The 57,671-nt window shown below is 66.1% G+C and carries 46 protein-coding genes (1 of these 46 running past the window's edge); 17 read left to right on the top strand and 29 right to left on the bottom strand.

Features of this window, described 5'->3' with window-relative positions:
* Positions 1–344: the 5' end (the start) of an ABC transporter ATP-binding protein gene (locus tag V6D40_RS05435; protein WP_334289349.1), read on the bottom strand. Its footprint begins 595 nt before the window's first position; 344 of the gene's 939 nt are visible here — the first part of the coding sequence; the start codon lies at positions 342–344; its stop codon lies beyond the left edge, outside the window.
* Positions 337–798: an NUDIX hydrolase gene (locus tag V6D40_RS05430; RefSeq protein ID WP_334289348.1), complete on the bottom strand. Its 462-nt coding sequence runs from the start codon at positions 796–798 to the stop codon at positions 337–339. Before V6D40_RS05430 ends, V6D40_RS05435 begins: the two co-directional genes overlap by 8 nt.
* Positions 799–823: 25 nt before the next feature.
* Between V6D40_RS05430 and V6D40_RS05425 the strand changes: the two genes are divergently transcribed.
* Genes V6D40_RS05425 through V6D40_RS05415 form a run of 3 tightly spaced genes read left to right on the top strand, consistent with a single transcriptional unit; the run spans position 824 to position 5,465 of the window.
* Positions 824–2,143, top strand: a complete 1,320-nt coding sequence (locus V6D40_RS05425; RefSeq protein ID WP_334289347.1) for a hypothetical protein — start codon at positions 824–826, stop codon at positions 2,141–2,143.
* Positions 2,140–3,144 carry a glutamate ABC transporter substrate-binding protein gene (locus tag V6D40_RS05420; RefSeq protein ID WP_334289346.1) on the top strand — a complete coding sequence of 335 codons (1,005 nt, stop codon included), beginning with the start codon at positions 2,140–2,142 and terminating at the stop codon, positions 3,142–3,144. Before V6D40_RS05425 ends, V6D40_RS05420 begins: the two co-directional genes overlap by 4 nt.
* Positions 3,141–5,465 (top strand): serine/threonine protein kinase, encoded by a 2,325-nt coding sequence (locus tag V6D40_RS05415; RefSeq protein WP_334289345.1) that lies wholly within the window; start codon positions 3,141–3,143, stop codon positions 5,463–5,465. The genes V6D40_RS05420 and V6D40_RS05415 overlap by 4 nt, the downstream gene beginning before the upstream one ends.
* A gap of 6 nt (positions 5,466–5,471) precedes the next feature.
* Here the strand turns inward: V6D40_RS05415 and V6D40_RS05410 are convergent, their stop codons facing one another.
* The 4 genes from V6D40_RS05410 to V6D40_RS05395 all read right to left on the bottom strand — a co-directional run bounded on the left by V6D40_RS05410 (position 5,472) and on the right by V6D40_RS05395 (position 10,804).
* Positions 5,472–6,683, bottom strand: a complete 1,212-nt coding sequence (locus tag V6D40_RS05410) for an acetate kinase (RefSeq protein WP_334289344.1) — start codon at positions 6,681–6,683, stop codon at positions 5,472–5,474.
* On the bottom strand, positions 6,684–8,045 hold the full coding sequence (pta, locus tag V6D40_RS05405; protein WP_334289343.1) for a phosphate acetyltransferase: 1,362 nt from the start codon (positions 8,043–8,045) through the stop codon (positions 6,684–6,686). It abuts the gene before it with no gap.
* 130 nt (positions 8,046–8,175) lie between these two features.
* On the bottom strand, positions 8,176–9,186 hold the full coding sequence (locus V6D40_RS05400) for an ATP-grasp domain-containing protein (protein WP_334289342.1): 1,011 nt from the start codon (positions 9,184–9,186) through the stop codon (positions 8,176–8,178).
* 328 nt (positions 9,187–9,514) lie between these two features.
* Positions 9,515–10,804 carry an adenylosuccinate synthase gene (locus tag V6D40_RS05395; protein WP_334289341.1) on the bottom strand — a complete coding sequence of 430 codons (1,290 nt, stop codon included), beginning with the start codon at positions 10,802–10,804 and terminating at the stop codon, positions 9,515–9,517.
* Positions 10,805–10,858: 54 nt separating this feature from the next.
* Between V6D40_RS05395 and V6D40_RS05390 the strand changes: the two genes are divergently transcribed.
* Both V6D40_RS05390 and V6D40_RS05385 read left to right on the top strand, forming a co-directional pair.
* Positions 10,859–11,671 carry a hypothetical protein gene (locus V6D40_RS05390; RefSeq protein ID WP_334289340.1) on the top strand — a complete coding sequence of 271 codons (813 nt, stop codon included), beginning with the start codon at positions 10,859–10,861 and terminating at the stop codon, positions 11,669–11,671.
* A 302-nt stretch (positions 11,672–11,973) separates the two neighbouring features.
* On the top strand, positions 11,974–12,834 hold the full coding sequence (locus tag V6D40_RS05385) for a PRC and DUF2382 domain-containing protein (RefSeq protein ID WP_334289339.1): 861 nt from the start codon (positions 11,974–11,976) through the stop codon (positions 12,832–12,834).
* A 186-nt stretch (positions 12,835–13,020) separates the two neighbouring features.
* On the opposite strand, the gene V6D40_RS05380 is transcribed toward V6D40_RS05385, so the two are convergent.
* The 9 genes from V6D40_RS05380 to clpB all read right to left on the bottom strand — a co-directional run bounded on the left by V6D40_RS05380 (position 13,021) and on the right by clpB (position 22,557).
* Positions 13,021–14,196, bottom strand: coding sequence for an FUSC family protein (locus V6D40_RS05380; protein ID WP_334289338.1), 1,176 nt, complete (start codon positions 14,194–14,196; stop codon positions 13,021–13,023).
* Positions 14,197–14,282: 86 nt separating this feature from the next.
* Positions 14,283–15,317 carry a class II fructose-bisphosphate aldolase gene (gene fbaA, locus V6D40_RS05375; RefSeq protein WP_334289337.1) on the bottom strand — a complete coding sequence of 345 codons (1,035 nt, stop codon included), beginning with the start codon at positions 15,315–15,317 and terminating at the stop codon, positions 14,283–14,285.
* Positions 15,318–15,376: 59 nt separating this feature from the next.
* Positions 15,377–16,573: a glycoside hydrolase family 76 protein gene (locus V6D40_RS05370; protein WP_334289336.1), complete on the bottom strand. Its 1,197-nt coding sequence runs from the start codon at positions 16,571–16,573 to the stop codon at positions 15,377–15,379.
* A 70-nt stretch (positions 16,574–16,643) separates the two neighbouring features.
* A complete protein-coding gene (locus V6D40_RS05365; RefSeq protein ID WP_442891895.1) occupies positions 16,644–17,306 on the bottom strand; it encodes a TrmH family RNA methyltransferase in 663 nt (220 codons plus the stop codon).
* Positions 17,299–17,838, bottom strand: coding sequence for an orotate phosphoribosyltransferase (gene pyrE, locus V6D40_RS05360; protein WP_334289334.1), 540 nt, complete (start codon positions 17,836–17,838; stop codon positions 17,299–17,301). Before pyrE ends, V6D40_RS05365 begins: the two co-directional genes overlap by 8 nt.
* 5 nt (positions 17,839–17,843) lie before the next feature.
* On the bottom strand, positions 17,844–18,695 hold the full coding sequence (locus tag V6D40_RS05355; protein ID WP_334289333.1) for a hypothetical protein: 852 nt from the start codon (positions 18,693–18,695) through the stop codon (positions 17,844–17,846).
* A gap of 11 nt (positions 18,696–18,706) precedes the next feature.
* Positions 18,707–19,546, bottom strand: coding sequence for a sulfurtransferase (locus tag V6D40_RS05350; RefSeq protein WP_334289332.1), 840 nt, complete (start codon positions 19,544–19,546; stop codon positions 18,707–18,709).
* A gap of 14 nt (positions 19,547–19,560) precedes the next feature.
* A complete protein-coding gene (locus V6D40_RS05345) occupies positions 19,561–19,974 on the bottom strand; it encodes a DUF4265 domain-containing protein (RefSeq protein ID WP_334289331.1) in 414 nt (137 codons plus the stop codon).
* 33 nt (positions 19,975–20,007) lie between these two features.
* Positions 20,008–22,557, bottom strand: coding sequence for an ATP-dependent chaperone ClpB (gene clpB / locus V6D40_RS05340; RefSeq protein ID WP_334289330.1), 2,550 nt, complete (start codon positions 22,555–22,557; stop codon positions 20,008–20,010).
* Between the two features lie 134 nt (positions 22,558–22,691).
* Between clpB and V6D40_RS05335 the strand changes: the two genes are divergently transcribed.
* Positions 22,692–23,555: a hypothetical protein gene (locus tag V6D40_RS05335; protein ID WP_334289329.1), complete on the top strand. Its 864-nt coding sequence runs from the start codon at positions 22,692–22,694 to the stop codon at positions 23,553–23,555.
* On the opposite strand, the gene V6D40_RS05330 is transcribed toward V6D40_RS05335, so the two are convergent.
* Positions 23,530–24,372, bottom strand: coding sequence for a carbon-nitrogen hydrolase family protein (locus V6D40_RS05330; protein WP_334289328.1), 843 nt, complete (start codon positions 24,370–24,372; stop codon positions 23,530–23,532). The two genes, V6D40_RS05335 and V6D40_RS05330, sit on opposite strands and share 26 nt — an antisense overlap.
* An 80-nt stretch (positions 24,373–24,452) precedes the next feature.
* Between V6D40_RS05330 and V6D40_RS05325 the strand changes: the two genes are divergently transcribed.
* The 4 genes from V6D40_RS05325 to V6D40_RS05310 all read left to right on the top strand — a co-directional run bounded on the left by V6D40_RS05325 (position 24,453) and on the right by V6D40_RS05310 (position 28,664).
* Complete coding sequence (locus V6D40_RS05325) at positions 24,453–24,725, top strand: hypothetical protein (protein WP_334289327.1); 273 nt, start codon at positions 24,453–24,455, stop codon at positions 24,723–24,725.
* Positions 24,722–25,924, top strand: a complete 1,203-nt coding sequence (locus V6D40_RS05320) for an alpha/beta hydrolase (protein WP_334289326.1) — start codon at positions 24,722–24,724, stop codon at positions 25,922–25,924. Before V6D40_RS05325 ends, V6D40_RS05320 begins: the two co-directional genes overlap by 4 nt.
* A gap of 30 nt (positions 25,925–25,954) precedes the next feature.
* The gene (locus V6D40_RS05315) at positions 25,955–27,718 is read left to right on the top strand and encodes a pyruvate dehydrogenase (protein WP_334289325.1); all 1,764 of its coding nucleotides are present in this window, start codon (positions 25,955–25,957) and stop codon (positions 27,716–27,718) included.
* Between the two features lie 151 nt (positions 27,719–27,869).
* Positions 27,870–28,664 (top strand): hypothetical protein, encoded by a 795-nt coding sequence (locus tag V6D40_RS05310; protein WP_334289324.1) that lies wholly within the window; start codon positions 27,870–27,872, stop codon positions 28,662–28,664.
* A 110-nt stretch (positions 28,665–28,774) separates the two neighbouring features.
* Here the strand turns inward: V6D40_RS05310 and V6D40_RS05305 are convergent, their stop codons facing one another.
* The 4 genes from V6D40_RS05305 to dnaK all read right to left on the bottom strand — a co-directional run bounded on the left by V6D40_RS05305 (position 28,775) and on the right by dnaK (position 33,121).
* Entirely contained in the window at positions 28,775–29,200 is a 426-nt protein-coding gene (locus tag V6D40_RS05305) for a heat shock protein transcriptional repressor HspR (protein WP_334289323.1), read from the bottom strand.
* A 15-nt stretch (positions 29,201–29,215) separates the two neighbouring features.
* Positions 29,216–30,424 carry a molecular chaperone DnaJ gene (gene dnaJ, locus V6D40_RS05300; protein WP_334289322.1) on the bottom strand — a complete coding sequence of 403 codons (1,209 nt, stop codon included), beginning with the start codon at positions 30,422–30,424 and terminating at the stop codon, positions 29,216–29,218.
* Between the two features lie 138 nt (positions 30,425–30,562).
* A complete protein-coding gene (gene grpE / locus V6D40_RS05295; RefSeq protein ID WP_334289321.1) occupies positions 30,563–31,231 on the bottom strand; it encodes a nucleotide exchange factor GrpE in 669 nt (222 codons plus the stop codon).
* Positions 31,232–31,249: 18 nt separating this feature from the next.
* Positions 31,250–33,121, bottom strand: coding sequence for a molecular chaperone DnaK (gene dnaK / locus V6D40_RS05290; protein WP_334289320.1), 1,872 nt, complete (start codon positions 33,119–33,121; stop codon positions 31,250–31,252).
* A 183-nt stretch (positions 33,122–33,304) separates the two neighbouring features.
* Here dnaK and V6D40_RS05285 point away from each other — a divergent pair, with 183 nt between their 5' ends.
* The 7 genes from V6D40_RS05285 (at position 33,305) to V6D40_RS05255 (ending at position 42,429) form a co-directional block, all read left to right on the top strand.
* Positions 33,305–34,780 (top strand): AI-2E family transporter, encoded by a 1,476-nt coding sequence (locus V6D40_RS05285; RefSeq protein ID WP_442891894.1) that lies wholly within the window; start codon positions 33,305–33,307, stop codon positions 34,778–34,780.
* 36 nt (positions 34,781–34,816) lie between these two features.
* Complete coding sequence (locus tag V6D40_RS05280) at positions 34,817–35,341, top strand: type 1 glutamine amidotransferase domain-containing protein (RefSeq protein WP_334289319.1); 525 nt, start codon at positions 34,817–34,819, stop codon at positions 35,339–35,341.
* Positions 35,342–35,480: 139 nt separating this feature from the next.
* Positions 35,481–37,490: a hypothetical protein gene (locus tag V6D40_RS05275; protein ID WP_334289318.1), complete on the top strand. Its 2,010-nt coding sequence runs from the start codon at positions 35,481–35,483 to the stop codon at positions 37,488–37,490.
* Complete coding sequence (gene grpE, locus V6D40_RS05270; protein WP_334289317.1) at positions 37,491–38,204, top strand: nucleotide exchange factor GrpE; 714 nt, start codon at positions 37,491–37,493, stop codon at positions 38,202–38,204.
* A gap of 41 nt (positions 38,205–38,245) precedes the next feature.
* Positions 38,246–39,841: an Hsp70 family protein gene (locus V6D40_RS05265; RefSeq protein ID WP_334289316.1), complete on the top strand. Its 1,596-nt coding sequence runs from the start codon at positions 38,246–38,248 to the stop codon at positions 39,839–39,841.
* A gap of 2 nt (positions 39,842–39,843) precedes the next feature.
* The gene (locus V6D40_RS05260) at positions 39,844–41,658 is read left to right on the top strand and encodes a hypothetical protein (RefSeq protein WP_334289315.1); all 1,815 of its coding nucleotides are present in this window, start codon (positions 39,844–39,846) and stop codon (positions 41,656–41,658) included.
* A gap of 6 nt (positions 41,659–41,664) precedes the next feature.
* A complete protein-coding gene (locus tag V6D40_RS05255; protein WP_334289314.1) occupies positions 41,665–42,429 on the top strand; it encodes a hypothetical protein in 765 nt (254 codons plus the stop codon).
* Here the strand turns inward: V6D40_RS05255 and V6D40_RS05250 are convergent.
* The 9 genes from V6D40_RS05250 to V6D40_RS05210 form a co-directional block, all read right to left on the bottom strand.
* Entirely contained in the window at positions 42,422–42,667 is a 246-nt protein-coding gene (locus V6D40_RS05250) for a hypothetical protein (protein ID WP_334289313.1), read from the bottom strand. The two genes, V6D40_RS05255 and V6D40_RS05250, sit on opposite strands and share 8 nt — an antisense overlap.
* A 14-nt stretch (positions 42,668–42,681) precedes the next feature.
* Complete coding sequence (locus V6D40_RS05245; protein WP_334289312.1) at positions 42,682–43,776, bottom strand: TRAFAC clade GTPase domain-containing protein; 1,095 nt, start codon at positions 43,774–43,776, stop codon at positions 42,682–42,684.
* Positions 43,777–44,730: a hypothetical protein gene (locus tag V6D40_RS05240; RefSeq protein WP_334289311.1), complete on the bottom strand. Its 954-nt coding sequence runs from the start codon at positions 44,728–44,730 to the stop codon at positions 43,777–43,779.
* 2 nt (positions 44,731–44,732) lie between these two features.
* Entirely contained in the window at positions 44,733–45,707 is a 975-nt protein-coding gene (locus tag V6D40_RS05235; RefSeq protein WP_334289310.1) for a GAP1-N2 domain-containing protein, read from the bottom strand.
* Complete coding sequence (locus V6D40_RS05230; RefSeq protein WP_334289309.1) at positions 45,707–47,980, bottom strand: hypothetical protein; 2,274 nt, start codon at positions 47,978–47,980, stop codon at positions 45,707–45,709. Before V6D40_RS05230 ends, V6D40_RS05235 begins: the two co-directional genes overlap by 1 nt.
* 3 nt (positions 47,981–47,983) lie before the next feature.
* A complete protein-coding gene (locus tag V6D40_RS05225; protein ID WP_334289308.1) occupies positions 47,984–50,647 on the bottom strand; it encodes a hypothetical protein in 2,664 nt (887 codons plus the stop codon).
* A 22-nt stretch (positions 50,648–50,669) separates the two neighbouring features.
* The gene (locus V6D40_RS05220) at positions 50,670–54,347 is read right to left on the bottom strand and encodes a tubulin-like doman-containing protein (protein WP_334289307.1); all 3,678 of its coding nucleotides are present in this window, start codon (positions 54,345–54,347) and stop codon (positions 50,670–50,672) included.
* 39 nt (positions 54,348–54,386) lie between these two features.
* On the bottom strand, positions 54,387–57,188 hold the full coding sequence (locus V6D40_RS05215) for a vWA domain-containing protein (RefSeq protein WP_334289306.1): 2,802 nt from the start codon (positions 57,186–57,188) through the stop codon (positions 54,387–54,389).
* Between the two features lie 6 nt (positions 57,189–57,194).
* Positions 57,195–57,671: hypothetical protein (locus V6D40_RS05210; protein ID WP_334289305.1), on the bottom strand; the 477-nt coding region annotated here is incomplete at its 5' end.

Here is a 57,671-nt window from a genome sequence, read left to right as displayed (position 1 = left end):
ACCAGCTCCAGCACCTCGTCGACGCGGGAGGTGGGAAGGCCCGCGGCCTGGGCCTGCCACAAAAGACTCGCGCGGGCGCTGCGGTTGGGGTGGACCCCTTTCGCGTCGAGCAACGCACCCACTTTCTGGGCGGGGTTGGTTAGGGAGGGGTACGGGGTACCGTCGATAAGCGATGTGCCCTGGGTGGGTTTATCCAACCCCAGGATCATGCGCATGGTGGTGGATTTGCCGGCGCCGTTGGGGCCTAAAAAGCCGGTGACGACGCCTGGTTTGACGGTGAATGTGAGGTCATCGACGGCCGTGACCGCGCCGTAGCGCTTCGTCAGGCCTTGTACTTCAATCATGCGGTTCAGTATGCACCACAGCCTGGACAAGAGCGGGCAGCGAAGCGGCGAACCCGGGGTGGAGCGGCAGCGCAGCAATCTCGTCGAGCGGGACCCAGCGCAGCTCCTCGCTCTCCTCGTTGGCGGTGACGCGAAGTGGGCGATCAGCGCGGGCAAGCACGGTGGTGTAGCTCCACCCGGGGACGGAGAAGGTGACCAGCTCCCCGGTGACGGTGACTTCGGAGACGTCGATGGCGCACTCCTCCACCGTCTCGCGCAGCGCGGCCTCGGAAGCGCTCTCGTGCGAATCGCGGGCGCCGCCGGGGATGCCCCACGTGCCGCCCTGGGCGGTCCACGCGGCGCGGTGCTGCATCAGCGCGCGGCCGCCGGCGACGAGGAAAAGCCCTGCGGCCCCGTGAAGGCCCCAGTATTTGGTGTGGTTGTGGTGGACCCATCCGTTTCCGTCGCCAAGCATGTGCCCCACTGTATATTCTTGGGGAATGGCGGACGATGAGTGGCTGGAGCGGGCCGAGGGGGGCTCGCGTCAGACGCTGTCCGAGCCTGCCCGGTACGTCCGCGGCACGGCGGGGGCGCTGACTACCACTCCGGGCAAGATCGTGGCGATGATGGTGGTGCTCACGCTCGCGCTGCTGGCCGCCGGGATTTCCATGAGCCAGTCGATGGCGGCCAGGCAGCGGGCGCTGGACACGCTGATCACGTCCACCGAGCCGATGGCGGCCTCGGCGCACGCGCTGTACTCCTCCCTCTCGCAGGCCGATACCGTCTCCACCACGGCGTTCGTGCAGCCGGGGCTTTTAACCCAGGAGCAGATGGAGCTCTACTGGGCGTCGATAGACAGCGCTGCGGTCCACGCCGCCGAGATCCACGAGGGCGCCCTTTCCACCGCCGGCGAGGACGTGACCGACATCCTGCGCGACCTGCCCGTTTACACCGGGCTGATGGAGCGCGCGAAGGTGAACCAGCGCTTGGGCAACCCCGTGGGCGTGGCGTACATGACGGAGGCGAGCGCGGTGATGCGCGAGCAAATGCTCGCCCGCGCGGACGAGCTGGCGCAGCTCACGCAGGAAGAGGTGGCGAAGGAGGTGCGCCGGCTCTCCTCGCCGCAGTGGGTGCCCTTAAGCGGCCTGGTCGCTGCGCTTCTGTTTCTGGCCGTCGCGCAGGTGTGGCTGTGGCGCACGTTCCGCCGCCGCTTCAACCGCGGGTTCTTGGCCGCCACCGCCGCGATCGTTGTTGCGCTGGGCTGGGTTGGCGTGTCCAGCTACCAGTCGTGGCAAAACGGCGTGGTGGGCTACGAGCGCGCCGTGGAGCCGTGGCAGCAGCTTGCCAGCGCGCGCATCGATGCCCAGGAGGCGCGCACCGACGAGACGCTGACGTTCCTCGCGCGCCAGTCGGTGTCGCGCTCGGCGGGCTCGTTCGACCAGACCCGCGCGCAGGTGGAAGCGGCGCTGGACGCGGCCGAGCCGTTGGAGGGCTCGGAGGCCTCGGTGGCGGCGGCACGCGGGGCGCTGGCTGACTGGGCGGCGGCGCACGAGCAGCTCACGGAGCTGCTGGCGAACGGGCGTTTCGACGCTGCGATCGACCTGCTCAACGCCCGCCCCGGCTCCGCCTCGGCTTACGCAGAGCTGGACCGCGAGCTGCAGCACTTAAAGGACGTCTCGCGCGAGAGCACGCGCGCCTACATCACCGCCTCGCTGGATGCGACGCTGCGCGTGTCTACAGCAGTCGCGCTGCTCACCGTGGTCGCGGTGGTGTGCATCTGGGCCGGCATCCGCCGCAGGTTGGGGGAGTACTACCGATGAAAAAGATTGCGCTTTGGGGCATTTGCTTTACGACGCTTCTCTCATCCTGCACCCCTGCCCCCGACCTAGCGAGCGACGCCGTCAGCGACGCGGTCACCGGTCCCGTGGCCAGGCGCGAACTGCCCCGCCCGCCCGGTGCGGAGTTGGATCCGCCCGGCGTCGAACCCGAGGAGGGGTTCGTGCAGGACGCGAAAGCGTTTCAGTGGCCGGGGTCGCTGCAGCCGGGCTCGGAGGCGGACCGCGACGGTCCGCACATGCGCCGCATCCGCGAACGCGGCCGCCTGATCGTGGGCGTGGACCAGTCGCAATACCTGCTCTCCTACCGCGACGCCACCCGCGGCGACCTGCGCGGCTTCGAGGTGGATTTAGCGCACGAGATCGCGAGCGACATGTTCGGCGACCCCGACACCGTGGACTTCCGGTTTGTTGACTCCGCCTCGCGCACCAACGCCCTGCAGTCGGGGGATGTGGACATTGTCATCCGCACCATGTCGATCACGCCGGAGCGGGTGAAGGTGATCGACTTCTCCACGCCGTATTTAAACTCGTACGTGCGCGTGCTCGTGCCGCGCGACCGCGGCGTGCAATCCGTGGACGACCTGCCGGGCAAGACCATCTGTGTGGCCGACGGGACGAACGTGATGAACCTGGTGCGCGAGCGCTTCGGCCAGTCCGCGGTGCTGCGCACCCGCTCGTGGTCGGATTGCCTGATGGCGCTGCAGCAGTTCCAGGCGGACGCGGTGGTCGGGGACGATTCCGTGCTCGCCGGCATGGTCGCCCAGGATCCGCTGGCGCAGATTTTTTCGGACAGGTTGGCGTCGCAACGCTACGCCGTAGGCGTGCCCAAGGGCCACGACGACGTTGTGCGCCAGGTCAACTCCACCATCGAGCGCATCCGCAGCGACGGGACGTGGAATGCCATGTACAACGAGTGGCTGAAGCGCTCGCTGTCGGAGTCGTGGCTGCCGCGGCAGACGTACCGAGAGGAGGAAGACTCGTGAACGAAGAGCTGACAGGCCCCGGCACCGATCCCGGCACCGAGGCGGTGGCGTTCGACCCGTTTGCCGACGACGACGATGTCAGCGACCTCGGCGAGATGGCCGGGCTCTTAAAAGACATCGAGAACCTGCGCGCCGGCGCCGACCCCAGCCAGCGCTCGCGCATGCAGGCGATCGACACATTCCGCGAGCGCCGCGGCACCCGCCGCGAGTCCCGCCTCGTTGCGGACGGCATGGTGGAGCTGCCCTGGGTCCAACCCACCGACCCGAAGGACGCGCTGGTGGACCCCACCCCGGCCGTGACGCAGAAGTCCATTCCCCCGCCGCTTTTGCAGCAGGGCGACGTGGTGGCCGGGCAGTACGAGATCACCGGTGTGATCGCCCACGGCGGCATGGGCTGGATCTACCTCGCGCACGACCACTACGTCGCCGGCCGCGTGGTCGTGCTCAAAGGCCTGCACTCCACCGACAACCCCGACGAGGCGGCGGCAGCGGCGGCGGAACGGGAGTTCCTGGCTGAGATCACGCACCCGGGCATCGTCCAGATCTTCAACTTCATCGACGACCCGCGCGTTCCCGGCGGCTTCATTGTGATGGAGTACGTGGGGGGCCCTAGTTTAAGACAGCGTAGTAACGCAGAGCCCAACCACCACCTGGAACCGGACATCGCGATCGCCTACATGTTGGATGTCCTCGACGCGCTGGCCTATCTGCACTCGCGCGGGGTGGTGTACAACGATTTGAAGCCAGACAACGTGATCGTCACCGAGGACCAGGTCAAACTCATCGACCTGGGCGCGGTGTCCGGCATCGGCGCGTACGGCTACATTTACGGCACGCGCGGGTTCCAGGCTCCTGAGGTGGTCAGCGACGGGCCCAGCATCGAGTCCGACATCTACACCGTCGGGCGCACCCTGGCGGCGCTGATGATCGACCTGCCCGCAACCGGCGGCGTGTACGACCACGGCATCCCCACCCCCAGCGACGAGCCACTGTTCCGCCGTTACATCTCGCTGTACCGCGTGATCGCGCGCGCCTGCCACCCGGACCCGGAGCTGCGCTTCCACTCCGCCCGCGCGATGGAGATGCAGCTGCTCGGCGTGCTGCGCGAGGTCATCGCGGTGCGCGACGGCCGCACCCACCCCGCGCAGCACTCGTTGTTCTCCCCGCAGCGCACCACGTTCGGCACCAAGCACCTGGTGTTCCACACCGACCAGCTCATCGACGGCATCACCCGCACCGTGGAGATCACCCCGGCGGAAGTCGTCGCCGCCCTCCCCAGCCCGCTCATTGACCGCTCCGACATCGGCGCCGCCATGCTGCAAGGCTCCTCGTACGCGGAGCCGCAAGAAACCTTGGAGACGCTGCGCCAAGCGATGCGCACGCCGCAGTACGAAGAATCCATGGAGATCCCCTTCGGTGTGGTGCGCACCATGGTTGACTTGGGGCTTACCTCGCAGGCGCGCTCCTGGCTCGACTCCTTGGACGAGAAGTACGGCAAAAACTGGCGCTACTTCTGGTACTTCGGGGTGGTCAACCTGCTGCTGGGCGATTTCCGCGCCGCCCAGCAAAACTTCTCCACGGTGCTCAACACCCTGCCCGGCGAGGCGGCGCCCAAGCTGGCGCTCGCCGCGGTGGACGAGCTACTGCTGCAAACCGCAGGTGTCCACGAAGAACCGCTGCTGGAGGACACGTTGGCGCAGGCCAGCGCAAGTTTGAGCAGCTCGCTTGCCGACATCCCTTCAGCCACCTTCCACCACCTCATCGAACGCGGCGTGCTAGAGGCCGACTGGTCCATGTCCACGGATGATCCCGCGATGCTGCGCTTCCACGCGATGCGCCTTTACGCGCTGGTGTGGATCTCCAACCCGACGACGGTATCTTCCGCGTTCGGTCTGGCGCGCCAGCTCATGCACGAGGGCGAGGTGGAGCTGGCTGTGAGCGCCCTCGACCGCGTGCCGCAGTCCTCGCGGCACCACCGCATGGCATCACTCACCGCGATTCTGTGCCTGGTGGCGCAAGACCTCACCGAGTCGCGCATCCGCCGCGCGGCGCGCCGGCTGGAGAAGATCCCCAACACCGAGCCGCGCTTTTTGCAGGTTAAGATCTTCGTCCTGCGCGCGGCGCTGACGTACCTGAGCGATAACCGCCTCAGCGCCGCCGCGAGCACCAAGCCGTTGTTTGAGTACGACTTCACCGTTCGGGGTTTACGGCGCGGGCTGGCGATCACGCTGCGCGAGCAAGCCCGCGTCGCCCCCTACGCCAAGCACCGCTACGCGTTGGTGGACATGGCGAACAAGGTCCGCCCGGCCACCTGGTTCTAGCGGGTTCTAGCGGTTGGCGTAGCGCGCGGCGACGGCGGCCGCCTTCTGCGCGATCGCGAGCTCCTCGTTCGTGGGCACGACGAGGACCTTCACCTTGGAGTCGTCGGTGGAGATGATGCGCGGGCCGTCGTTAGGCAGCGCGTTCTTCTCCGGATCGATCTCGATGCCGTACATGTGCATGTTGTCCAGGGCGTCGGCGCGCACGTATTTGTCGTTCTCCCCCACGCCCGCGGTGAACGTGATCGCGTCGACGCGGCCGAGGGCAACCATGTAGGAGCCGATGAAGCGGCGCAGCTGGTTGATGTACACGTTGTACGCCAGCCAGGCGTTCTCGTCCTCGTTCTCGATCATCTTGCGCAGCTCGCGGAAGTCGTTGACGCCGGCGAGCCCCTTGACGCCGGATTGGCGGTTGAGCACGGCGTCAATTTCGTCGATGCTCAAGCCCCCGTTGCGGTGGAGGTGGAATATGATGCCCGGGTCGATGTCGCCGGAGCGCGTACCCATAACCAGACCGGCGAGCGGGGTGAGCCCCATGGACGTGTCGATCGGGTGGCCGTTCTCCACCGCGGAGGCAGACGCGCCGTTGCCCAAGTGCAGGACGATCTGGCGCGTGTGGAGCGGGTCGCGGCCGATGAGCTGCGGCACCTGGGAGGAGACGAACTCGTGGGAGGTGCCGTGGAAGCCGTAGCGGCGGATCTGGTTCGCCTCAGCGACCTCGGCGTTGATCGCGTACAGCGCAGCGGCCGGGGGCAGTGTGCGGAAGAAGCCGGTGTCGAACACCGCGACGTGCGGGATGTGCGGCAGCAGCGCGCGAGCGACCTCAATGCCGTCGATGTTCGCCGGGTTGTGCAGGGGTGCGAGCGGGATCAGGGTGCGGATCATCTCGACGACGGGGTCGACGATCAGCTCCGGGTCGGAGAAGACCATACCGCCGTGGACAACACGGTGGCCGACGGCCACGATGTCCAGCTGGGTGGGGCCGAGCCCCTTCGAGTCGAGCAGGCGGAACGTCTCCTGCAGTCCAACGGTGTGGGTCGGGACGGCGCGCTGCACCACCCACTTATCCTCGCCGTGCTTGACGGTCACCTTGCCCTGAGGCTCACCGATCTGCTCCACCAGGCCGGAGACAAACGGTGCGTCGGAGGCGGTTGCGGTTGGGTCGACGATCTGGAACTTGATTGACGACGACCCCGAGTTAATCACCAGCACATACGCCATTTACTTCACCTCGCCCTGTGCGCCAGCCTGAATGGCGGTAATCGCGACAGTGTTCACGATGTCGGCGACGGTGGCGCCGCGCGACAGGTCGTTGACCGGCTTGTTCAGGCCCTGCAGGATCGGGCCGACGGCGAGCGCGTTGCCGGTGCGCTGCGCGATCTTGTAACCGGCGTTGCCGGCCTCCAAATCGGGGAAGATGAAAACGGTAGCCTGGCCCGCGACCGGGGAATCCGGGGCCTTCTTCTTGCCTACACCCGCGTCGCAAGCGGCGTCGAACTGCAGGGGGCCGTCCACAACCAGCTGCGGGTCGGCCTGCTTCGCTGCCTCCACGGCGGCGACGGCGCGGTCCACATCCGGACCGGAGCCCGAGGTGCCGGTGGAGTACGACAGGATGGCCACCTTTGGGTCGATGCCGAACTGAGCGGCCGTCTTCGCGGAGACGGCGGCGATCTCACCGATCTGCTCCGCGGTCGGGTTTGGGTTCACGGCGCAGTCGCCGAACGCCCAGAGGCGGTCCTGCATCACCATGAGGAAGATCGAGGAGACGACGGAGGCGCCCGGGGCGGTCTTGATGATCTGGAACGACGGCTTGATCGTGTGTGCCGTGGTGTGGGCGGCGCCGGAGACCATGCCGTCGGCGATGCCCTTGTGCACCATCATCGTGGCGAAGTAGGAGATGTCCTGCATCGTCTCCCGCGCTTGGTCGAGAGTGATGCCCTTCTTCTTGCGAAGCTCCGCGAAGTCAGCCGCGAAGTCTTCGAGCAGCTCAGACTCGAGGTGGTTGACGACGTGGGCCTTGGAAAGGTCCAGGCCCTGCTCGGAGGCGCGGCGGTTGATGTCTGCCTCGTCGCCGAGGATGGTGAGCTCAGCAACATCGTCGCGCAGCAGCTGGTCGGCGGCCTGCAGGATGCGGTCGTCTTCGCCCTCCGGCAGGACGATGTGCTTGCGGTTGGCCTTCGCCTGCTGGATGAGCTGCTTCTCAAACACAGCTGGGGACATGACGGGGTGAGCCTCGACAACCGGGATGTCGGCGCTAGCGAGCGCGTCCTCGGTGAGCGTCGTTGCAACGACCGCGCCAAGCTCCTCCACGCGGTGCCTGGCGTGCTCAGCAGACGGGCCACCAGCGATGAGCACCACCGGCGCCCCGATTGCGGCGGCGACCTGGGCGTCAAAGTTGTAGTCCCCGGTGCCGATCAGGAGGGTGTTCTCGGCATCGGTTGCGCTGGAGTTGTACACCGCGGCGAGGTCCGCGCCCTCCACGTTCGCCGTGGTCAAACCCAGGCGGGTTGCGAGTGCTTCGGTATCCACCCCGTCCAGGGAACGGTTCACCGACGTGATGAGCAGGCGATTTTGTTGGGACATTGCGTGACCTTTCGTCGTTGGCAGTTGGTCAGCGGCGCTGATCAGCGCGCGAACGCCTACCAATTCTACCGGCGCGGGCGTGTGGTAGCCGGGTGAAAAAGTGTGGGTGGTCTCTCAGAAGTCGAAACGCCTAAGCGTCGTAGTCAGCCGCGCGGGCGGCGCGGTCGCGGGCCTCTTCAACGGTGTCGGCGGTGGAGTGGATGAGGAGGGCGTCGGCAAGCAACTGCCCCCCTGTTTCCTCCACCGACATTGCGTGCGTCAACGCATCCCGAGGTGCGGAAACGCCGCGCGGCGCGAGGAGGGAGGCGCCGGGGGTGGTCAGTGTGACGTCGATTGGTAGGCGCAGCGACGCGCGGGCGAAGAGCTCGAACTGGTCGACACGTTGGGTGGTGCGGGTGAGCATGCCGTCGAGCGTCGGCAGGGGCGTTGCTTGAGAAAAGTAGACTTCTTCACCATCAACGAAGAGCTCAATCGCGAACAGGCCGCACCCCTCGAGCGCACCGGTGATGCGCGCCGCGATGGAGCGGGCGTTGTCAGCGGCGGCCTCAGACAACAGGGCGGGCTGCCAGGCCTCAACAAGCTCACCGTGGTCGTGGCGCGTGCCGATCGGCTCGCAGAACCACGTGGCCAACTCCCCCGTTGCCGGATCAACCGAACGAACCGTAAGGATCGTGACCTCATAATCGAAATCGATGAACCGCTCCACCATCAGATCCTGATCCCCGAACGGGTGCGCGAGCTCATCGGGCGACGTCGCCACGTGCTGACCACGGCCCAAACGGGGTTTCATAATCAGCGGGTAACCGATGCTCTCGGCTGCGGCGGTGAGCTCCTCAGGGGTGCGGGTGGGTTGGTAGGTGAGCGTCGGCAAGCCGAGCTCCTCACAGGCTTTCTGACGCAGCGCCGCACGGTCGAACGCCAGGGCACACGCAGACACCGCAGGCACGACGGGCGTTTGCTCGGCCACGGTGCGCAGCTCACCCGCGTTCACTGTGTCATCCGCAACCACGACCATGTCGTAGTGGGTGGCGTCAGAAAGTGACCCGACCGCTGAATCGCACCCAAGCCTGCGGTACGCAACAGCCAACTCGTCAGCGATCAATCCCGAACCGAGCACCAGAACCCGCGGTAGAAGCTTCATAGGTGCTCATTATTCCACGTGGGTGGGCCCATCTTGCGCATGGCAAAGCCCCACCCCCGCGTGGAGCAGAGATGGGGCTAGGCGCCGTTAACGGCTACTTCTTCGAGGAGGACTCGTTCCTGGAAGACGAGTCGTTCTTCGAGGAGTTGAACCCACCGTTCGGGTCACAAGCGTCGAACAGCAGGGTGCCCGCGAGAATCGCAGCGGCGACCCGTAAGTCTCCACCCGTTTAGGGGTAAAGAGCGTGAGCCTTTCCACCCGGCGAAGGTCTCGCTACTCGGGAAGAGGGGTGATGTGATGGACGGGGGCGTCGATAAGCAGCCTGCCCCTAACGCGCCATGACGTCGTGGCGCACGATCGTCTGATCGCGGCCGGGCCCCACGCCAATGTAGGAGATGGGGGCGCCGGAGAGCTCTTCAAGCCGCAGCACGTAGTCCTGCGCCTTCTTCGGCAGCTCGTCGAACGTCGTGCAGCCGGTGATGTCCTCGTCCCAGGCGGGCATCGTTTCGAAGATAGGCTCCGCGTGGTGGAACTGGGTCTGGGTGAGCGGCATCTCGTCGAAACGCTGGCCGTCCACGTCGTAGGCCACGCAGATCGGGATCTCCCCGATGCCGGTGAGCACGTCGAGCTTGGTCAGGAAGAGGTCGGTGAAGCCGTTGACGCGGGAGGCGTAGCGCGCGATGACGGAGTCGTACCACCCGCAGCGGCGCTTGCGGCCGGTGTTCACGCCCACCTCGCCGCCGACTTCCTGAAGGTAGTCGCCCCATTTATCAAAGAGCTCGGTCGGGAACGGGCCGGCGCCAACGCGCGTGGTGTACGCCTTCACAATGCCCAGCGACGCGGTAATGCGGGTGGGGCCGATGCCGGAGCCGACGCACGCGCCGCCCGCGGTCGGGTTGGAGGAGGTAACAAACGGGTAGGTGCCGTGGTCCACGTCGAGCATGGTGGCCTGGCCGCCCTCCATAAGCACGTGCTTACCCTCATCGAGCGCGGTATTGAGGGTGTACTCGGCGTCGATCACCATCGGCTTCAGGCGGTCGGCGTAGGAGAGGAAGTATTCCATCGTTTCATCGACCGAGATCGCGTTTCGGTTGTACATCTTCACCAGCATCTGGTTCTTCACGTCGAGGGCAGACTCGATCTTCTGGCGCAGGATGGACTCGTCGAAGATGTCTTGCACGCGAAGGCCCACGCGCGCGACCTTGTCGGCGTAGGTCGGGCCGATACCGCGGCCGGTGGTGCCGATGGCGCGCTTGCCCAAGAAGCGCTCCTGCACACGGTCCAGCGTCTGGTGGTACGGCGCGACCAAGTGCGCGTTGGAGGAGATCTTGAGGCGCGACGCGTTTGCACCGCGCGCTTCGAGGCCGTCGATCTCGGCGAAGAGCGCTTCAAGGTTGATCACCACACCGTTGCCCAGGATCGGGGTCGCGTTCTCGCTCAAAACGCCCGCGGGCAGCAGCTTCAGCTCGTACTTCTCGCCGCCGACCACCACGGTGTGGCCCGCGTTGTTGCCGCCATTGGGTTTGACCACATAATCAACCTGCCCACCCAGGATGTCGGTGGCTTTGCCTTTCCCCTCGTCGCCCCACTGGGCGCCCACGATCACAATGGCGGACATTGTTTTGCTCCTTATATATAGGTCAGCAACCGCAGCTATTGTAGCGTGCCTCATATGCAACTTATCTATTGCGCGTGCGGTGCCAAGGCTCAGGCTCAAGCGCAGGCAGTGGGCCCGATTCCGGGCGCGCAGCGTTTTGATATCCCCGCGGTTCCGTCGCGCAAGGACCTGCGCTTCTTAGACGCCGCGGCGAGCAAGTGCCTGCCCGAAGACCCAACACCGTCGCTCACGGAGATACAAGCGTCGCCGAACGTGGCGCATTTGGGCGACCCGCAGTTCGCGCCGCAGGAACCGCTCGAGCGGCTGCGCGTCATCGTGCACGGGGAGGACGCGGCGCTCGGCGCGGTGCTCACCCGCATGATGCGCGCCGATTACCTGTGGGCCGAGGTGGCCTACATCCCTATCGACCCCTCCTCCCCCGCCGCAGTGTGCTGGGGAGCGGTCGCGGATCCGGCCTTCGCGGTGGAGGCACCGGTGGTTCCGGCCGCCTGCGTGCGCACCGACGCCGGCGAAGTGGTCGCCGGCAGCGCCTCGATTACGCACGGCGACGGCTCGAAAGAGTTCGTCGGCGAGATTGTCGTCGACTCGCAGTCGCTCGTCTTCCGCACCGGCGGCCGCTCGGCGCGCTTCCGCGGCCATTTCGGCGCGCGCCTCGTGCCCACCATGTCTGCCCCCGGCATCGCGTGCGCGCCGCTGGTCACCCGCCGCGGCCGCACCGACGGCTCCAGGGCGCTCACCGGCCGCGCGGTGCAAACAGGAGGAGAGGGCATTTCGCTGCTTATCGACGCCCACCCCAAACCCCGCCAGCTCACCCACGCCACCTTTTACCGCCACTTGCGCGACATCCAATCGGTGCGAAACGCCTAATTTAGATGCATGTGATAAACATCACAACGCCTCTTTTCCGCTACTGGAGTGACATTTCGTAACCGTTTCGAGACCGTCGAGCGCGGCCGGTTTGTCAGTTCCCACGGTGTCCGCGCACCAGCGCTGCAGCTCACGGCATTGTGTCGGATCTCTTACCTGAAATTTCGGCGCGCGTCCGCATAATTTCGGTTCCCGAAGCCGGGTACGGATTGGCCCCGCGGCGATTTGCAAAACGTAGCTACGTTGGGACTCGTTCCCGCTTAGGGAGTTTCCAATCCAACAGACTGATTTAGGAGAAAATCATGGCTGATTACAACCGCATTGAAGATCTCGCAAACGCTACCGCTTTCGACGTTGACGGCGACAAGGTCGGCGAGGTTAAGGACGTTTACGTGAACGACACCACCGGCCAGCCGGACTTCGTTTCCGTGCACCACGGCTCCTTCGGTGGCGGCGAGTCCATCGTTCCGCTGCGCGGCCACACCCTGCGCGACGGCGAGCTGCACCTCGCGTTCCCGAAGGCTCGCATCGAGGACGCTCCGGAGCTCGACGAGAACGGCCACCTCACCACCGAGGACCAGGAGGCGTTCTACCGCCACTACGGCCTGACCGAGACCCAGGATGTCACCACCTACGAGACCGACGCTGCTGCCGCTCCGGCTGCAGGCGCTGCCGCTGGCGCTGGCTACGCTGCTGGTGAGGTTCGCGAGGATCGCACCGACTTCGTCGACGCTGACCGCCGCGACGTTGCAGACGTGAACAACGACGAGCTCGTTCGTTCCGAGGAGCACCTCAACGTGAACAAGGAGCGCGTTGAGTCCGGCCAGGTTCGCCTGCGCAAGTACGTCGTGAACGAGACCGAGACCGTTGAGGTACCGGTAGAGCGCGAAGAGGTCCGCGTTGTGCGTGAGCCGATCACCGACGCTGACCGCGCTAACTACGACGGCAACATCGGCGAGGCTGAGGCTTCCGTCACCCTCCACGAGGAGCAGGTGAACGTGTCCAAGGAGTCTGTGCCGGTTGAGAAGGTCTCCCTCGAGACCGACACCGTCCGCGACACCGAGACCGTTTCCGAGCAGGTTCGCAAGGAGCGTTTCGAGACCGAGGGCGAGGTCGTCGACGGCGTCGAGCGCGACCGCAACATCGACGGCGACGTTCGCTAAGCAGCCCGCTAGCCACGGCTAGCAAGCTGTAAAGCACGAAGGGCCCTAGCCGGGTTACCCGGCTGGGGCCCTCTTTCGTGCTTCTATCAAAAGGGCTGTAGCTCCCAGCGAAATCGGTGGCGAAATCGCCGGAGTTTACCCAGCTCGATTGTCTACTCAAATCCGTGGGAGCTACAGCCTGAACTGCTACAGGTTGAACTGCTCGGGTTTGAACTTCGGGGTGCGAGACGTAGGCGCCAGCGCCGCGAGCGCAGATTCCCGCGACATGCCGCAGACCATCAGCAGGTCGACGGTCAACGAACGCGTCTGTGCGAGGATGGCGTAGGCGGATAACACCGGCTCTTTCACCGGATCCTCTGGCGTCCCCTCCACCACGTCAAGTCCGGACTCCTGCGCGACGGCGCGCAGCTCGTTCACCAGCTCGGGAACGACTTGAGCTTGGGCGCGGCGGGAGTTGACGTCGTAAATCTCCGAAATGGCAAGGGAGACCTTGGCCAGGGTGTCGATGATCTCCACCTGTTTGGGCGACACCTGGTCGCCGTCCTGGCTGATCACGAGTGCACGGCGGGCAAGCACGCGGGTGTTGCGGATGGCGCTGTCCACCGGCGGAATAACGCGGCCGAGCGACTGGATGTAGCGTCGGGAGCTCCACAGAAACGGCGAGATACGCGTCGACTCTTCGCCGGATTGAATGGCCGCAGCCATATCGTCGATTCGGGACTGGGAGCCGCGGATGTGGTTCAACGCCTCGTCGATGTGCTTGGGATCGCGGTTTTTGAGTCCTGAGGCGACGTCGTCAAGCACTGAGCTCATCAGCCCCATCACGTGGGAGATTTCTGCCCGCGCAGACGACATAGGAGCCTGCGGGATCAGCGCGAGGATGCTCAAAGCCACGGTGCAGCCGACCACAGCGTCGATAGTTCGGTCGATGCCGGTCACCTCGGCGCCGGGAGGCATGATCGTCGCGATAAGGATGGAGCCGATCGCGACCTGGTTGACCAACAGCTGCGACTTCGAGAAGAACGACGCAATGAGCAGAGAGCCCGCGACGATGACGGCGATTTGCCAGCCACCGTCCCCCAGCCGGTAGAAGAGCAAATCGCCGACCAGCACGCCGAGCACGCAGCCGAGCGAGATGTCCACCGCCTTGTTCAGCCGGTCGCCGTTGGAGACACCGATGATCAGCACGGTTGCAATTGGGGCGAAGAACGGGCGCTGGTGCCCGACGATGTCCTTACAGAGCCAGTACGCGATGCCGGCGGCAATGCCGGTCTGCAGAATAGGCAAAAGGCGTTTGCGCATGCGACGTAAACGCGCCTGGACTGACTGGTCGAGCACCTGCAGCCGCTCGCGGGTGCTCATCCTTCTGTGGGGTTGTGATTTAGGCATAAGAAAAGCGCCGGCGAGGATCGGATCGCCGACGCTTGGAAACGTTAGTCTTTTGCCCGCTACTTTGCCACGGACGTACCAACGCTGTGCAGGTCCTGGCACGCCTCGATGACGCGCTCGGACATGGACTGCTCCGCCTTCTTCAGGTAGGAGCGCGGGTCGTAGGTCTTCTTGTTGCCCACCTCGCCGTCGATCTTCAGCACGCCGTCGTAGTTCTGGAACATGTGGGCGGCGACCGGGCGGGTGAACGCGTACTGGGTATCGGTGTCCACGTTCATCTTCACCACGCCGTAGCGCAGGGACTCTTCGATCTTCTCCTTCTCGGAGCCGGAGCCGCCGTGGAAGACGAAGTCGAACGGGTTGGAGCCGGCCTCGCGGCCGAGCTTGGCTTCCGCCACCTTCTGGCCCATGTCGAGGACCTCGGGGCGCAGCTTCACGTTGCCCGGCTTGTACACGCCGTGGACGTTGCCGAAGGTCGCGGCCAGAAGGTAGCGGCCGTTCTCCCCGGTGCCCAAGGCGTCGATCGTCTTCTCGAAGTCCTCCTCGGTGGTGTAGAGGTTCGCGCCGGCGCGGGCCTCAACGCCGTCCTCCTCGCCGCCGACAACGCCAATCTCCACCTCGAGAATGATGTTCGCGGCGTGGGCCTTAGCCAAGAGCTCCTGAGCGATCTCGAGGTTCTCGTCGATCGGGACCGCGGAGCCGTCCCACATGTGCGACTGGAACAGCGGCAGCTCGCCGCGGTCGACGCGCTCCTGCGAGATGGCGATCAGCGGGCGAACGTAGTCGTCCAGCAGCTCCTTCTGGCAGTGGTCGGTGTGCAGCGCGATGTTCACGTCGTAGTGCGCAGCTACCTCGTGCGCGAACGCAGCGAGCGCGCGGGCGCCGGCAACCTTGTTCTTCACACCCAGGCCGGAACCGAACTCGGCGCCGCCGGTGGAGAACTGGATGATGCCGTCGGACTCCGCCTCGGCGAAGCCCTTGATCGCCGCGTTGATCGTCTCCGACGAGGTGCAGTTGATCGCCGGAAAGGCGTAGCCGCCCTTCTTGGCGGCGTCGAGCATCTGGTTGTACACCTCAGGGGTTGCAATTGGCATGGTGTAGACCCTTCCTAACCTCTAAACGCGATTGTGGTACGTCACCCAGTATGCCCGGTTTAACCCGCCGCCGCTGCCACCGCAGCCGCAGCTTCCAGCAACAACCAGCCGGACAGCTGGACTGAGAGGTCGCGCTCGTCGATGCGCAGAAGCCCAACGGCTTCGCTTATCGACGCCGGCCCCAACCCGTAGTTGTGCGGCAACTTCGCATCTTCCGTCCACTCCGCCGGGAAAATCGGCAGACCGTCGACCTCGAGACGGTGCGACCACATCGATTCCGCAGACGCCATGACCAGCCGTGCTGCGACCTTTTTTGTGGCGATGTTCTCCCGGGAATCCTCCGGCAGGCGCACGGCGACCTCGGCCAGGTAGCGCGCGAGGATGCCCTTGAACAGGCCGCCGTCGCCCTCCCCCGCCTCGTGCTCTGGGCTTACGATCACGCCCTGCGGCGTGGCCATGTGGAGCGCGATGGCCTGCACAATCGCGCGGATGTGGGTGATGTAGAACACCGACGCGTCAGCGCGCTCGGAGAACTCGAAGGAGTCGATCGGCTCGTCGTCTTTGAGCCCCACGTCCGCGCGCAGCGCGAGCGCGATCTCCAACGACGCGCCGAGCACGGTGCCCTGGTTGTAGGTGTAGATCTTCTCCACCCGATCGGGGCCGTGCATGCGCATGCGGATGCCGTCGACAAGCAGCCCGCTCTCGGACACCAAGTTGTCGAAGATCCAGTCTGTGACCTGGCGCGCCTTGTCTAGGCGGCCCGTGCGCGCGAACACGATCGCCGCCGGCGCGTTGGACGCGATGTTGTAATACGTCTCGCCGCTTTTCAGCGGCAGTACGCCGGTGATCGGGTCGATGGCCGCGAGCAGGTCGAACTCCAGCGCGTCGAGGGCGCGCGTGCGCTTGATCCCCTCAAGCCCAGTCGCGCGGTTCCACGCGAGCGCCATCCACGCCTTGTCGTCGTTGTGGGCGATGTCTGTCATCTTGCCGCGGGTGCGGCGCTGGATGCCCCGAATGGTGTCCGAAAGCTGGCGGCGCCTTGTTTTCGACGGCCGCCGAAGCGCCGCATCCACCTGGCAGTCCAGGTACTGCGCCTGCCACCAGAAATGCCAGTGGATAAACAGCTTGTCTTTCGACGACGGCGGCCACGCCGCCAGCGCCAAGTTTGTTTTCGGGATACCCCACAACCGCGCCGCGTGGCGCTCCTCAATAGCGGCGGCCGCCAAGTCAGCGCGGTGCGACCAAGTTTCGGGCACGGGTCAACTCCTCATAACGAACGTTCTCGCCAACTCTATCTCCGCTGCGGTGCGAAGCGTTAGCGTTTCGTTACCACGCCTGGGACAAGTCGGCGTGCTGGCGCACCCACGCGTGCATCGCAATACCCGCGGCCACGCCCGCGTTGATGGAGCGCGTCGACCCGAACTGCGCGATCGAGCACGTCATCACCGCCGCGGATTGCGCCTCCTCGCTCACCCCCGGGCCTTCCTGGCCAAACAGCAGCACGCAGCGTCGCGGCAGTTCGGCCGTCTCCAACGGCACGCTGCCGGGCGTGTTGTCGATCGCGACGACCACCAAGTCCTCCGCGGCGGCCCAGCGCATCAGATCCGCAACCGTCTCGTGGTGGCGGATGTGCTGGTAGCGGTCTGTGACCATGGCGCCGCGACGGTTCCACCGCTTGCGCCCGACGATGTGCACCTCGCGCGCCAGAAACGCGTTCGCGGTTCGCACCACGGTGCCGATGTTCATGTCGTTTTCGAAGTTCTCGATCGCGACGTGGAAGTCGTGGCGCTTCGCATCCAGCTCCGCCACGATCGCGTCGAGGGACCAGTAGCGGTACGCGTCGACGACGTTGCGGGTATCACCCTCGGCGAGCAGGTCGGGGTCGTAGCGGGGGTCGTCAGGCAGCGGCCCTTCCCACGGGCCCACGCCGTTTCGGGCGGGGAACCACTCGGTCGGGCCGCGCTCAGCGCCCGAATCAGCGTCAGGCAAGGCCAAGGTCGTCCAGGCCGAGGAGGTAGCGGTAGTCCAGGCCGGCGTCGGCAAGCACCTGCTCCGCCCCCGTCGCCCTGTCCACCACCGTGGCCACCGCGACAACCTCAGCACCCTCGGCGCGGCACGCCTCCACGGCGGTGAGCGGCGAGTTGCCGGTCGTGGTTGTGTCCTCCACTACCAGCACGCGCTTGCCGGCGATGCTCGGACCTTCGATACGGCGCTGCATGCCGTGCTTCTTCGCCTCTTTGCGCACCACAAACGCGTCGATCGGGCGACCGGCCGCGTGCATCACGGCGGTCGCGACTGGGTCGGCGCCGAGGGTCAGCCCGCCGACGGCGTCGAACTCGAGGTCTTGGGTCAGTTCGCGCAGGAGTTCACCGATCAGCGGGCTTGCCTCGTGGTGCAGCGTCGCGCGGCGCAGGTCAACGTAGTAATCGGCCTCGCGCCCGGAGCTCAGCGTCACCTTGCCGTGCACCACGGCCAGCTCTTTGACCAGCTCAGCGAGTCGTTGCTTCTTGTCCATATCCATCTCCTTTAAAAAATTGACGGCGGCTTGTTCGCGCGCCGCGCACGCGTGAGGTCGTTGCCCTCGGTCGCCGGCGCGCCCTCCGCGATCGGGTCCACGTCGTCCGCCCCAACCACCTTCAGCTCCGCAGTCCCCCGCGCGGTACCGGTGGTTCGCGTCGGCAGCTGGGTGGGAGGTCGAAGCATTGGTTGCTTATCGACGCCCCCCTCAACCCCCAACACCCTCACCTCCGAAGGAGGCAACGTCCTCGCCGCGTCAGCGATCAGCCCCAGCGGCGCGATCGCAGCGTCGGTGTCCTCGGCGCTCGGCGCGGCGGCGAACTCCGCGAGCACCCAGTCGCCCTCGCACCACACGGAGGTCACGGATGCGGGGAAGTTCTCGAGCGCGGTGGTCACGCGGACGTCAATAAACCGCTGCACCGGGCCGTGGTGGTTGCCGTACACAGTGAAGTCCGCGACGTCGGCGACCCTGACCAAGTCGTCCCCGCCGGCAGCGGCCTCACCGCGGCGCATGTCCACAACCACGTCGCTCGTCTCGCCGGTGTTCATCGCCATAACGGTCACCCCGCCGAGGTCGGCGACGATCGTGGTGCGCCCGTACGTCGCGCCGGTGGCGACGTTGGTCGCCGCAGCCCCCGAGGCCGCGGCCCCGCGGCGCCACTCGCCGGTGAGCGTGTCGTCGGTCTTGGCGTAAGCAAAGCCGTTGGCCTCGGCCCAGGCGCGGCGCGTCTTTTTGCCGGCGGGTTTGGCAGGCTTAGCCGGCTTTGGCTCGGCCGTCGGCGCGGCGGGAGTACCGCCGAACCACAACCACAGCCCCGCCGCGAGGCACGCGAACGCGAGGATGAACAGCACTGCAGCCATATGTTTTTGCCCTAGACGTTCGTCGCAACCGGGTTGTCGTTGTTTGCCGACCACTGCGACCACCCGCCCACGTAGTGCGTCACCACCGGCAGGCCGGCGTGCTCCATGGCGGCGAGCAAGAGCGCAGAGTGGTTGCCGGAGCCGGAGTAGGTGATCACGTCTTCCGGTGCGGTGTTGTGGGTGATGCCGACCTCGGCGAAGCGGTCGCGGATCTCTCCGTCGGTTTTCACCTTGTCGTCCTCCGTAAACAGGTCGGATACCGGCAAGTTCACCGCGCCAGGAATGTGCCCGGCGCGAAGGTCGAGGATCTCCCGGCGGCCGTCGTATCGGCGTTTAGAGCGGGTGTCGATAAGCAGTGCTTTCGTCCCCCTGACCTCCTCCATCGCGACTGTGGGCATGTTGCCCTCGGAGGTGTCCACCGGGCGGGGCACGACCACCTGGCCTGGGCCTGCGACGGTGGGAAGCCCCAGCTTGTCCCACTCGGCGAAGCCGCCGTCGAGGATGTGGACGTCTTCGATACCCGCCCAGCGCAGCACCCACCAGGCTCGGGCAGCGAATAGCCCGTTGCCTGTGTCGTAGATGTAAGTCGGGCGGTCGGCCGCGATCCCCCAGGTTTTCGCGGCGCGGGTGACCACCTCGAGGCTGGGGACAGGGTTGCGCCCTTGCTGGCGGCTAGGCATGCCGGTGAGCTGGGAGGCGGGGTCACAAAACAGCGCCGTGGGGATGTGCTCAGACTGGAACTTCGACCACGCCCGGTTCTCTTTGCCCTCCCACAGGGAGGCGAGGATGGTCTGTCGCTGGCCGGTTTCGATGCGCGCGTTCAGTTCTTCCGCGGAGACAAAGACGCTCATGGGCACCAATCCTATTAGGCCATGTAGCCCGGCGCTTGCTGGATCGCGCCTTCGGATTCTAGCCCGTCGAGCCACTCCAGGATGCCCTCGCGCGGGCAGTCGGCACCGATGCTGGCCGCGAGCATCCCGCCCGGGCCGAGCTCGACGCGGCAGCCGAAGGCGAGCAGGGTCTCGGCGATCTGGTGCGGGTGCTCGGTCTCGGGCAGGATCCGGATTGTGGACGCGCCGCCGCGCACCACCACGCGGTCCACATGAAACCGGCCGCCAACGAGCACGCACTCGACGATATCGCCGAGTGCGAGTGAGGTGTCCACGAACGGAACGCTGGCCACCACGAAATGGTTGCCGCTGAGCTGGTGGGCGCTCAAGTGCTCGTTCTCCACGCCGGGGGTGGCGACGCGGGTCGTGATCGTCGTGGTCAGCTGCATGCGGGGCAGTCTACCCCGCCGAGCAACCGCCAACTAGCGCTTGGTGATCTCCAGGCGCTCGCCGCCCTCAGCTACATCCACGTGGACCGGGTCGCCGTCGCGGATCTCACCGGCCAGCAGCTTCTTGGCCAGCTGGTCACCGATCGCCTGCTGGATCAGGCGGCGCAGCGGGCGCGCGCCGTAGGCCGGGTCGTAGCCCCGCTCGGCGAGCCAGCTCTTCGCGGCGTCCGAGACATCGAGCGTCAGCCGCCTAGAGGCAAGCCGCTGCGCCAGCGAAGCGAGCTGGATGTCGACGATGCCCACCAGCTGCTCGCTGGTCAGCGGGTCGAAGACCACAACGTCGTCGAGGCGGTTGATGAACTCCGGCTTGAAGTGGTGCTTGACCGCCTCCATGATCTGCTCGCGGTTACCGCCCGCGCCCAAGTTGGAGGTGAGGATCACCACCGTGTTGCGGAAGTCCACCGTGCGGCCCTGACCGTCTGTGAGTCTGCCCTCGTCGAGGACCTGGAGCAGGACGTCGAAGACGTCGGGGTGGGCTTTCTCCACCTCGTCGAAAAGCACCAAGCTGTACGGGCGGCGACGCACTGCCTCCGTGAGCTGACCGCCGGCGTCGTAACCGACGTATCCCGGAGGGGCGCCGACCAGGCGGGCGACGGAGTGCTTCTCGCCGTACTCGCTCATGTCGATGCGGATCATCGCCGACTCATCGTCGAAGAGGAACTCGCTGAGCGCCTTCGCCAGCTCGGTCTTGCCCACGCCGGTGGGGCCGAGGAAGAGGAACGAGCCGATCGGGCGGTTCGGGTCCGCAACGCCTGCGCGCGAGCGGCGCACCGCGTCGGAGACCGCGACCACAGCCTCGTTCTGGCCGACCACACGGCCTGCCAGCACCGACTCCATGTTCAGCAGCTTCTCGGTCTCGCCTTGCATCATCTTGCCGGCGGGGATGCCGGTCCAGGACGACACGACCTCCGCGATCACGTCCGGGGTGACCTCTTCCACCAGCATCGTCTTGGTGCTGGCCTGGGATTCGATCTGCGCAACCTCGGCCTCGAGCTCCGGGATGCGACCGTAGCGCAGCTCGGAAACCTTGGCGTAGTCGCCCTCGCGCTCCGCAATCTCAGACTCGTTGCGCAGGCGCTCGAGCTCCTCCTTCGCGGACTGGACCTTGTTCACCTCGCCCTTCTCGTTCTCCCAGCGGGCCTTCATCTCGCCGAGCTTCTCGCGCTGGTCTGCCAGCTCCTGGCGCAGCGCTGTCAGGCGCTCCTGGGAGGCCTGGTCGGACTCCTTCGTCAGCGCGATCTCCTCGATCTCCAGGCGGCGCACGACGCGCTCGAGCTGGTCGATCTCCTGCGGCGAGGAGTCAATCTCCATGCGCAGGCGCGAGCCCGCCTCGTCAACAAGATCGATGGCCTTGTCCGGCAGGAAGCGGTTGGTGATGTAGCGGTTCGACAGCTCGGCGGCGGCCACCAGGGCGGAATCCTGGATGCGCACGCCATGGTGCACCTCGTAGCGCTCCTTCAGGCCGCGCAGGATGCCGATCGTGTCCTCCACGCTCGGCTCGCCCACGTAGACCTGCTGGAAGCGGCGCTCCAGCGCGGCGTCCTTCTCGATGTACTGGCGGTACTCGTCCAGCGTCGTCGCGCCGACCAGGCGCAGCTCGCCGCGGGCCAGCATCGGCTTGATCATGTTGCCCGCATCCATCGCGCCCTCGCCGGTAGCACCCGCGCCGACGATGGTGTGCAGCTCATCGATGAAAGTGATGATCTCGCCCTCGGAGGCCTTGATCTCATCCAGCACGGCCTTCAAGCGCTCTTCGAACTCGCCGCGGTACTTCGCGCCGGCAACCATCGAGCCCAAGTCGAGCGAGATCAGCGTCTTGCCCTTCAGGCTCTCCGGCACGTCGCCGGCGACAATGCGCCGCGCCAGGCCCTCGACCACCGCGGTCTTGCCCACGCCCGGCTCACCGATGAGCACCGGGTTGTTCTTGGTGCGGCGGCTGAGCACCTGCACCACCCTGCGGATCTCGGTGTCGCGCCCGATCACCGGGTCGATCTTTCCCTCGCGCGCACGCGCGGTGAGGTCGGTCGAGTACTTCTCCAGTGCCTGGAACTGCTGCTCCGGGTTCTCCGAGGTGACCTTCTTGTGCCCGCGCACGGACGGGAACGCGCCCTTGAGCACGTCGTAGGTCGCGCCGCGCTTCTTCAAAAGCTCCGCTGCCTCGTCGTCGCCCTTCGCAATCGCGGCGAGCAGCACCTCGGTGGAGACAAACTCGTCGCCGAGCTCGCCCGCCAGCTCCTGCGCGGCGTTAATCGCGTTCAAGGCGTTGCGGTTGAAGTTCGGCTTGGACATGTCCGCGCCTTCAGCCTTGGGGTACGTATCAACGACCGCCTGCGCCTCCCGGGCCACCGTCTCCGGATCAACCCCCGTCGCTTTCAGCACGGGAGCGGCGATGCCCTCGTCTTGAGTAAGAATTGCCTCCAGCAGGTGCGCCGGGCGAATGTCCGGGTTACCTGCGGCGGACGCTTTCTGCAGCGCTTGCTGCAGGGCCTCCTGCGTTTTGGTCGTGGGATTAAACGAACCCATGTGTGCGACTCCTTCACTGGTTATTTTTCTTTCGCACACGGTGTAACGCCCGGACGCTTGAGTATGTTCCGCTCAACCCTGTGAATTGACTGCCAACGGCGGGTGTTTGCCGCCGGGCGGGTAAAAGTGGATGCATGACCGACTCCCCGTTCGCCGACGCAGGACGCCTCCGCGCTGCACTCCACCAGGCGTTCATGCGCCGGTACCCGCAGGGCGCGACGCTGCTGCCGCCGGGCGCGGACCAGATGCCGCAAGTCATCCTCGACATGGCGGAATTCGCGCTCACCCAGCCGCAAGAGGACGCCGAGCCGAAACTCACCGCCTGGGCACTGGACCTGCGCCGCCTCGGCTTCCCGCTCGGCGAGTACGAAGCCGTGGCGGGGATGCTCGCGGAGGTCGCGGAGCTGGGCGAGGAGGACGCCGCGGCACTTATCCAAGCCGCCGCGCACATGCGCGCCGTGAGCGAGGAGGCGGATGCCGCCGGCATCCCCGCCGCCTACGTGGTGCAGGTCAACGACGTGCGCAGGGTGAGCCTGCCCGAAAGCGACATCTCGATCATCCGCGCCGAGTGCGGCACCGAGATCGCTTTCGCGCCGGGCCAGCGGCTCACGGTCATGCTGGCGGAGCACCCCGGGGTGTGGCACGAGTGGGTCTCCGCGGTACCGGCGAACGCGCACGGCCAAGTGGAGTTCCACGTCCGCGCAGAAGAGGTGCCGGCGATCGCGCCCGGCGCGCTGCTGGTCATCGGTGCGCCCCGCGGCGAACCCGCCCCGCTCGACCGGGACGCACTTGAGCTCACCGCCGAGGGCACCAGCGTCGCCGCCGCGAAGGCGGTCGTTTTCGCCCTGCTGGAGCAACCCGAGCGCCCCCGCGTGACGCTGCGCTACCTCGGCGACACGGACGCCGAGCGCTACGAACTGCCGGTGTTCCAGGCGCTGGCGCGGGTAAACGACTGGCTGGAGGTCCTGGAAGTTAACGCATCGCCGTCGAATCGGTGATCGCGATGAGCGGCAGGGCTTTGCGGGTGGCGGTGACGGCGTTGAGGTCGACGTCGACAAGCACAAGCTCCGGCGCGTAACCCGCTTCGGCGATGCGCGCTCCCTGCGGGTCGACCACGCACGAGTGGCCGATGCCGGTGGGGCCGGATTCTTCACCCGCCTCCGTTTTCCAGTTGGGGCGCGCTTGGCCCGCCGCCGCGATGAAAACGCCCGCATCTAGGGCGCGCGCGGCGGTCAACGTGCGCCACTGATCCAGCTTTCCCTCGCCGTCCGCCCAGCTCGTGGGCACCACAACGATCTGCGCGCCGCGGCGGGCGAGCTCCTTGAACTGCTCGGGGAAGCGGATGTCGAAACAGACCGCAACGCCAACCACGGCGCTCTCCCCGCCCGCCTCGTGTACGAACGTGACCAGCTCCTCGCCCGGCATGACGGTGTCGGACTCGCGGTAGTCGAACGCGTCGTAGGTGTGGATCTTGTCGTAACCGGTGTGCGTGCCCCCACCGGTGATCAGCGCAGTGTTGCGCACGCGGTTGAGTTCTTTCTTCCCCAGCTTATTGGTATCGCCCGGCCGAAACATTCCCGCCACAACTGTGACCCCCAGCTCGTCCGCGAGCTTGCGCATCGCGATGGAGAATTCCCCGTCCAGCTCCTCAGCTTGGGTGTCTAATCGGCCCTGCTCAAAGGCCTGGCTGGTAGCCTCCGGCAGCACGATCAGCGTGGCCCCCTGTGCAGCTGCGTCGCGCACCAACCCGCTGACGAGCGCGATGTTGTCGGCCTTGTCCTTGCCGGTCACCGTTTGCAATAAGGCGAGTCTCATACCGGCCATCCTAAAAACGTTATCCACAGGTTCGCAGCCGCTTGGTTGATCGAATTCGCCCACCTTGGTTAACTCCGGCCATGGACCTCACGCTCACCACCCACACCGCGCCAACCGCCCGGCGCCTCATCCCCCAGCACACCCCGCTACCTGCGGCAACGTTAAGCCCCTCCCGCACCGCCGCGGCGCATGCCCGCCGCTTCACCAAGGAGCAGCTGCTTATCGACGCCCACCTCACCTCCCTCACCGCCCACCTAGAATCAGTCGCGGCCTTCGCCACCCGCGTCGAGCGCATCGACGACGCGTTAGCCCGCACGCTCGACCGCGCCCTGACCAAGGGACGAACGCCGTGATCTACCACCCGAGCCTTTACCCCCACGAGCTGCGCGCCGCGGCCGCGTCCTGGCGGATGGCGGCACTTGCCGCAGACGCCCACGCCAGCGCTGCCCGGGCCGCGGCTGCCGCGCTTAAGGCCACCGGCTTCGCTGGCTCCGCAGCGGGCGCTGCCTACGCGCGCCTCGAGGCCCAAGCCGAAGACTTCGCCCGCGCCGCTGCCCGGGCGCGCCAAGCGGCTGACCTGCTCGAGTTCGCCGCCGGCCAGCAGCAACTGCTCGATGAGGTTGCCCGGCGCGCCGCCTTGATGGCCGCTGACGCCTCCCACCGCGCGTTGATCATCCGGCTGAACCTGATGTCCAAGCAGCTGGACATGCTAATCGCGGACCAACTCGGCGCCGGCGGCGACGACCCGGTCGACCGGCTTGTGGCGCACCCGGAAGAGGATCTCGAGGCGCTGCATGCCAGGTATGTGGGGACGTTGCCGGCGGCGTCGGCAAGCGCGATTGCCCAGGCAGGTGGAACCGTGCTGGAGGCGGGCCCCGGCTCCACCACCGTCATGGTCGGCGACAGCGTGGACCCCGACCGCATCATCACCTTGGTCAACGGCGTGACAACCGGCAAACCGGACGCCCTGCCGCGGGAGATAGAGCGCGCGAAGTTCATAGCGGACTACACCGGCGCGGCTGTGGTGGTGTGGCAGGGCTACGCGCCGCCGCCGACAGTGGCCAAAGGGTTCTCCGGCCGCGCTGCCTCGGAGGGCGCTGGCCACCTCGCCATGTTCCAACTTGCGCTGGACGAGCGGTTCCCCCACGCTGAAAAGTCGGTGGTCTCCCACTCGTACGGCACGGTGGTTGCAAGCCGCGCCGCCTACGAGCACGGTCTCGTGGCGGACGATTTGTGGCTGCTCGGCAGCCCCGGCGTGGACGGCAACTCGGTCGACGACCTCCAGCTGACGGGACGCCCGGGCGCGGCCCCGCGAGTGTATGCCGTCGACGCTTCGCGCGACATCATCAAAACCCTGCGCAACGACGATGCAAGCCTGCACGGCATGCACTCACCGAGCGACCCGGGCTACGGCGCGATCATTATTGACGGCGTCGAGGGCACGCACACCGAGTACTTCGCAAGCCCCGTGCTGCTGAACGCTCTGACCTGCCCGCCTGACCCGGCTGCGCAGAATTCGTTACCATCGGCTGTTGCAAACCTGAAGATTTAGGTAAACCTCATTTAAGGAGCTTCGAGCACCATGGCAAACTTCGCAGAACAGGTAGTTCGGCGCCTAGAAGATCTAGGCGTCAAGCGCATTTACGGTCTGGTCGGCGACTCGTTGAACCCGCTGTCGGACGCGGTCCGCCAGTCGGACATCGAGTGGGTCCACGTCCGCAACGAGGAAGCCGCGGCGTTCGCGGCGGGCGCTGACTCGCTGGCCGCCGACGAGCTCGCGGTGTGCGGCGCATCCTGCGGCCCGGGTAACACCCACTTCGTGCAGGGTCTGTTCGAGTCCCACCGCAACGGCGCGAAGGTGCTCGCCATCGCGTCCCACATCCCGACGATTGAGATCGGCTCCTCCTTCTTCCAGGAGACCCACCCGGAGCTGCTCTTCCAGGAGTGCTCCTCCTACTGCGAGGTGGTCCACGAGGCTGACCAGGGCATGCGCGTTTTGCACAACGCCCTGCAGAACACGCTCGCCGGCAACGGCGTGTCCGTGATGGTCGTGCCCGGCGATGTCTTCGCCGCCGACGTGGCAGACGGCCCGCACACCGCCGACGGCGTCTACGCCACCGGCAAGGACAAGCGCGTTTACCCGGACCCGCACGAGGCAGCCCGCCTGGTCGAGGCGATCAACAAGGCGGAAAAGGTCGCCATCTTCGCCGGCTACGGTGCGAAGGACGCGCGCGACGAGGTCTTCGCACTCGCCGAGAAGGTCAAGGCTCCGATCGGTCACTCCTTCCGCGGCAAGATGTACTTCGAGTACGACAACCCGTACGACGTCGGCATGTCCGGCCTGCTCGGCTACGGCGCCTGCGTTGACGCGATGGAGGAGTGCGACCTGTTCATTATGGTCGGCACCGACTTCCCCTACACCGACTGGCTGCCGGACGAGAACGTGGCCCAGATCGACATCGACGGCACCCACATCGGCCGCCGCACCACCGTGGACTACCCGGTGGTTGGCGACGTGAAGAGCGTCATCGAGAACATCCTTCCCCACATTGAGGAGAAGAAGAGCCGCAAGTTCTTGGACAAGATGCTCAAGCGCCACTACGAGCTGCTCGAGCACGTGATCAACCACTACACCACCAAGGCCTTTGAATCGAAGAAGCCGATCCACCCCGAGCTCGCCGCGTCCGTGCTGGACGAGCTGGCTGATGAGGACGCCTACTTCACTGTCGACACCGGCATGTGCAACGTGTGGTCGTCCCGCTACCTCACCCCGAACGGCAAGCGTGACGAGGCCGCGTCCTTCCTCCACGGCACGATGGCCAACGCGCTGCCGATGGCGATCGGCGTGCAGGCCGCGTTCCCGGACCGCCAGGTCATCTCCTGGTCCGGCGACGGCGGCTTGGGCATGCTGATGGGCGAGCTGCTCACCATCAAGCTGCACCAGCTGCCGGTGAAGGTCATCTGCTTTAACAACTCTTCGCTCGGCATGGTCAAGCTGGAGATGATGGTGGCCGGCATGCCGTACTTCGGCACTGACCACGAGGAGGCGAACTACGCCGAGATTGCCAAGGGCGTGGGCATCCAGTCCTACCGCATCGAGGATCCGGACGACCTAAAGCCGGTGCTGAAGGAGGCCCTCGCCTACGACGGCCCGGTGCTCGTCGACATTGTCACCGACCCCGAGGCGCTCTCGCTTCCGCCGGGGATCACCTGGGACATGATGAAGGGCTTCGCCAAGTCCGGTGCCCGCACCGCCTTCCTCGAGGGCGGCGTCGGCCGACTGTTTAACCTGGCTAAGTCCAACATGCGCCACATCGGTGGCGCTGCAGCCATCGAATTCGGGTAGTTGGGGTTTTCAAGGGGCCGTCGATAAGCAATTGCTTAACGACGGCCCCTTTTCGTTGACCAACCGTTATCACTACGTGACCCAAATGCTCATCTCTGTTCTGTACCGTAGGCTTCGTTGTCATTGATTCATAAGAAAGGTTTTACCTGTTATGACTACCCCGCAGAACCCGCGCCGAACGAAGCGCGTTGAGAAGACCACCCGCACCGCGCCGGCCTCCGCCAGCACCGCTGTGCGCTCCGAAACCGTGGCCGACGCCGATCAGCACATCGGCCAAGAAGCCTGGATCGGCACCGACTCCACCGAGGTGTCCAACGGCAACGTGTCCTGGGGCGCCATCTTTGCCGGCGTCGTGACCTTCCTGGGCATCATGATCCTGCTCGGCGTCGGCGCCGCAGCGATGGGCCTACAGGGCTCCACCGGTGCCGCAACCGGCATCTTTGCCCTGATCTCCCTGATCGTCGCCTTCGCCGCAGCCGGCTACGTCGCCGGTGCTCTCGGCGTCCGCGCTGGCATGTTCCACGGCTTCGCCACCTGGGCGACCTCCCTCTTGGCATCCCTGATCCTGGCCGGCTGGCTCGGCTCCTCCATCGTCGGCGGCCTGGGCTCCGTGCTTGGCAACGTCACCGGCACCATCGCTGAGACCACTGGCAACGCCGCGACCGTGACCCGCCAGGACGCTGAGGACGCTACCGACTCCGCTCGCGACAACATCAGCCAGGAGGACGTTGACAACGCCGCTGACCAAGCTCGCGATGCAGCGAACGACGCTGCCAACAAGGCCCGCGACGCCTACAACGAGTACTCCGACGACGCTGCTGAGGGCACCTGGTGGACCTTCGGCGGCCTGATCCTCGGCGCCGTGATCTCCTCCCTGGCCGGCGCTGCTGGTGCACGCTCCGTGCTCAACCGCGACGAGAAGCAGGTGCTCACGACCCGCCGCTAGTCGGACCCGCACTCCGGCGCTCAAGCGCCTGAGGCACAACGAAACCCCGTCACCTCCGCTGTTTCCAGCGGCCGGCGATGGGGTTTTCTCGTTCGCTACCGGTTAGACGCCTACGCCTGCTCGCGCCGGCGCGCGCGCCTGGAAGCGAATGGCTCCCACGTGACCACCGCGGTCGAGCGAGGCACGTGGACCAACTCCCCGCCGCGGCGCGAACCGGACTGCAAGCGCTGGCGCAGCTCCGCGGCAGCTTCGCGCTCGGCGTCGAGCTCGGCCTGCAGGCCTTCGACCTGCTCGGTGAGCTCGATGATCGCCTTGATACCGGCGAGGTTCACACCCTCCTCCTGGGAGAGCTGCTGCACGCGCCTCAGCAGCGCGATGTCGCGCGAGGAGTAGCGGCGGCCGCCGCCGGAGGTGCGCATCGGCGTAACGAGACCCAACCGGTCGTAGGTGCGCAGGGTCTGCGCGTGCATGCCGGTGAGCTCGGCAGCCACGGAGATGACGTAGTACTGCTCGTGATCGTTTCTCGAGTCAGACATTGTCCACCACCTCCTTTAGTTGGCCCCGGCCCACCCGGCGCGCGGGTCGAAACCGGAGTCCTTTTCTGCCTGGGCATAGGCGCGCAACGCGCTGGTGGCGCCGGCGTCTAGGTTCTTCGGTACGGCAACCTCAACGGTGACCAGCAGGTCGCCGGCGCCGGATTTCGCCTCCACACCGCGGCCCTTCACGCGCAGGGTGCGGCCGTTAGGCGTGCCAGCCGGGATCTTCACCCGGACCGGCTTGTCCAGCGTCGGCACGGTCACGGTGCCGCCGAGCGCCAGCTCACCGAAGGAGACCGGCACGGTCAGCTCGAGGTCGTTGCCGGAGCGGGTGAACACCTTGTCCTCGCGCACGCGGACGGTGACGAAGAGGTCGCCGGACGGGGTGCCATTCGGACCCGCTTCGCCTTGGCCGGCGAGGCGCACCTTCTGCCCGTCCTCAACACCGGCCGGGATCCGGACGGTAATCGAGCGGGTGCGGCGCACCGTGCCGGTGCCGCCGCAGGTGGAGCACGGGTCTTCGATCACTTCACCGGTGCCGCCGCAGTTCGTGCACGGGCGCGCCATGCCGAACGCGCCGGAGTTCTCCCGGATGTAGCCGGTGCCGGAACACATCGCGCAGGTGTGCGTCTTGCCCGACTTGGAACCGGAGCCGTGGCACGTGGTGCACGGGGCTTCGCCGGTGAGTTCCACTGGGAAGGTGGTGCCCTTGGCGGCCTCGCGGAAGTCGATGGTTATTTCGGTTTCGACGTCCGCCCCCCGCGACGGCCGAGCGTTCCTGCCAGCACCGCCGCCGCGGTTAAAGAAGCCACCGAGGATATCACCAAGGCCGCCGTCTCCAGCTTGTCCACCAGCACCTCCGAAGATGTCTCCGAGGTCGTCGAAGTCGAAGTCGGACGTTGTCTGCGTCGTGCGAAACCCGCCCGGAAACCCGGAGCCTCCTCCCCCTCCGAAGCGGCCGCCGAACCCTCCGAAGCCGCCGGAGCCGATCATGGATTTGAACTGGTCGTATTCCTTGCGCTTCTCTTCGTCGCCGACGACGTCGTACGCCTCCGCGACGCGCTTGAACTTCTCCTCGGCTTCCTTGTTGCCGGGGTTGGAGTCCGGGTGGTTCTCGCGGGCCAGCTTGCGGTACGCCTTCTTGATGTCCGCCGCCGACGCTTGCGAGCTCACGCCCAAATCGCCGTAGTAGTCCTTATTTGCCCATTCTTGCTGCATTGCCATGTACGCTCCTCCTTTCTCACTTGAACCTCTGTCTCGAAATAACGTTTCTAGGGAAAAAGCCGGGGCAAGCGTTGCATGCCGCTCGCACCCGGCTGGTTGTCCTCGGCTTTAGGCCGCTAGATAGCTAGCGCCTAACGCCTAGCTCTGCTCGTCCGCAATGATCACCATCGCGTTGCGAACCAGTTGGTCGCCGAGCTTGTAGCCCTTGCGCAGGACGGTTCCGATGACCTTCTCGTCACCCTCGGAAAGATCCTGCACCGCCTCGTGAATCTCCGGGTCAAAGGCCTCGCCCGGCGCGCCGAACGCGACGAGCTTCTGGCCTTCCAAGGTGGTGCGCAGCTTGTCGGCGAGCGCCTTAAGCGGGCCCTCGGCCAAGTCGCCGTGCTGCTCAGCCAAATCCAAGTCGTCCAGGATAGGCAGCAGCTGGGAAGCGAACTTCGCCTTGGTCTGGTCCACCAGCTGAGAGCGCTCGCGCTCGGTGCGCCGGCGGTAGTTGGCGTACTCCGCGCTCACGCGCTGCAGTGACTCGGTGCGTTCGGCGAGCTGCACCTCGATTTCGCTCACCGCGCCGTCGCCGTCGACATCCGTTGGTTCAACCTCGACCGCGTCGGCGAGTTCCGCGTCCGAGACCTGAGTGAGGGGGTCCTCGCCCTCAGCCTCGAGGTCAGTCATCTGCTCGAAGGCTTCGGAATCGGCCGCCTCGTCGGCAAGCTGCTCTGCCTGGTCCGGCGAGACATACTGCTCGTCGGTGTTCTCCGGCGCGCCCGGGTTGTCGGGCATCTGGGGGTTCACGTTCGGGTCAGTCATGATCGTCTCCTACGCGTTTTACTTGTTCTCGTCGGTGTTCGGCTCAGCGGACGGTGCGTCGGATGCGTCGTCGTCCTCGACAACCTCAGCGTCGACCACGTTGTCGTCGAACGGAGCGTCTGCTGCGCCGCCGGCGGTTGCACCTGCGTTCGCCTCAGCCTCGTAGAGGGCCTTGCCCAGTTCCTGGGACTCGGTGTTCAGCTTCTCCACTGCGGACTTGATGGCCTCGAGGTCGTCGCCCTTAAGCGCCTCGTCCACGGCATCGGCCGCCTCAGCCACGCGGGTGCGGATGTCCTCCGGCAGCTTGTCGGTGTTCTCGTCCATGAACTTGCGGGTCTGGTACGCAGCGGTCTCCGCGTTGTTGCGGGTCTCCTGCTCCTCGCGGCGCTTGCGGTCCTCGTCAGCGTGGGTCTCCGCATCCTTGATCATGCGGTCGATCTCGTCCTGGGAGAGGCCGGAGCCGTCCTGGATCTTGATCGTGTTCTCCTTGCCGGTGGCCTTGTCCTTAGCAGAGACGCTCACGATGCCGTTGGCGTCGATATCGAAGGTGACCTCGATCTGCGGAACGCCACGCGGTGCCGGGGCGATACCTGCCAGTTCGAAAGAGCCGAGCAGCTTGTTGGCGGACGCCATCTCGCGCTCGCCCTGGAAGACCTGGATCTGCACGGACGGCTGGTTGTCCTCAGCCGTGGTGAAGGTCTCGGAACGCTTCGTCGGGATGGTGGTGTTGCGCTCGATCAGCTTGGTCATCACGCCACCCTTGGTCTCGATGCCGAGGGAGAGCGGGGTGACGTCGAGCAGCAGTACGTCCTTGACGTCGCCGCGCAGCACACCAGCCTGCAGAGCAGCGCCGAGGGCCACGACCTCGTCCGGGTTCACACCCTTGTTCGGCTCCTTGCCGGTGAGGTCCTTGACCAGGTCAGTCACGGCCGGCATACGGGTCGAACCACCGACGAGCACGACGTGGTCGATGTCGGAGACCGACAGGCCAGCGTCCTTGATCACCTGGTTGAACGGCGCCTTGGTGCGGTCCAGCAGGTCCGAGGTGATCTTCTGGAACTCGGTGCGCGACAGGGTCTCGTCCAAGAACAGCGGGTTCTTCTCGGAGTCAACGGTGATGTACGGCAGGTTGATGGAGGCCTGCTGCTGAGAGGAGAGCTCGATCTTTGCCTTCTCTGCAGCCTCGCGCAGACGCTGCATCGCCATCTTGTCCTTGGACAGGTCGACACCGTTGGCGGACTTGAACTTGTCCACCAGCCAGTCAACAACGCGCTGGTCCCAGTCGTCGCCGCCGAGCTCGTTGTCGCCGGCGGTTGCGAGCACCTCGACAACACCGTCGCCGATCTCGAGCAGGGACACGTCGAAGGTGCCGCCGCCGAGGTCGAAGACCAAGATGGTCTGCTCGGAATCAGCCTTCTCCAGACCGTAAGCGAGTGCCGCCGCGGTCGGCTCGTTGACGATGCGCAGGACGTTCAGGCCTGCGATCTGGCCGGCCTCCTTGGTGGCCTGGCGCTGGGCGTCCTCGAAGTAAGCCGGGACGGTGATCACCGCGTCGGTGACATCCTCACCCAGGTAGGCCTCTGCGTCGCGCTTCAGCTTCATCAGGGTGCGGGCGGAGATTTCCTGCGGGGTGTACTTCTTGTCGTCGATGTCGATCGTCCAGTCCTCGCCCATGTGGCGCTTGACGGAGCGGATCGTGCGGTCAACGTTGGTCACCGCCTGGTTCTTTGCGGACTGGCCGACCAGCACCTCGCCGTTCTTCGCAAACGCGACGACGGATGGGGTGGTGCGGGAGCCTTCCGCGTTAGCGATAACTACCGGCTCTCCGCCCTCGAGGACGGAGACGACGGAGTTCGTGGTGCCGAGGTCGATACCAACTGCACGTGCCATGAGTGATGTTCCTCCTGTTAGAAACGATTTTGTTAGTAAGTTGAAGTGCTTCGACTCAACTTCACAAGGGCCACTGTACCCCTTGAGCCTGATGCACTCAATGTCTATAACGCGGCGCCCTCAAAGTTGTTCCCGATGCACTCAACCTTTTCTAAATAAGCGATTTGCCATGGTTCTGGCAGAATGTTGCAGGTGACTGATAAAGATAAGGACTACGTGGGCGCGCTCGACACCACTGTCGACGACATTCAAATGATGCCCACCCCGGCCGACGCCGCTCAGGAGTTGTCCGGTGAACCAATTGACCGCGGCGACGTCATCGCCGCCGACGGCCGCACCGCCGCCGCGTGGGCACTTCGATTCATTATCGTTGTCGTCGCAACCGGCATCCTCTTCTACCTCCTCAGCTACGTCTGGTTCGGCCTGCTGCCGATCCTGCTCGCGTTGATCTTCTGCACCGTTTTGTGGCCGCCGGTTCGCTGGCTACGCAACAAGGGCATGCCCTCCGCGGCCGCAGTCATCTTGGTGCTGGTCGCATTCTTCGGCGCGATCATCGGCATCTTCTCCGCCATGGCGCCGACCGTGCGCACGCAGGGCGGCCAGCTCTACGAACAGGCGCAGACCGGTATCCAACAGATCCTGGACTGGGTGGACGAGCGCCTCGACCCGCAGCTGATTGACCCGGACCGCATCCAGCAGGGTCTCCAGCAGATCGAATCCTTTGCCAAGGGCCAAGCATCCAACATCGCCTCCGGCGTGTTCACCGGTATCGGCGCGATCGCCTCCATCGGCACCACCCTGGTGCTCACCCTGATCCTGTCCTTCTTCTTCCTGAAAGACGGCGACCGCTTCCTGCCGTGGCTGCGCAAGTACACCGGCGCGCGTGCGGGCTGGCACCTCACCGAGGTGCTCATGCGCTCCTGGAACACGCTCTCCGGCTTCATCCGCACGCAGGCAATCGTGTCTATGGTCGACGCCGTCTTCATCGGCTTGGGCCTCATCTTCCTCGGCGTGCCGCTGTGGCCGGTGCTCGCCGTGATCACCTTCTTCGCCGGCTTCATCCCGATCATCGGTGCGTTCACCGCCGGCGCCCTAGCCGTGATCATCGCGCTCGTGTCCAACGGTTTCTGGAACGCTATCTTCGTGCTGATCCTCATCATCGCTGTCCAGCAGATCGAGGGCAACGTGCTGCAGCCGATCTTGCAGTCGCGCGCGATGGGCCTCCACGCAGCCATCGTGCTGCTCGCGGTCGCAATCGGCGGCACCCTCTTCGGCATCGTCGGCGCCTTCCTCGCAGTCCCGGTCGCGGCTGTGCTTGCCGTGTGGTTCCGCTACTGGGCCGAGATGGTCTCGCTGCGCGCCGGACAAATTACCGCCGACGACATCCAAATCGCCACCCAGCAAAGCCAGGCGCTCGACTCCAAGGAGGCGTTCCTCGCTGTGCGCAAGCACATGGCGCGCATGGCCAAGCGGGAGAAGGTCGCCACGGGTGCTCCGGTCAAGCAGGGGTTGGGCTCCACGCGGGTGCCGCTTAACGACGACGCGCCGAACAAAACCTACGACCACGAAGTTCCCGGCCGCGCACGCGCCGTCGACCCGGACAAAGCGACCGCCAGCGACAAGGAACGCCAGAACAAGCTGGACGAAGACCAGGTGTGACGACGCCCGCGGCAACTTTTCCGTACGGTGTGAGCCATGGCTGATTTGAACAACAAGAAGATTGCAATCATCGCTACCGACGGTTTCGAGGACTCCGAGCTGACTTCCCCGAAGGAGGCCGTCGAGGCCGCCGGCGCTACCACCCATGTTCTCTCCACCGAGAGCGGCGAGATCGAGGGCAAGAAGGGCACCAAGGTTGCCGTCGACGGCACCACGGCTGATGCCAACGTCGCCGATTACGACGCGCTTATCCTCCCGGGCGGCACCGTCAACGCCGACACCATCCGCACCGACTCCGACGCTGTTGCGTTGGTGAAGGGCTTCAAGGAGGCCGGCAAGCCGATCGGCGTGATCTGCCACGGCGGCTGGATCCTCACCGAAGCCGACCTGATTAAGGACGTCAAGCTCACCTCCGTGGTGAACGTGAAGACCGACCTGGTCAACGCCGGCGCTAACTGGGTCGACGAGGAAGTTGTGGTCGACTCCGGCTTTATCTCCTCGCGCACTCCGGACGACCTGCCGGCCTTCAACAAGGCTCTCGTCGAAGAGTTTGCGAAGTAACACTCGCTACATCCACGGCGCCTGCGGTTCCCGCAGGCGCCGTTTTTATGTCCAGAGCGAACCTTCGCCCTGTGAGTTAAGTGTGTGATGTTTATACTGCTTGTGTTTTGTGCCTGTACACCGATTGGAGAATCGCGCCATGGCGGAATCGGATCTCACCGGATCTTCCCTGCAGTCTGAGCCGGCGGCTCAGGGGGCGGACAAGTTCGACAAAACTGCCCTGAACAGGTACCTGGGCACGATGGACGCGGCGGCCTGGAGCGAGATCAAGGCCGCGGCGGAGGGCGCAAGCGCTGCCGGCGCCGAATCCGCGGTGGCAACCGCTCTGCCGAAGGTGGAGCTGACCAACCTAGCCCAGGTCGACGACTCCGACGACGACGCGACGATCCGCACAACCGGCAAGCGGGTCCGCGACGAGCTGCGCAAGCTCGCCGAGGGCATGGGCCCGCGGCGCTCCGCTGCCGAGACCGTCGCAGCCGCCCTCACCGCGCTCGAGCAGACGAACCCGGAGTGGACGCTGGACAACCCGGACTTCATCCGCTTTGCCAAGAACGCCTGGTTCGATTCGGTGTCCGAGGCCGCGACTGAAGAGGCCGACTACTGGGCGGAGCGCCTGGACGGCTTCCCCGTTCTCGACGAGTTCTCGCTCAACAACTCGATGAAGTACCGCGGCCTGCCGGATTTCGCGGCCCAACTGGTCACGCAGCTCCTCGGCAGCCGCGGCATCCGGGTCGTCGCCGACGTTCCGGAGAAGACTTTCAACGAGATCGAGAAGCTGTTCCCGAAAGGCATCGCGCAGGCGCTCTACCCCGAAGTCTTCCGCGACAACCCGGAAGCAACCATCTCGATCGTGGATGCAACGGTCGAGGGCGCGGAAGGCGAACCCGGTGCTCAGGTGCGCGACGCCGCGGTCAACTACTTCACCACCAGCCCCCAGTTCAGCAAAGAAAAAGACTTCGTTTCCCGGCTGGGAACCGAAGAGCTGAGGGACTGGTTCTCGTCTTTCTACCTGCAGGCGTTCCGCAAGGCCCGCGACGTGCGCAACTCCATCGACGAGGGTGCGCAGCGGCTGGCTTCCATGGGCGTCGACGAGGACGAGGTGCGCCAGCTGGTGGCGTCGCAAGGCGGCTCGAGCCGTCTTGCGGCGGAGCACGTAGACCCGGAAATCTCCGCGGAGCGCGCGCAGCAGATCGACCGCCAGACGTTCGGCAGCCTGGAGCGCGCGGCCGGCGAGGGCCGCCTCGCCCAGGCGAAGTACGAACTCGACCAGCTGCTGGAGTCGGGCGAGAGGGCGCGTTCCTCCGTGGGCGCGGACATCATTGAAAGCATCCAGTCGCAAGCCCGCAAGCTCGAGCGCGACACCGCGTCGTTGGACCAGGCCATCCGCGCCCGCAACCCGATCGCCGCGCGCCAAGAGCTGGACTCGATTGCAGAGTATTGCGTTGATTCCCGAACAGTCGGCGACTTGGCCGTGTACGTCAACGAGATGGAGCACGACCCGGCCTTCATTGACCAGGTCGTGGACACCCACTTCCAGCCCATCCAGGACGAGGGCAAGCACAAGGCACTCGGGTTCCTGCCGCCGAAGTTCTCCAACGCGTGGCTCACCCCGCTCGCTCTCGGCATCCCCGCTGCGCTGCTGGACACGGCGTTTTCCTCGAGCACCTTCCTCAGCTGCCTGGCCACCATCTTTGTGCTGTCCGTCATCGGCGTGTTCATCGAGGAGTACATCGACGCAGACGGCTGCGTCGGCTGGCTGGCCACGCTTGGCCCGGCGGTCATCGCGCTGTTCGGTTCCGGGTTCTTCGGTGCCGTCGCGGTCGGCGCCTCGCAGTTCGCGTCCAAGACGATTTTTAAAAACCGCGAGCTGCAGAAGCACGCCGACGCCTTCAACAAGCTGGTGGAGCGAACCCGCACCGAGCTCAAAGCCGCCGGCGCCGGCTCGCAGGTGGCGGGCTACTACGTGGGCCAGCAGCGCATCGTGCCGGCAACCCCCGCCCCGCGGCGCCAGAGCGCGACCGGCGCCTACGTCGTCGACGGCAACGGCAACGTGGTCGAAGCGATGAACCAGGTGCAGATCGCGCGGATGCACGCGAACAACCAGTTCGTGGGCAAGAACGCTTGGATGAACCAGAAGGTGGGCCAGTAAATGCGCTTCGACGACCAAAGCTTCAACCGCCCGCAGCCGCCGCGCCCGGAACCGCCGATTGAGCAGTTCCCCGCAGTGCACACCGGCGACAACCAGAAGGCGGATCCCGATTCTGTGTCGCTCAACGTGATCGCGGACGAACTCAACGACAACGTCGGCAGACTGCGCTCCGATGTGCACAAGAGCACCAGCACCCTGCTCAATGAGATGCAGAAGCTCGGGGACACTGTGGTGGGGAGGCTGGAGGGGATAAAGGGGGCGTCGGCAAGCGAAGCCCCTGAAGCGGATGACCCGCGCGACACCGCGATAGCCGCGCTGCAGGACGCCCGCATCGACATCATTCAAACGTTCCTCACCCCAGCCGCGAAGATTCTCGGCGGGATGGTCAAAGACACCGACGAGGGCTTGAGCCAGGATCTCAGCCAGCTCAACGCCGAAGAGGCGCAGCGCCAATTGCGTTCGGTGTACGAGTACTTCGAGCAGCAGCTGGAGGAGGCGCTCATCGCCCTCGGGTTTGAAGAGGTGGACGCAGCCCCCGGCACACCGTACGACCGCAAGCGGCACAAGACGGTGGCCGTGGAAAAGACCGCTGACGAGTCGCAAAACGACACTATTCACAAGGTGCTTGCCCGCGGGTACGGCCACCCGGCGTCGGTGAAGCCCTCGGTTCCGGCTGAGGTCTCCGTGTACCGCTACGATCCGAACGCCGGTTAGAGTTTCTAAGCAACAGCGACAGGAAAAAGGAAGATAACGACGTGAAGGTTTACGGCATCGACCTCGGCACCACCTATTCAGCGATCGCGCACATCGATGAGCTGGGCTCGCCACAGGTGATCCAGAATTTCGAGGGTGAGCAGACCACCCCGTCGGTGGTGCTGTTCGACGACGCCACGAGCTTCGTTGTCGGCCGCGAGGCGAAGAACGAGATCGAGCTTCGCCCAGACGAGACCGTGGAGCTGATCAAGCGCCACATGGGCGACGCCTACGACGTGAAGATCCACGGCGTGACCCACTCCCCTGAGTCCGTCTCCGCGCTGATCCTGTCCTACCTTGTTGAAGCCGCAGAGGACTTCACCGGCGAAGACGCCGACGGCGTAGTCATCACTGTTCCGGCCTACTTCGGCACCGAGGCGCGCGCCGCCACGAAGCAGGCGGGCAAAATCGCCGGGCTGAACGTGCTCGACATCATCACCGAGCCGGTCGCCGCGGCGCTGTCCTCGGGCATGCGCCACGGCAGCAACCAGACGATCCTGGTTTACGACCTGGGCGGCGGCACCTTCGACACCACCATCATGGACATGCGCGAGGACCGCATCGACGTGCTGGCCGTGGACGGCGACCGCAAGCTCGGCGGCGCCGACTGGGACACTGAGCTGTTCAACCTCGCCGTGATGAACTTCGGCATGACCACGGGCTTGGACGAGGACCCGACCTACGACGACGACTTCGTGCAAAACCTCAAGAGCGGTGTTGAGCAAGCGAAGATCGCCCTGACGCGGCGCAAGTCCGCGAAAATCCTCTGCAACTACCAAAACCGCGTGAAGGCCAACGTGGAGATCACGCGGGAGGAGTTCGAGGTCGCAACCAAGCACCTCGTCGACCAGACGATCCGCGTGGTTGAGCGCGCCATCGAGACGGCGAAGAAGGAAAAGCCGGATCTCAAGATCGACCGCTACCTGCTGGTCGGCGGCTCCTCGCGCATGCCGATGATCAGCGAGGCGCTCGAGAGCACCTTCGGCTGGGAGCTCACGCCGACCGAGTTCGACCTCGCGGTGGCCAAGGGCGCCGCGATCTACGCCCAGGGTTTGGTGGACGCCGCGGGTGGCGACATCAACGTCGACCCGAACAGTAGCGAGACCTCCGGCAGCATGATCACGGTTGCCGCCCCGGGCGGGTCGCGCACCATGGAGATCACGAACGTCCTGCCGAAGGCCGTCGGCGTGCAGTTCTGGGATCCGGACCGCCAGGAGCCCTACATCATGCACATCCTCAACGCCGGCGCGAAGCTGCCGGCCGAGGCAACCGCGCAGGGCTTCGCGTCCAACGACAACACCACCCGCATCCGCTTCGACATTTACGAGCAGGCCGGCGAAATCCCCGCCCGCGACATGAACGCGAACAAGCGCATCTCCGGTGAGAACGGCGCGATGCTCAACAACCTGCCGAACCTGCCGCAAGGTTCGCCGGTGTACATGATCATGAAGGTCAGCAACGACGGCATTGTCTCGCTCGAGGGCAGCGAGCCGACGACCGGTCAGCGCGTGGAGCTCACGGCGCAGATCTCCGCGCTCTCAGACGAGCGCGTGGACGAGTACAAGAACATGATCTCCGGCATGGTTCGTTCTGAGTAACGATGTTCAACGACGTTGAGCTGAAGAAGTACCTCAAAGAGACGCCGTACGCTTCGCGGTGGGCGGAGGTTGAGGATGCGGGCGACGCGGCCAAGCTGGAGCCCTCGCTGATGCTGCAGCTCGACGGCGCGGATCCCAGCGCGGACGAGCTGAAGGCGCAGTACGCGGAGTTCATCGAGCGCTTGGGCAAGTTGGCCACGTCGCCGTCGAGCACCCTGCGCGCGGAGGCGAAGCCTGTGTACGACGCGCTCGCTCGGCTAGAGGCGGCAAACCCGGAGCAACGCCTGGACAACCCGCAATTTTTCGCGCGCGTGCGCGGCGAGGAGGAGCGGCTTGCCACGGAGCGCATCACCGATTTCGTGGGCAAGCTGGCCGCCTCCCTTCCGGGTTCGAACTACGTCTCCGCGGAGCAGGTGGACCAGATGCGCGCGAGCGCCGGACTGCCTCCGGAGGCGATGAGCCAGATCGTGCACAAGCTGCAGGGCAAGGGCATCCGCCCGATTCAGCCGCTGCCGGCCGCGCTGCAGCAGGAGATCGAGCAGGCGTTCCCGTTCGGCATCATGCAGGCGCTAAACCCGGAGAACTACACCTCCGGCGCGCCGAAGAGCAGCTACACCATCTCCCCGCCGTACTTCAAAGACGCGAAGAGGACTGTCACGCGCGCCGATCTGGATACCGCGATCGAATGGTTCACCCGCAGCCCGAACACCCAGCGCCAGAAAACGGCCGCGGCCAAGCTGCGCGCCCACGCGGGTTCCGACCTCGCGCTGCACAACGCGGTTATCGCGTTCCACTTGGCGCTGTGGGACGAGGTGCACAGCCGCCGCGCGTTCCGGCAGGACGTGGAGGCCCGCCTGAAGACGTACGGGCTGGTGGAATCCGACATCGCGCAGCTTGCCGGGGATGCGCCGAAGGCGTCGGACGCGGCGTCGGCAAGCGCGAAGCCCAAGGCTAAACCCGCGGCAGAGCCGAAGCCGCGGTCCCGGCCGAAACCCAAGGCTGTGCGCCGGGAGGATCCGGAAGAGGTTGGTCGGCGCGCCGCGGAGTTCGACCACTCCATGTACGGACCGGTGCAAACCCTGCTGGACCAAAAGAGGGTGACGCAAGCCGCCAAGCTGGTGGGCACGCTGAAAGCGCAGGGCAAAGTGCCGAAATCGGGTGTGGGCACCGACATCGTCGCCGAGGTGGAAACGCGCAAGAACGAGGTGCGGGCGGCGGTCGCCGCGGCGAGGCAGGCGCTGGCGCAGCAAGACGCGGCGCTGGCGTCGAAGGAGCTGAAGCGCGCAACCGCCACCAGCATCGACCACCCTGAGTTGGACGAGATCGCCTCCGGGATCGCTGCGCTCGAGCGCCAGCAGGCTGAGGAACAAGAGCGTCAGCAACGAAGGCAGGAGCAGCCCGCGCCGCCGCTTTTCGACGACAACCTCAAACGCCCCCTCGGCATCCTCCCCCGGGGAACGACCAGCTCGTTCCTTCTGGCCCTTGCGACCATGGTCCCGGCGGTTCTCCTCGACCAGTTCATGGCCCCGCGCTGGCCCATCCCGATTGCGCCGGAGGGGCGCCTTGTTCCAGGTCTTATCGCAGGCCTCGCGTTCGGCTGGTTCGCGGCTCACGTCCGCAAGAGTCTCTGGGGCGGGTTCATGAGCTTTGTGGTGCTCACGCTGATCGCGGCGTCCATGCTCGCAGACGGTTACTTCGTCAGCGTGCTAGGCATCATGCTGATCTGGTTCGCAGGGCCGACGCTGGCGCACAACGCCGAGATGAAATACAGGAGATCTCGGAACCTCAGCTTGTCGGAAGTACTAAACGGGGGGTAGCCCACAATGAGCAGCTTCTTTTCCACGCTGGTGCAGTCCGCGCTGGCGGTCGGCGCGGCCGCAGCGCTCGTCTACGCCCTGCCCGGTAGCGGCGAGGGCAACCCGTGGGCCGCCCCAACCGGCCGCGAGGAGCCGCTGGTCAACGGCATGATCCGCCCCTACGACACCGATTTGCTCGCAGCCGGCAGCACGGGCGAAGTGTCCTCGCGGTTCCGCACCGCGGACGACGGCGTCGAGTGGTTGCTGCCGGTGCCGGGCGAGATCACCGAGCACCCCTGCGCGGCAGAGGGCCCCTACCGGCTTAACGACGCGGCGGCGACCGCCCAAGCCGAAGCGACCATCACCCTCGCGCCCGAGGCAGCTGTCTCCCCCGCCGCGGAGGGCTGGTTCGCACCGCGCTACAGCGTGCTCGTGCTGGACCAGGGCATTGCGCGCGAGGAGTTGGGCAGCGACCTAGACCGGCTCGCCTCCAACTGCGCTGGCCAAGGCGACCTCTCCACCGGCCCGGTGCCGGTCACCGCCGAGTTCAACCCCGACATCGACGTGGTGACGTTCTACTACCACCTCGATGAGGGCATCGTGCCGTACACGATGGTAGTGCGCTCCGACCACAAGCACTCGGTGTTCGTCACCGGGGTGAACGTGCTCGAAGCGGACGCGGCGGCGGTTGCCGATCTGCAGCTGGAGAAGATCGACCGCTTCCCCGGAGGCGGCGACGACTTCGCCACCCAGCTGCCCGGGCTGGCCGAGCTTATCGGCACCGTTATCTAGCCTGCGAGGAGACCTCGTTGGCCGCGTCGCGGACGTCGCCTGCGGTGTCGGTGACGTTCGGCACGACCTGCCAGAGGTAGATCGCAAGCGCAACGATTGCCGCGATGGCGATGAGCGCGGACACGATACCCATCCAGGCGCTGGCGCGGCGCTCCTTGTTCTGGCGGTCTTTCTCGCCGTAGACCTCGTTCTCCTGCTGCAGTTCCTGTGCGGTGATCGTGTTGGTGGGGTACGTCATAGTGGAAAACCTCTCTAGTAAACCTGCTGCGGAGCCACGCCGATGCCGTACTGGGCAAGTACGGAACGCACGGGGTCGAGGCAGCGGAACGGGGCGATGCCGGAGGAGTCGACAGCGTCGTCGCGGGTCTGGGACCCGAGCGCGGAAACCGCGAAGCAGCGGTAGTAGTTCTCCGGGTTATCGTGCGTGATCCAGCTGTCGAGCTGGTTGAACAGTCCGCGGGCGTCGAGGGTGGCCAGCACGCTGCGGATTTCCTGGTGCAGCAGCTCGTTGTCGGCCCAATCCCACGGTCTGTCCACGCCGGAGCCCTCGCGGTTGAAGGCGGCGCCGCGGTTGCGCATGATCACGTCCATGTGGCGCGGCTCGCCTTGGGTCTCCGCGAGCTGCTGCAGCACGTCGAACTTCGACATGGTCAGCGCGATGCGGGGCAGGTGGTGGGGGTTGCGGTTGGCGTCGATAAGCGCCAGCACGTTGCGCAACACCATCGACGGGTCGGTGCGGGTGCCGTCCTCCGGCTGGGACATGCCGGGCAGGCCCGCAAGGGCGAGGCGGATGTCCTCGTCGGCAAGCGGGTCGAAGAGGAAGACCACGAGGTCGGCGTTGGCGAGGAAGCTCAGCTGGTCCTTCACTCCCGAGATGTCGTAGTCCTGCAGGTCCTCGCCCGCGATGTCGCGGAAGACGATGAAAATCTCGCGCGGGCTGCGCTGCCCCTGAACCATCGGCCGGCCCATGGTGAAGATCAGCGGCTCGTCCGTGTAGGTGGCGTTGTCGTCGATGCGGCGGGTGGATTCCAGCGCCCGGCCTTCCTCGAACAGCCGCGAGTGGAAATGCTCCTCGTAGATCTGCTCCGTCTTCTTCGTGGCCGGCCGCCACGTACCGTGCTGTTCGGTAGTGAACTGGCTGAGCAGCTCAACCACCACCGCGAGGTAGACGCTTTTGCCAGAGGCGCGCGCACCTGCCATGGCGACGGTGATCACGCCCGCGCCCTGCCACCCCAGCGGAAAATCGGTGCGGCTGCAGCGCGGTCCGGCACCGGGGGCGCCGATGTGGTTTAAGTTCTCGTCCAAGTGCCCGAAGCAGTACGGGCAGCGCGTGGTGAGCACGTTCATTTACCGCGCTCCGTTCTGGACGGAGCTGTACAGGCGCTCCTGCAGGAACGTGGACAGCTGCTTCAACCGGTCGTGGTCGTCGCTTTCCACAGCCTGCTGGATCACGGGGCCGAACTGCACGCCGTTGAAGCGCTCGGGGAGGTTGTCGAAGGTGATCAAGGTGACGCGCGGGTCGGCCGCTTCCGCCGGCAGGTCCTCGGATACGACGATGACGCGGTCGTAGCGCTTCAGCGCCGCGTTCAGCGAGTTCGGCCACCCCACCTCGGCGCGCGGGGTGAGCTCGAGCATCGTGTCGAGCGCCTCGGCGGAGCTGCGCACGCGGCGCGGGGCGGAGGCCGCGGAGCTGCCAGCCACGGACAGCTCGATCTCCAGCTTGCTCAAGAACTCGGAGAGGAACTTCGCCACCGCCCGCATCTGGGCGCCGCGGCTCGGCTGCGCCATGGACGCCGACTGGTCGATGTAAACCAGCACCGAGCGCGTCTGATTCGCGCTCGCGGCGGCTGCCGCGGTGTCGTCGCCAGTTTCCGGGGTGATCTCGCGGACGATCTCGGTGTAGACGCGGCTTTGGCCGTCGGCGAGCTGCTCCACCTGGCCGGCTTTCACGCTCACGCCGCCGGCTGCGGGCGAAAGCGTCGCCGGGGTAAACTCTGACAATCCCGCGATCTTGAAGCGCTGCAGCTCAACGCTCTCGCCGGCGCCGATCTCCGGAAGGAACTCGATGACCACGTGCGCCTGCGTGTCGGCGGCGAACTGCGCGGTGGAGCGTGGGCGGATGATCAGCTCAGCCGGCTGTTCAAAGCCGCGAGCGTAGACCGTGCCGGCGCGCTTCACGTGCTCCCTTGCACCGGCGAGCTCGTAGTCGAACTCCGCGTGCGGGGTGATTTCCACGCTGATCTGAGCGGTGAGGTCGTCACCCGCGATGAACGCTTCAGCTCCTTGTTGTAGGTGTTCCATTCTCACTCCTTGGTGTCGTGCAGCTGCCGCATGGCGTCGCCAAGCCGCGCTCTTTCGGGGTTAACAGGTGCCGCGTTCAGCGCCGCGGACAGCGCCAGGTGGTCGGGGTACAGCTCGAGGGCATGCTTGCTTGCCGACGCCCACGTACCCCTCCCCACGTACCCCTCGTGAGGGTCCTTCGTGTTGATCACGCTGACGCCGGGGACCTTCGCCAGCGCGTCTGCGTCCTCGACGGGCGCTGCCACCAGCGTGCTGCCGGCGTGGTTGCGGTACTTCTGCGCGTCGATATCAGCCGCGCGCTCGTACGTGGAGAAGCGGAACAGGTTCCGCGCCTCCCACTGCGACAAAAGGGAGCTGACGACCGTGATCCAGGTCTGCGCGTCCATCGAGTTGTTCACCAACAGCACCGGCAGGCGGCGGGCTTCCTCCAACTCGTCCAGGATGCGGTAGACGACCGTCGTGCGGTCGATGCCCATAAACATCGAGCGCACGATCTCCCACGACAGGTCGACGTCGAAGTGCGGTCCGGGATCCGGTCCGTCAGCGTTGTCCGAAAGCTCGACCGCGTCAACGCGCTTAGACAAAAACGGCATCCGGAAATCCGGCGATCGGTACGCCTGGATCGGGTACGCAAGCTGCGGATTCTCGTACCGCGCGCCGTGGTCGATGTAGATGTGAGTGAACGTGTTGCCCTTCCGCCCGGAGGAGTCCTTGCCGGCCGGGCGGGTGTTCATGAACAGGCCGCGCCCGCCCCACGGGATGTACTCGAAACGGATCGGCAACTGGTCCACTTCCTCGGAGGTGAGGAAATCGCTGACCTCGTGCACGGGCCTTAGCGACCCGCGCACGAAGTGGCGCACGAACTCGACATCGCTGTCGTGGACGTCGCGGCTGGGGCCGAAGCCCCACCCGTCGCCCACCGCGCGGCCGAAGGACGCGTAGGTCAGCTGCCCCCAGCGGGAATTCGTGTCGCTCATCAGCGCTTCTTCCTCCTGAACAGGCCCCGCAAGCCTTGCGGTTCCTCGCTCCCCTGGTCCGGGTCGGAATCATTTTCCAGCCCGGTCGAATCAGGCACGTTGGTGACCGGCGGCGCGCCGTAGTAGAGCGTGTGCGGGGGCGGGTCCAACAGCACAGGCTCTGGATTGAGGTAGCCGTCCTCCTCTACCGGCTGGTACCCGCCGACCTGGGTGTACAGGAACAACCTGAGGTAGCCGCTGCCGCGCAGCTCGCTCATGTTGATGGCGAAGAAGTCCGGCTCCTGGTACATCTGCCGCGACGGGTTGTTGATGCGCGGCTGCCCGCTGCGGAAAATCTTGCGGCTGTCCTCCAGCGGAGTTCCGTCGGAGGACACCCGCTGGACGGAGACGCGCTGCTCGTCTCGGGTGGCGTCGACAGGCAAAAAGCCCTCCTGCGCCAGCAGCACAAAGCTCGCGGTCGCGGTGTCACGCTGCTCTTCCGCACTGATGGAAATAAGCAGCTGCTGCTCGTTGTACCTGCTGGGAAAAATGTCGTAGCGAAGCTTGATCAGGCCTGGGTAATCCACCAGCGTCGGCTCGCCGTAGACCGTCTTGCCCTGGTGGGAGCGGTACGGCATGAGGATCAGGCAGGAGTTGCGCTGCAGCTCAGCGCGGTATCCGCCGGAGCGGCGGTACTGGCTCTCGCTGATGCGGCCGATGTGCATGACCGAGCTGTCCGCCTTGATCGCCTCCGCGGAGCGTAAGTCGAGGCCCTGCTTGCTCTCCGGGTCGGTGTGGAGGAACTCAACGCCCGAAGCCTGCTCAGGCCACGTGAAGGTGATGACCTGCTCGGTGACGCGCTCAGCGATGCGCACGTTCTCGGCTTTGCCGCAGCGTACCCACGACTGGGTGTCACCGATCATCGCCTGGTTCTCCACCACGTTGACCGCGGTGATGTACATCGCGAACGCGTCGGATTTCCAGTCCAGGTCGATGTCTGTCTTCGCCGCGGGTGCAAGCCGGTTGTACCAGTCGCCGGGGAGCAGCCCGTACTCAGAGAGATTGTCCGCGTCCACCAGCTGGCCGGCGGCGCCTTCCGCCACCGGCTGCGCCGAGCGATAGATGCGAACCTCACCCGCGCCGGGCGACGTCCAGCTGACGGCGAAGCGCTCGCCGTCGCGCTGGATCTGCGGGGAGATGCGGGTCAGCTCCGCCGGCACCTCCACCGCCTGCTCGTCGGAGTAGTCCGACGTGTGCTTTTCCACAACGCGGCGGGCCTTGAACACGTAGGTGCGGCCGGTGTACTGCGGGTCCAGCTGGAACCCGCGCAAGTTCTTCTCCTTGGAGAATTGCTCGACCAAGCCCTGGTACTGGTCGATCAGGGAAATCTCCACGCTGGAGGTCCCGTCCACCTCGGCGTAGCTGCCGTAGATTCGTCCGTCCTCGTAGGTGACGTGGAAGTCGTCCACTGGGCGCACGTACACGCCCACGCCGACCACTTTCGGCTGCGCGCGCAGGGCCTCCGCCTCGGTCGCACCCTCATTCACCCACACGTGGAACGTGCGCACAGCGCGGTCGAGGCGCTCGTCGTCGACCCAGAGCTGGCCGGAGGTAATCGCGCGCACGCGGCCGTTGGTCGGCTCTAGGCCGTCGCTGGCAAGCAGCATATCCAGGCTCACCACGCGGAAGATACGCACCGGATCACCGGACGACGGGGCGACCCAGGACACCTCCAGCGTGCCCGGCTCGTCCGCACGAGCGCGTACGGTGACCTCGCCGCCCGGGAGCTTTTCCGGGTCGCCGGCGAGCGCGTTGCGGCGGGCGAAATCCTCCGGGCGCAGGTTGAGCAGCTGCGCGGGTTCCGGAGCCGGCTCAGGCTCGGGGGTAGGCGCCGGCTCTGGTTCCGGGGTAGGCGCCGGCTCCGGCTTGAGCTCGGCACTCGACGGGCGCCGCTTCAGCTTCGGCTGCGCCGGCGGCTCCGGTTGAGCTGTGCGCGGCGGGTTGCTGCCGTCCTTGTCGGCTGCGCCGGCTTGACCGGCTCCGCCGTTGGGGCGAAAGAAAAGGTCCGGCAGCGGGGTGCCCTTGACAAAGTTGCCGGTGGCCACAGCCTGCAGCAGTTTGGTCAGGGACTCGCTCCACTTGCTCAACGTGGGCTTGTCCTGCCACTTTTCCGGATCGTCTTTCGCGCGCAGGAAGATGCCGAGCTCGAACGCGGACGGCAGCTCCTCCTTGGCGATGCCTCGGCTGAGCGCCTGTTCGCGCCAGGTGTTTAAGGCGAGCAGATCTTCTTTCATCGCTTAATCCAATCCCGGCAGCTGCACGTTGCTGCCGCCGCCGAGTGCCTGGCCCTCGTTGCCGCGAAGCACGAAGGAGTCGCGGGTGCCCGGGCGGCCGTACTGCACCAGCAGCTCCGCCGCGCCGACCTGGTCGCCGGACTGGCGGGTCGCGCTGTGGTCGGTGAGGGCCTGGTCAACGTTGTTCGCGGTGCCGGCGGCCCAGCCGCCCTCAGTGATGAACTCACCGTTGAAGGTGCCGGAATCTTTCACTGCGCCGAGGGAAGGCATCTCGCGGGCGCTGGTGAGCATGCCCCCGCTGTAGTACTTCTGCTTCGCCAACAGCTCGTCGCGCTTTCCGCCCTCGTTGCGCTCGAGGCGCGCCACGACCTGGTTCCACTTGTTGCCGGTGCGGTCCTCGCCCATGAACTGCGGCGAGGACACGGCTTGGGCAAGTAGGTCGAGGATCTCGCCGGTGCCCTGGCCGCGGGAGCGGAGGTAGGAGTGCTTGTCGCCGCCCTGGTCACCGTGGCCCACCTGGACCATGTCGAATGCGCGCTTCAGGCCCACATCCACGCGTTCGTCCAGCCAGCCCTGGCGGTAGTACTCGCCGCGGATGTCGTCTGCGAATTTGTTGATCGCGGCTTCATCCGGCTCGGCGGTGGAGATCAGCACCGACGCCGGCATCTGGTTCATCGGCACCGGGGACTTGGTCTCAGCGTTGGCCACCGTGCCGAACGGGCGCTCCAAGAGCGCGCCGTAGATCCGGGAGATCGAAAGGAACTGCAGGTATGCGTGCTGAATGTTGAGGTATGCCTGCCACGCAGCCTCCATGTTGATCTTCGCGGCGCGCTCTTCCGACAGGATGTCCCTGCGCGTGGTCGCGACCTCAAAGATCTGCTTGGTGAACAGCCAGACTTGGATCAGCCAGCAGATGAGCCACAGCAGGAACCAAATGAAGAACATCCAGAAGATGGTCTTGCCCGATGCGTTGTTGAGGTTCTGGACCCAGCCCCAAGTGACCAGGCGCCCTGACGGGGTCTGCTCCGCCGTCCAGTTGCCGATACCCCACGCCAGCGCGAAGATTGCGCCGGACCAGAACACGACGTAGCCGAGCCAGCGCCAGATACCTGCCCCGCCGTTTCCGTTCGGCGCGTTTCGGCTGCGGGCCAGCGCGTCCTCGTAATCGCGGCGGGCCGTAAGGTAATCGTCCCACAGGCGGCGCTCATTCCAATCAAGCTGGTTGCCCAGGCGGGCGGCCAGACTGTTGGCGTGCTTGCGCTCCCAGGCGTCGAATCGCTGCAGAGTCTCGTCCACGCCGCGCGAGTTGGCCGCGCCGAGGCGCGCGCGGAACCCGCGGATGCCCTTCACGTCGTAGGGCTGCAGCGGCAGCTCCTCTGCGTTGCTGCGCAACCCCGGCGGCAGCTGCTCGGCGGTGAACGCCGTGCTCGGGCCGGGGATGATGTCGCTGGCAGAGCGGGCGGTGGCCGCCCCGCCGCCGGAAGACTGCAGGTAGTACGGGGGCTGGCCGGCGTCGTTCACAAGGCCGCGCGGGTTCGCGTCCGCGAGCGCCAACGAGGTGTCGATGTATTCCTCCCACATCGGCCGGTACAGTTCGCGGTTGAAGTCCAGATCCCTCGACGGCTGGCGGCCCTGCGGGCGCTCCTTCGGCATGTTTTCCAGGTTCCCGACGCGGATGCTGGAATCCTCGCCGAGCATGCCCTGCACCTGGTTCTCCACGAGGTGCTTAAAACCGGAAGACACGTTGCTGAAGAAGATTCCCGGCCAGCGCACGAGGTTCTGAGCGTAGAGCGCCCCGATCTTCTTGATCACGGCCAGCGACTCCATGTTCTCGGTGGCCTCTTTCTCGGCCTCCTTGCGCGGCGCCTCGATGTTCGCCGCGTTGTGCGCGATCACCTCCGCGGCGATTTGCTCGTTCGTCGCCGCTTGGTTGTTAATCGTGGTGACGTGCACCTGGTTGCCCCCGGCGGTGAGGCTGACTTTGGGGAGCTGCGCGACGTCGAAAAGCCGTGCTTTCAGCAGCTTCTGAATCTCCTGCGCGTCCACCCTACGGTAGAACGTGCGCACCAGCCGGATGCCATTGTCGCTGCCCAGCTGCACCACCGGGATGTGCTGCGCGCCCTGCCACAGCCCGCACAGGCCCGCGACCTTGCAAGCCACAGACAGCGCGAGCTCCTCCGGGTCGTTACTGTCGGCGCGGAAGACCGTTGACGCCGGGATGTCCGGGCTTTCGGATTCCTCCGGTGCGAGCAGCAGGTTGCTGAAACCAGCCACGAGCGGGAATTGCTTATCGACGCTCGCCCCAACCTCCGCAACGATCAAATTGGTGTTCGCCGCACCCGCCACGTAGCCCACACCTGTGTTGCGGATCTCGGACTGCAGGCGCTGGATCTCGTCTTGGGCCAGCACACCTGCGCCGCTGTCCTCGCCGATCACGTTGAGCGCGACCAAGTGCACCGGCGCGCCGCCGACGTTGTTGAGCAGGCGTGTCAGGTGGTTGTGCTCCGGGGCGTTGCCGTGCCCGATCAGGGTTCCGTAGCTGCCGTCCTCGGCGTCGATCCAGATGCTCTCGCCGACAAGCCCGATGGCGGCCATATCGGCCACGCACTGGCGCACGCGGCGCGCGAACGGACCCTTGTGAAGAAAGATGCTGATTGCTTCTGCCATGTTCCGTGCCTACTTCATTTCCCTAGTCGAGTCCGGGCATGCTGATCGCCGGCCCGCCACCGTTGAATTCCTGGCCCGTCGGGCCTGCCGGGGCTCCCGGCTGGAAGCCGCCGCCCGCGGACGGCGCGCCCGTCTTGTACGCCCAGTCGAGGGAGAACAACAGGTCGTCGATCGCGGAGACGTAGTCCGGCGCGAGGTCTGCGAACAGCGGCAGCGCCGCGGCGATCTGCAGGTCCTTCACATCACCGTACGGCTTCTCCGTGCGGCCGCCGAGGAAGCCGTCGTCGCTGCCGACCATCGCCGGGCTGTAGGCCACGGCGAGCTCGCGCTCGTCGTTCAGCCACTTCTTCGCCGCGGCGAGGCGCTCTTCCACGCTCACGTTCGGGCCGGTGCCTTCCACCATGAGGTACTCGCCGTTCTTGCGCTCGCCGGACCAAAGCCACTGGCGCAGCACTTCCTGGCCGCTGGTGTGGTTGGCAATGCCGTCGCCGCCGTAGAGCTGGCCGTCCTGGCGCCACTGGGTCGGCATCTCGCCTTCGTCCCACAGCGCGCGCAGCGCGAGGTAGGGCTGGATGGAGCCCATCACCGGCTGCTGGTTGATCTTCGCCCACGCCATGGAGGAGTTCTCCAGAATCGCCGGCAGGTAGTTGCGACGGTGGCCCATCTGGCTCGGCGGGGTCAGAAGCGGCGTGGCGATGGTCAGCCACTTGTCCTTGGTCTGGCTCTTGCCGCGCACGTCGTAAATCTGGATCGGCTCGTTGTCCGCGGACACGCGCACTTCCTCGGAGTGGTAGATGCGGCCGGTGAGCTTGCCCACGAAGTAGCCGCGGATCATCGCGCCGCGCTCCATGTCGCTCATCGGCAGGGCCGCGGACAGCGGGCGCGCGCGGCGCATGCGCCAAAAATCGGCGCGGGCGGTTTGCGACGACGCCGCGTCCCACTGCGCCGCCGCCTGCGGCAGCACGGAGCTGAAGACTACCGGCGGGTACTTCTCAAAGGAGCCGGTGATGCTGATTTCGCGCAGGCCGCCGCTGTTGCCGAAGGCGTCGGCAAGCGACTTGCGGCTTTGCGCGTTGGCGGCGCCACCCTTGAACTTCGCCAGCTCGTCCGTCAGGCGCGCCTCAAGCGCGTGGTTCTTGAACGGGATCTTGGTGAAGACGAAGTCGTAGGAGATCGCCTGGCCAAGCATGGCCTGAAGCACAGCCTTGTCCACCTGCGCCAGCGGCAGCGCCAGTTCGAGAGCGAGGGCGAACTTGGACACCAGGTCGTTCTCGCGGCGCTCGCGCTCGTGTGCCGGGTAGCCGTCGGCGTCGATGTACTCGGCGAGCGATTCGGAGATGAAGGCCTCGAACGAGGTGCCCTTGCGGTTGATGAACCTCCGCGAGCGGTCAAGGACGTCCTGGGAACGGATCTTGAAGTCGAAGCGCGGCTTGCGGTAATCCAGGTGCTCGCCGGTGCGCGGGTCGATGGTGTGGTGCTGCGGGACCCACCACATGCCGTCGCGGACGGAAAGCAGGTCCTTCGGCGCGGGCTCGGTGTCGGCGCCCTGCTCCCACTCGCCGGCGACCACGGCCTTACCCGCGAGGGCAAGCCCGGTCTTGAAGGACACGGAGTCCTGGCCGCCGTTGGGTCGGGCGTTCTCGATGTCGTGGACGAAGCGCTCGCGGAACTCGCTGCGCGGTGTAATCGACGCCTCGGTTGCCGGCGCGCCGAAGCGCGAGTCCACATCGCCGTCGGACTCAGCCGGCCAGAGGTTCGGGTAGATCGTCTGCAAACGGGAAATACCCAGCTCCGGGTCGGTCGTGACGGTGCACTGGCTGCGCAGCTCCTCGCGCTGGCGGGTGATTTCCGCCTCGAGCGCCTTGAGGAAGTCGTTGTCGAAGGCGCGCAGGAGCTCGGCCATCTGGCGGGCGATGAACGCGACTGCGCCATCGCGGAACTCCGGCAGCATGTGGGCGTAGATCTGCCTGGAGAACTCGGAGCTGTCCGGGATCTTGCCGGTGTTGTTGATCTTGTCGTGCACCGGGCCCTTGAACTCGAACCACACGTGATCCGGGAAGTCCTCCAGCTCAGCGACGACAACCTTCAGCTCGGCCTGCAGCTTGCTCAGAAGCTCCTTGGCGTATGCGGCGCCGTGCTTGCCAACCTCGAGGCGCAGCGTGTCCAGCAGGTGGCTCTGCAGCGCTTCTGGGCCTGCCCATTCAACGAGCGCGCCGTAGAACGGGCGGTCGGCGCGGCGGTCCGCGTTGAACTCGTTGTTGACGCGGTAGGAGGCGTTGCTGAGCTCGCGGTAGACCACGTTCAGCCACTCGTTGCCGCGCTGCTTGTTCGCGTTCGGGATGGCGCCGATTGTCTCGTTCAAGCGAGCCTCCGACCAGCCGGTGATCACACCGCCGAAGTTGCGCTCGATCCATTCCTTCTTGCTGCCGACCAGCGGCAACACCGCGTTCATGCGGTCGCGGAAGGTACCCCAGTTGGTCGCCACGCGCTCCTCGAGCTGCTGGGCCTCGTCCTTACCGATTTCTTCCTTCTCGAAGTGGCCGTTATTGATGTGGTTGACGGCCCAGTGCGCGAGGCGTTGCGCAGAGTACTCGGCGTAGCGGTCGCGGCCCATCGCGACGCGCCCGTAACCGAAAGTGCCCCACGGCACGAACGGGTACTCGGTTGCACCCCAGCCGTAGTAGTGAGAGCGGCTTGGCTGCGGGTTGTTGATCACGTGGGCGACGTAGTTCGCCATAGCCAGGTGGTCGGTGAACAGCGACGCGAGACCCAGACCAAGCGAGCGGTAGATGTCCGACGGGGTGCCGTTGCCGATCTCAGTGATCTTGTCGTCGGTACCCACGGTGCGGCCGACCGGGAAGATACGGCCAACCGGAATGTCCTCCATGGAGATGTTCAAGCCCATCGCCTGGTAGGTGGCGGCGTCGGTCTGCACACCCGCCCCGGCCTGGCCGGCTGCAAGCTCGGCGAACATGGCCAGCGCGTTCGGGTTCGTGCCGGCGAAGGAGTCCATCTGGCCAGTCTCGCCGCCGGAGAACACGTCAGGGGTGACCATGTAGAGGCCGACACCGCCGTTATTCACACCCGGCAGGGCGCTGACCAGGCGGCACACGTCAACCGCCATCGACGCGCCGGAGCCGCCGGCCATCGAGGAGATGATGAACACGACCGGGCCGGCGACCTCGCGGTTTTGGCCGGTCTCGGTTGCGATCTGCATCAGGTCCGCGTCAGTGTCGGCGCTGATCACTTCTGCCCAGGAGCGACGCAGCTGAGCGTTGACTTCCTTCAGGCGGTTCAGCACGAGCATGCGGCCCACGCCGCGGAACTGTCCGGCGCCGTTGGCCACGTCGAGCGTGTCTAGGGAGCCGTCCTTCAGCGCCCAGTTGGACAGGGTGCCCAGCTTCGCCTCGCGGGCCGCGCTGTCGGCGATGTTGCGGCGAACGCTGCTCAAGCCAGCGTTGGTGCCGCAGGCAACGTAGTCGCCGCCGGCCTCGGTCACGCTCGGCAGCTTCGACTTCTCCACCACCTCGGGCACCAGCGGGGCGTCAATGGAGACGAACTTCCACGCGTCCGGGAGACGCTTGTTCTTGGACCACCACTGGGGCGCCTGCTTCTCCAGCGTCGCCTTGAGCTGATCCATCATGTAGGACATCGTCTTGGCGCCACTGCCGCCGCAACCGACTACGAAAACCTTGTACATGTGTGTTCCTTAAAACTGCGTGTGCGTGTGGAGATTGAGTTAGTTGGAGCCAAAGCCGCCCGGTCGAGGTTGGTAGCCGCCCGGGTTGGACCCGCCCGGGTTGGACCCGCCGGAGCTGCCCCATCCGCCCGAGCCAAAGCCTCCCTGGTTGTGCGGGTTGCCGCCGGAGGCGCCCCAGCCGGAGCCGAAGCCACCCTGGTTCCCCGGGCCGCCGGTGTTCCCCGGGCCGCCCTGGTTGCCCGAGCCGAAGCCACCCGAGGTGTAGTTACCGCCCTGCTGGGTCGGCGGGGTCGGTGGAGTTGGCGGCATCTGCTGGTTTGCGTCGTCGTTGCCGCCGCGTCCGCGGCCGCCGAGACCGCGCTTCTTGCCCGGCGCGGCGCCCTCCGTCGGAGTGGTCTCTGCAGCGCGGGTCTCGTGCAGCTGGCGCGCGAGTTTCGGTGCGCGCGTGCGGATCTCGCTGGCCGTTTGGGTCAGCTGCTGTTCCGGGGTGCCCGGGTTAATCAGCGCAACCACGTCGTAGGCCTGCGGTCCGCGGCTGCTCGGCGCGACGAACCACGTGTTGGTCAACGCGAGCGGGAGCTTGGCCGCGCCCTTCACCTGGTCGCCGTCCTCGCTGAGGGACGGCGTCTGCTTAAGCACCACCGGCGCGTCCGCGAACGGGTTCGGGTGGAAGCCGCGCACCGTGCCCTCGTACTGGAAAGCGGTGAAGGACGTCGGCGTGAGCGTCGCAGGCGTGCGGAGCGCCTCCTGGGTAGACAGCTTCGGTTCCCCGTTAACGAAGCGTGCCTGCGCGCCGTCCACATCGATCTGGAAGCGCTGCGCGCCGAGCTGGCGGCGCGTCGGGATGCGCGCGGTGAGGTAGCGGATCAGGTAGAAGATCACAAGCGGGATCAGCAGCGCCGCAAGCAGCGTGCCCAAAAGTGCGCCGGTGAACTTCGCGGTGTTCAGCGGCACCGTGTAGGAACCGTTGACGGACACCGGGACGGTCGCCGGCTCAACCGCGCCGTCGACGTCTGCGACGGTGACGTCCACTGCGCCGTTGATGATGCCCTCGGTGGGCTCGTCGACGGTGAACGTGACCGGCAGCGTCGCGGTCTGGCCAGCAGGAACCTCGAGCGCGTTGGCTGCGGAATCGTGCGTCGAAGCGACGCCGACCGCGCTGACGCCGTCGGGCAGGGTGTCGGCGCGCAATGTCGTCCCCGGCTCGACCCACACCTTGCCCGGGCCCTTCACCGTCACTTCGCCCTCGCCGGTCACGGAGTCCGAGTTGAACTGGATCGGGCCGGCGAGCTGCGGCAGGTTCTGCGGCGAAACGCTCAGCGCCTGCGAGTTGATGAACGGGGAGAAGGTCGTGCCCGGCTCGCCCGCGGTGGTGACCGTGGTGCGCGATTCCAGGCGGCCGGAAAGCGGCGCGCCGTTCAGCTTCGGCGCTTCCACCTCGAGCGAGCCGGAGGAGATGTCGGCGTTGTCCGCCAGCACCTGTGGCTCCTGCCCGTCCGGCGTGAAGGTGACGGTTGTGCGGGCCTCGCCAGCCATCGGGCGCACGTTGCCGGCGCCGTCGACGAGTTGGATGGTGAGCGGCTGGTCGTCGAAAAGCGACAATGCCCCCGCATCTTCCGAATCCGGACCGGCGAACCGCACCTGCAAGTCGGGCTGGATCTCGATGCCGGAGATGTGCTGACTGTCTTTGTGCGCGTCGTCGACACCGGCGAAACCGACCTGCCAGCGGCCCGACCAGTCCTGGCCGTCTGCCATGCGCATGCGGCCGGTGACACGCTGCACCGGCTCGTGAGTCGCGACCCACTCAACAGCCGCGCCCTGCAGCTCGCCGCGGCCAGAGTCGCCGAGATCCAGCGTGGACCCGTCAGGGGCGGTCAGCACCACGTGTGCGTTCGGGCCGAGGTGCTCCTCAGCGATGACGTTGAGGCGCACCGCGTCGATGGAGTTGTCGAGCGCGAACTCGACCGGCTCCCCCACCGGGCCGGAGACCACCATGTCGCGGCCGGACGAAAGCGCCTGGCGGAACGCGCCGAAAAGGGCACCCACGTTAGACGCCTCGAAGAAGGTACCGTTCGCGGGCTGGTCGCCGCAGGGCGCGCCGCCTTCAGCCTCGGTGATGCGCCGCAGCAAGGAGAAGTCGGAGGGCTTGCTTGCCGACGCCAACCCAATCCCCACATTCGTAATCCCGCCGGCACGCAAACGGTCCGCAATTCCGCCAGGTCGGCAGATGCGCTCCTCAGCAACCTCCGCGCCCTCCTCGGCGGTGAGTTCACCGTCGGTGAACGTGACCAGCATGCGGCACGGGTTCGCGGAACCCGAGCGGGCGAAGTCGTTGTACGCGCCCTCCATCGCGTTGGCGTAGTTGGTGTAGAGCTCCGCGGTGCGGGTGCGGAAGTCCTCAATTTCGCCCTTGACGCGGTCAGCCGAAGACTCGTCGAGGGTCTGCCACTCGCCGTAGTTGGCCGGGTCCGTGGCGCCGGAGCGGTACTCCTGGCCGAAGCCGGAGACGCGGACGCGGATGTCCACGCCCGTGTCGGCGTGGCGGTCCACCAACTCGTCGACGAAGCTCTGGGCTGCCGGGATACGGTTGTGCTCGTCGTCCGAGCCCGGCAGGGACTCGTCCACGCGGTCGTCGACGAACTCGCCGACGAGCGAGCCGGTCTCGTCCATAAGCATCACGACGTCGAGCGCGCCGCGCTCCGCCATGCACGCGCCGAGCTGCTGCAGGGAGTCGTTGGGGGCCGGAGCCTGGGCGGCAGCCGGCATCGCGGTGGAAATCGCTGCGAGGGACGCGGCCGTCATCGCCGCGGCGGCGCGGCGCAGGGAAACATGAAATGACATGGCGGGTTACTGCCTTCCGAACCAGAGCGCGAACATGACCGACGAGACGACCACGGCAACCACCAGCGCGGCGACCGTGGCGTAGAACAAGGTCTGCTTCCAACCGACGATTTCGTACAGGCCGTTCGCGCGTGCCTCGGTGTTCTTGGTGAAATACAGGCCGAGCGCGGACACACCCACGATGCCGGACAACGCCCACGCGATACCGGTGAGCACGCCCCACTGGGTGTCGATGGAGCGCAGCGGACCAAAGCCCACAACCGCGTCGAGGATCAGGGCAATCAGCGCAAGGATGAGGCTGGGAAGCAGCAGCGCGTGCGGCGCGGACGTGGTCTTGAACTCCGCCTGCGGCGCAGCGGGGCTACCGCCCGAGCGGGAGCTGCCACCCGGAGCGCTGCCGCCGCCGAAGCCTTGGGGCTGGCGCTCGCCGACGGCCGAACCGGGCGCGGGTGGCGGCGGCGTGGGCTCGGGTTGGGGTTGGGG

The organism is Corynebacterium sp. Marseille-Q4381 (genome assembly GCF_036881695.1).
In the GTDB taxonomy this organism is placed as follows: Bacteria; Actinomycetota; Actinomycetes; order Mycobacteriales; family Mycobacteriaceae; genus Corynebacterium.
This window is presented reverse-complemented; position numbering and strand designations above follow the sequence as displayed.

Coding starts and splice junctions, on each gene's coding strand:
- V6D40_RS05430 (WP_334289348.1), bottom strand. CDS start 798: ATGCTTGGCGACGGAAACGGATGGGTCCACCACAACCACACCAAATAC.
- V6D40_RS05425 (WP_334289347.1), top strand. CDS start 824: ATGGCGGACGATGAGTGGCTGGAGCGGGCCGAGGGGGGCTCGCGTCAG.
- V6D40_RS05420 (WP_334289346.1), top strand. CDS start 2,140: ATGAAAAAGATTGCGCTTTGGGGCATTTGCTTTACGACGCTTCTCTCA.
- V6D40_RS05410 (WP_334289344.1), bottom strand. CDS start 6,683: ATGGCGTATGTGCTGGTGATTAACTCGGGGTCGTCGTCAATCAAGTTC.
- pta (WP_334289343.1), bottom strand. CDS start 8,045: ATGTCCCAACAAAATCGCCTGCTCATCACGTCGGTGAACCGTTCCCTG.
- V6D40_RS05400 (WP_334289342.1), bottom strand. CDS start 9,186: ATGAAGCTTCTACCGCGGGTTCTGGTGCTCGGTTCGGGATTGATCGCT.
- V6D40_RS05395 (WP_334289341.1), bottom strand. CDS start 10,804: ATGTCCGCCATTGTGATCGTGGGCGCCCAGTGGGGCGACGAGGGGAAA.
- V6D40_RS05390 (WP_334289340.1), top strand. CDS start 10,859: ATGCAACTTATCTATTGCGCGTGCGGTGCCAAGGCTCAGGCTCAAGCG.
- V6D40_RS05385 (WP_334289339.1), top strand. CDS start 11,974: ATGGCTGATTACAACCGCATTGAAGATCTCGCAAACGCTACCGCTTTC.
- V6D40_RS05380 (WP_334289338.1), bottom strand. CDS start 14,196: ATGAGCACCCGCGAGCGGCTGCAGGTGCTCGACCAGTCAGTCCAGGCG.
- fbaA (WP_334289337.1), bottom strand. CDS start 15,317: ATGCCAATTGCAACCCCTGAGGTGTACAACCAGATGCTCGACGCCGCC.
- pyrE (WP_334289334.1), bottom strand. CDS start 17,838: ATGGATATGGACAAGAAGCAACGACTCGCTGAGCTGGTCAAAGAGCTG.
- V6D40_RS05355 (WP_334289333.1), bottom strand. CDS start 18,695: ATGGCTGCAGTGCTGTTCATCCTCGCGTTCGCGTGCCTCGCGGCGGGG.
- V6D40_RS05350 (WP_334289332.1), bottom strand. CDS start 19,546: ATGAGCGTCTTTGTCTCCGCGGAAGAACTGAACGCGCGCATCGAAACC.
- V6D40_RS05345 (WP_334289331.1), bottom strand. CDS start 19,974: ATGCAGCTGACCACGACGATCACGACCCGCGTCGCCACCCCCGGCGTG.
- clpB (WP_334289330.1), bottom strand. CDS start 22,557: ATGGGTTCGTTTAATCCCACGACCAAAACGCAGGAGGCCCTGCAGCAA.
- V6D40_RS05335 (WP_334289329.1), top strand. CDS start 22,692: ATGACCGACTCCCCGTTCGCCGACGCAGGACGCCTCCGCGCTGCACTC.
- V6D40_RS05330 (WP_334289328.1), bottom strand. CDS start 24,372: ATGAGACTCGCCTTATTGCAAACGGTGACCGGCAAGGACAAGGCCGAC.
- V6D40_RS05325 (WP_334289327.1), top strand. CDS start 24,453: ATGGACCTCACGCTCACCACCCACACCGCGCCAACCGCCCGGCGCCTC.
- V6D40_RS05315 (WP_334289325.1), top strand. CDS start 25,955: ATGGCAAACTTCGCAGAACAGGTAGTTCGGCGCCTAGAAGATCTAGGC.
- V6D40_RS05310 (WP_334289324.1), top strand. CDS start 27,870: ATGACTACCCCGCAGAACCCGCGCCGAACGAAGCGCGTTGAGAAGACC.
- V6D40_RS05305 (WP_334289323.1), bottom strand. CDS start 29,200: ATGTCTGACTCGAGAAACGATCACGAGCAGTACTACGTCATCTCCGTG.
- dnaJ (WP_334289322.1), bottom strand. CDS start 30,424: ATGGCAATGCAGCAAGAATGGGCAAATAAGGACTACTACGGCGATTTG.
- grpE (WP_334289321.1), bottom strand. CDS start 31,231: ATGACTGACCCGAACGTGAACCCCCAGATGCCCGACAACCCGGGCGCG.
- dnaK (WP_334289320.1), bottom strand. CDS start 33,121: ATGGCACGTGCAGTTGGTATCGACCTCGGCACCACGAACTCCGTCGTC.
- V6D40_RS05285 (WP_442891894.1), top strand. CDS start 33,305: ATGTTGCAGGTGACTGATAAAGATAAGGACTACGTGGGCGCGCTCGAC.
- V6D40_RS05280 (WP_334289319.1), top strand. CDS start 34,817: ATGGCTGATTTGAACAACAAGAAGATTGCAATCATCGCTACCGACGGT.
- V6D40_RS05275 (WP_334289318.1), top strand. CDS start 35,481: ATGGCGGAATCGGATCTCACCGGATCTTCCCTGCAGTCTGAGCCGGCG.
- grpE (WP_334289317.1), top strand. CDS start 37,491: ATGCGCTTCGACGACCAAAGCTTCAACCGCCCGCAGCCGCCGCGCCCG.
- V6D40_RS05260 (WP_334289315.1), top strand. CDS start 39,844: ATGTTCAACGACGTTGAGCTGAAGAAGTACCTCAAAGAGACGCCGTAC.
- V6D40_RS05255 (WP_334289314.1), top strand. CDS start 41,665: ATGAGCAGCTTCTTTTCCACGCTGGTGCAGTCCGCGCTGGCGGTCGGC.
- V6D40_RS05250 (WP_334289313.1), bottom strand. CDS start 42,667: ATGACGTACCCCACCAACACGATCACCGCACAGGAACTGCAGCAGGAG.
- V6D40_RS05245 (WP_334289312.1), bottom strand. CDS start 43,776: ATGAACGTGCTCACCACGCGCTGCCCGTACTGCTTCGGGCACTTGGAC.
- V6D40_RS05240 (WP_334289311.1), bottom strand. CDS start 44,730: ATGGAACACCTACAACAAGGAGCTGAAGCGTTCATCGCGGGTGACGAC.
- V6D40_RS05235 (WP_334289310.1), bottom strand. CDS start 45,707: ATGAGCGACACGAATTCCCGCTGGGGGCAGCTGACCTACGCGTCCTTC.
- V6D40_RS05230 (WP_334289309.1), bottom strand. CDS start 47,980: ATGAAAGAAGATCTGCTCGCCTTAAACACCTGGCGCGAACAGGCGCTC.
- V6D40_RS05225 (WP_334289308.1), bottom strand. CDS start 50,647: ATGGCAGAAGCAATCAGCATCTTTCTTCACAAGGGTCCGTTCGCGCGC.
- V6D40_RS05220 (WP_334289307.1), bottom strand. CDS start 54,347: ATGTACAAGGTTTTCGTAGTCGGTTGCGGCGGCAGTGGCGCCAAGACG.
- V6D40_RS05215 (WP_334289306.1), bottom strand. CDS start 57,188: ATGTCATTTCATGTTTCCCTGCGCCGCGCCGCCGCGGCGATGACGGCC.